This is a genomic window from Amycolatopsis sp. CA-126428 (assembly GCF_002904335.1).
Taxonomy (GTDB): Bacteria; Actinomycetota; Actinomycetes; order Mycobacteriales; family Pseudonocardiaceae; genus Amycolatopsis.
On the sequence record NZ_PPHF01000121.1, the window covers coordinates 1 to 55,321 of the forward strand.

Here is a 55,321-nt window from a genome sequence, read left to right on the forward strand (position 1 = left end):
AGGCCTTCACCTGTCTGCACGACAGGCCGTCACCGGTCACCTCAACTCGGGACAACGTCCCTGAACATCACACCTAGTTCTTCACCAGCGCTTTCAGTCCGGCCAGGAACGCCTCGAGTGCGAACTCGAGGCGTTCCTTCGCTGTCTCCGCGGAGAAGAACTCGCCGACCTGCAGCATGTTGGGGAACGATTCGGCGGGCAGTGACCGCATGTACGCCACCATCTGCTTGCCGCGCTCGCCGGCTTCCGTCTGGTCGATTTCGCCCCAGGTCCAGCCGCTCGCTTCGTAGGCGTACGCCTTCGCGTAGAGGGAAAGGGCGTCGCCCGCGAAGGTCGCCTGCTTGAGCGTCAACCCGCCCGCGCGAAGCAGGGCGAGCATCCCCTCGCCCTGCTTCAGCGAGTTGGGCGTGACCGGCACGGCGATGTCCCACGCGATGCGCGCGATGCCGCGGTGCGCGGCCATCACCCGGATCTGGTCGCGCACGAGGTCCTTGACCTGCTCGTCCCAGCGCGCCGGGTCCGGCTCGGGGACGGCCACGTCGGCCAGCACGGCGTCGAGCATCAGCTCCGCCAGTTCGTCCTTGTTCGAGACGTGCGCGTAGAGCGACGCCGGTCCGGTCTCCAGTTCCTGGGCGATCCGCCGCATGGTGACCGCGTCGAACCCCTCGTCGTCCAGCACGATCAAGGCCGCGCGGACGATCGAGGCCTGGGAGAGGACGGGTTTCGCGGCGCGCCGGCGGGGGGCGCTGCGCCATGGGGGCGGCGGAAGTGTCACCCGAACACTGTACTTGACGCGAACAGCGTTCGAGAGTAGAACGGTGTACGTAAGACGAACGTTGTTCGAAGGGGGATCCGATGACTGCTACCGCTGAGGTTCGTGGGGTGCTGGGCCGGCTCACCGACGCCTGGAACTCGGGAGATGCCGCCGCGTACGGGCGGCTCTTCACCGAAGATGCGGATTACGTGACGTTCTTCGGGGCGAACTTCCCGGGGCGGGAGGCGATCGAGAGTTCGCACCGGGCCTTGTTCGAGGGGCCGTTGCGGGGGTCGAAGCTCACCGGGTCGCTGGGCGAGGCGGCAAAGGTGCGGTTCGTCCGGCCGGACGTCGCCGTGGCCGTCGTCGGCGGTGGGTCGTCGCTGACTGGGGCGGAGGTCGCCGACGAAGGGCGCGAGTCGACCGTTTCCTTCGTAATGGTCCGGGAAGGGGGCGAATGGCTGATCACCGCGTTCCAGAACACGCGGGTTTCGGATCCGCGCGGGTGAAAACGCTTGCGGAGGCGTCCGGGGTGGTCGCGCGGCCGCCGGCGGAGGTGTTCGAACGGCTGCGGCGGAAGCTGGGCGGCGGCCACCCGATGCGGATGGAGGTCGATCGGGAGCGCGGGTTCGTCGCGGTGCAGGGCGGCTGGTGGTACCGCGGCGAGTACCGGGTCACGGCCGATCCGGCCGGGGCGCGCGTCGAGCACCGGGTGGTCAACGCGGCTGCGCGTGGGCGATGGGGTGTGCCGTTGGCGAACCGGTTCTTCGTCGGATTCCGGAAGGAGGTGGCCGTCGGGTTCGGGAGGTTGCTCGCGGAACTGGGTACACCTGAGTAGCCGCGTGCCGATTTTGGCGCGTAGGCTGACTTAGGTAAGCCTTAGCGATGGTTGGAGTGGCCGATGGCTGAAGCACCCCGGCGGTCCGGGCGTCCCGCGGCGCGACTGCGGGTGCTGCGGACCGAGCGGCTGACCCCGCACATGATCCGGATCGTCGCGGGCGGTGAGGGGATCGCGGACTTCACGCCGAACGAGTTCACCGACGCCTACGTGAAGGTGCTGTTCAAGGTGCCCGGCGTCGAGTACCCGGAGCCGTTCGACGTCCAGGAGTGCCGGGCGACCATGCCGCGCGAGCACTGGCCGCGGCAGCGCTCCTACACCGTCCGCGGGTTCGACCCGCAGGCCGGCGAGCTCGTCCTCGACTTCGTCCACCACGGCGACGAGGGCATCGCGGGTCCGTGGGCGGCCTCGGCCCAGCCGGGCGACGAGCTGCTGGTGCTGGGCCCGGGCGGCGCGTACGCGCCCGGCGCCGAGGCGGATTGGCACCTGCTGGCGGGGGACGAAAGCGCGTTGCCGGCCATCGCGGCGTCGCTCGAAGCGTTGCCCGCTGGAGTCCCGGCGCACGCGGTGATCCTCGTCGAGAACGCGGACGAGGAGCAGCCGCTGGTGACGAAGGCGGACGCGCAGATCACCTGGCTGCACCGGGCGTCGGGCGGCGATGTCGCGGCCGCGGTGCGCGAGCTGCCGTGGCGCGAGGGCGTCGTCCAGGCGTTCGTCCACGGCGAGGCGGGGTTCGTGCGCGAGCTGCGGCGGCACCTGCTCGACGAGCGCGGGGTACGGCGCGAACTGCTGTCGATCTCGGGCTACTGGCGCTACGGGAAGAATGACGAGGCGTGGCGCGAGGAGAAGGCGGCCGAGCGGGCGCGGGAGAAGTAACCTCGCCCGCATGGCGGACTTCGAAGTGGACGTCGACCCGGCCGAGGCCGGCTTCGACGCGGCACGGCTTTCCCGGATCGACGCGCATTTCGACCGGTACGTCGAGGATGGCCGGTTGCCGGGCTGGCTCGCGGTGGTGAGCAGGCACGGCCGCATCGTCCACCTGGGCCGCGGCGGGCACCGGGACGTGGAAGCGTCGCTGCCGGTGGAGACGGACACGTTGTGGCGGCTCTTCTCGATGACCAAGCCGGTCACCTCGGTCGCGGCGATGATGCTCGCCGAAGAGGGCTTGCTGGAGCTGGACGACCCGATCTCGCGCTGGTTGCCGGAGTTCGCGTCGCCGCGGGTGTACGTGAAGGGCTCGGCGCTGGCGCCGTCGACCGAGCCCGCCACTTCGCCGATCCGCGTCTGGCACCTGCTGACCCACACGGCGGGCCTGACGTACGGCTTCCACCACGGTCACCCGGTGGACGCGATCTACCGCGCGGCGGGCTTCGAATGGGGCACGCCGCCGGGCCTCGACCTGGCGGCGTGTTCCGCGCAGTGGGCGGCGCTGCCGTTGGTCTTCCAGCCGGGCACGGAGTGGAACTATTCGATCGCGACGGACGTCCTCGGCCGGCTCGTCGAGGTGGTGTCCGGTCTTCCGCTGGACGAGTTCTTCGAGTCGCGGATCTTCGCCCCCCTGGGCATGACGGACACGGGTTTCATGGCCTCGTCCCCATCCCGCTTGGCGGCGATGTACGTGCGCAACCCGGCATCGGGCCGAGCCACCCGCAACGACGCCTTCGGCCGAATGGGCACAACCCGCCCGGACTGCCTCTCAGGCGGCGGCGGCCTGGTCTCCTCGGCGGCGGACTATTGGCGTTTCACGGAGATGCTCCGGCGTGGCGGAGAACGGGACGGCGTCAGGTTGCTCGCCCCGCGAACGGTGTCCTTGATGGCGAGCAACCACTTGCCGGGCCGCGTGGACCTGGAGGAGTTCGGCCGCCCACTGTTCGCGGAGATGCCCTTCGACGGCCACGGTTTCGGCTTGGGCTTCTCGGTACTGCAGGACCCGGTGAAGGCCCGCACGCTGTCGTCGGCAGGAGAGTTCGCCTGGGGCGGCGCCGCTTCGACGGCGTTCTGGGTGGACCCGGACAAGGATTTGACGGTGGGGTTTTACACGCAGCTGCTGCCATCGAGCACCTACCGCTTGCGCCCCCAGCTGCGGCAGCTGGTCTACCAAGCACTGGTGGACTGAACGTCAGCTGATCCGCCTTACCAAGCGGCGGCGGGCTGAGCGGGTGCAGCCGGCTCGGATGTCGCCGCTTGGGCATGCGCGGTGGCGAGGTACCTCGCCACCGTGGTCCTCAAGTGGTCCGCGTGCTGGTAGATGTCCTCGACCGTGGTGATCGGCAGCCGGGTCTCGACCTTGTTCTCGTCGAACACGCCGAGATACTTCTTGGACCGGTTGAACCACAGCCGGGCAATCGGCTTGCGGTTGTTGTCATCCAGGAGAACACCGAAGTAGGTCTGGGTGTCTCGTGCGGCGACCCTTGAGGCATGGACCTCGGCACAGACGATCGCGCGGACGATCCGGTAGCCTTCCAGCTCGTCCTCGGTCGTGACGACCCGCTCGTTCTCCTCGACGGAAGCGGCTTCGGCAACCGGCCCCGGTTCCTGCTGCTCCGGTGGGACGACGCTGCCGCTCGACACGCTCACGTAGGAATCAGGACCGCCGAGCGCGTTCTTCAGACGGTCGTTGACCTGCTCGTTGAGGAATTGACGGGCCGCCTTGGCCACCAGCGGGCCGAACTGGTCACGGACGCGCTGGGTGATCGCACCTTCGTACACCCGCGAGGTCAGGAACTTGACCCATTCGTCCTCGGGTTCCTTGAACTGGGCCGCGAGGATGCGTTTCAGCTGCCCGATGTACTTCAGTTCGCCCGCGGCGCTGATGACCGAGTCGAGATCGAAGGACTCCTTCGTGAGTTTGGCCAGTTCGGGCAGCAGGGTGTCGTCGATGTCGGCGAAGTCCAGCACGAGGAACGGCTTCGCATCCATCCGGTTCGGCGCGTCGAGGTCGGTGTAGAACTCGTACACTTGGCCGTTCGTCAGGACGGCGATCCTGGCGTTCGTCACGGCGAAGTAGCGGAACAGCTGGGAAGCGTGCTCGATGCGAAGCGGATCGTTGATCTTCTTCGCTTCGACAAGAACCTGAACCTGTCCGTTGTGCACGATCGCGTAGTCGATCTTCTCGCCCCGCTTCGTGCCCACGTCCGCGGTGAACTCCGGGATCACCTCGGCCGGGTTGAACACGTCGTAACCGAGGACAGTGCTGATGAACGGCATCACGAAGGCGTTTTTGGTCGCCTCTTCCGTCTCGATGCCCTCCTTGTGCTTGCGGATCTTCAGGGCGAGGGCTTGCGCGCGTTCCGCGATGTCCATTCCGGTGCCGTTCTGTGCGGGAACTGGTCCGGATTCCGAAGTGGTGATTCGTCGTCCGGTCACGATGGTTCGATATCTGGATCGGTGACTCCGTTCCGTCTGTTACTGCCTCGGCCCAGAGAAAATCAGGGATGAATCAACCGTTATCGCAGCCGGGTGGCAAATACTTGACCAAGTCGGCGGGCCTCAGCCGAAAGGACCGCGGTCCGGTGCGCAAACCGTGCCCGGGGCGGGCACCGCGCCCATGCCGAAGTAGCGGTCCAGCGCCGCGTCTATGCAGGCGCTCTTGCCTCGGGAACCGTGGCCGTACGTGTCCAGGCTCAGCAAGCGGGCGTTGCCCAGCAGACGTTCAGTCCGTTGCGCGCCCGCGTATGGCGTCTCCAGGTCGCCCTGGCGGTTGGCCAGGAGGAGGATCGGTGCCGTCGGGTGGTTCCATGGGCCTGCGTAGCGGCCCGTGTCCGTGACGTCCCAAGTCGCGCACGGCAGCGTCTTGTACACGTCGTACGGGCCGAAGCCGCGGCCGATCTGGTCGGCGCGGCGAGCGTAGTTCCACCACACCGCCGGATCGCGTGGGTTCTCCGCGTCCGAACACAGCGTTGCGCCGCCGCCGAGGAGGGAGTCGATGTCCGGTGGTGCGCCCGCCGCGGCCGGTGCGGGGGACGCCGGGTCCGACAGGGCCTGCAGGAACGCGGCCAGCTGGGGCGCGGCCTCGGCATCGGTCAAGTAGTTGTGGATTTGGGCGATCGCGCTCTGGTACGTGACGGTGACCTGCCGCCCGGCCGTGTCGGTCACCGTGATCGGACCCGCCGCCAGGCGGTCCAAGAGAGCGGAGTAGTCGAAGGGACAGCGCGCTGCGCAGGCGTCCAAAAAGGACTGTAGGGCTCGTGGGGCGTCCGAGAAGCCCTGCAGGCGGTAGCTCATCGGGCCGGGGCCGGTCGACCAGCGGGCCGGGTCGTCGACCGCGTCGAGTGCCAAGGACCCCACGCGGCCGGGGAACAGGTTGGCGTAGGTCTCGCCGAGGTACGTGCCGTACGACTTGCCGTAGTACCGCAGCTTCGGCTCGCCGAAGGCCGCGCGCAGGCGGTCGAGGTCGCGGGCGATCGTGCCCGTCGATAGGTGGTTCGCCAGCGGGCCTGCGTTCTGTTCGCAGAGGTCGGTGATCGTGCGGGTGTCCGCGATCTGCTGCTGCTCGGCCGCGCGGGTCAGCGGGAAGGTGCCCAATGCTCGTTGCAGCACCTCGAGCTGCGACGGATCGGTGAAGCAGTGGATCTTCGAGCTCGCGCCGACGCCGCGCGGGTCGAACCCGACGATGTCGTAACGCTCGTGCAGGAACGGTGTCAACGCGGGCGCGAACCGGCCGGACGAACCCGGGCCGCCGGGGTTGTAGAAGATGGTGCCCAGTTTGTGGGCCTGGTCGGTGGCGGGCAGCCGGCCGATGGCGATCGACGCGGAACCGGCGGATGGGTCCTGATAGGACATTGGCACGTCGAGGTGGCCGCATTCGTAGCCGGCCGTGCAGGAGGCTTCCCAAACTGTTCCGGCGGGGCTCGCCACGGCCGTGGGCGCACTCACCGCGACCACACTCGCGGCGGCCCCCAGAGCCAGCGCAGCACGGAGTTTCGGAGAATTCATGGTCCCGATCGTCCCGGCACCGGGACCGGGGGCGCGCTGGTGCGCACCCCCGGAACCGGGGTAGGGCGGGCCCTACGCGGTGAGCTTCGGGATGATCTGCGACCCGTACGCCGCCAGCGTCGCCTCGCGGTCGTCGTGCATCAGGTACAGCGAGAACTGGTCCACGCCCAGCTCGGCCAGCTCCTGCAGCCGCTCGACATGGGCCGACGGCGGCCCCAGCAGGCAGAACCGGTCGACGATCTCGTCCGGGACGAACTCCGTCGACGGGTTGCCCGCCTTGCCGTGGTGGCTGTAGTCGTACCCTTCCCGCTCGCGGATGTAGTCCGTCAGCTCCCGCGGCACCGCCCCCGACGAGCCGTACCGCGCCACCAGGTCCGCGACGTGGTTGCCGACCATCCCGCCGAACCAGCGCAGCTGTTCGCGCTGGTGCGGGAGGTCGTCGCCGACGTACGCCGGGGCCGCGACGCAGATCGTGATGCCGGCCGGGTCCCGCCCGGCCGCCCGGGCCGCGTCGCGGACCGCGCCGATCGTCCAGCGGGCGATCGCCGGGTCCGCACACTGGAGGATGAAGCCGTCGGCGTGCTCGCCGACCGTCTGCAGCGCCTTCGGCCCGTAGCCGGCCATCCACATCTCGAGCTGCCCGTTCGAGATCCACGGGATCTGCACGGTCTTCTCGTTCATGGTCACCGAGCGGCCCTCGGCGAGGTCCTTGACCACGCGCATGCACTCGCGGACGGTGGCCAAGGTGGACGGCGGCTTGCCGACCACCCGGTGGGCGGAGTCGCCGCGGCCGATGCCGCAGACCGTCCGGTTGCCGTACATGTCGTTGAGCGTGGCGAACGTCGACGCCATCACCGACCAGTCCCGCGTGCCCGGGCTGGTCACCATCGGCCCCACGACGAGCGACGACGTCGCCGCCAGGATCGCCGAGTAGATCACGAACGGTTCCTGCCACAGCACGCAGGAGTCGAACGTCCAGCCGTACCGGAACCCGGCGGCTTCGGCGTCCTTCATGAGCCGCACGACGTCCCGCGCGGGCGGGTCGGTCTGCAGCACGATCCCGAAATCCATCGCGGCCTCAGTTCAGGTACTGGTTCAGCGAACGGGACAGGAACTTGCCGTGTGACGTCGAACCCGAGAAACCGGCAGGCGACACGACAACGCGCCCACGCGAAAGCACCGTGTGCACCCGGCCGGTGATCTCGAACCCTTCGTACGCCGAGTAGTCCACGTTCATGTGGTGCGTCTCAGCCGACAGCGTCTGCGTCGCCGTAGGGTCGTAGATCACGATGTCCGCGTCCGAACCCGCCGCGATGACACCCTTGCGCGGGTACAGCCCGAACATCCGCGCCGGGGTGGCCGAGCACGTCTCGACCCACCGCCCCAGCGTCAGCTGACCGGCCACGACACCCTGGTGCAGCAGGTCCATCCGGTGTTCGACGCCCGGCATCCCGTTCGGGATGGCCCGGAAGTCGCCGCGGCCCAGCTCCTTCTGGTCCTTGAAGCAGAACGGGCAGTGGTCGGTGGACACCACGGACAGGTCGTTCGTCCGCAGCCCGCGCCACAAGTCGGCCTGGTGCGACTTCTCCCGCAGCGGCGGCGAAGCCACGTACTTCGCGCCCTCGAAGTCCGGCTTCGCCAAGTCCTCAATGGACAGGTACAGGTACTGCGGGCACGTCTCCGCGAAGACGTTCTGCCCCTCGTTACGCGCTTCCGCGACCGCCGCAAGCGCTTGCGACGCCGACAGGTGCACGATGTAGAGCGGCGAACCGGTCACCTTGGCCAACTGGATCGCTCGTGATGTCGCCTCTCCTTCCAACTCGGGCGGCCGGGTCAGGCCGTGCTGCACGGGATCGATCTTGCCTGCCTCGAAAGCCTGCGCGGCCAGCTGATCGATCGCGATGCCGTTTTCGGCGTGCATCATGATCGTAGCGCCGATTTCGCGCGCTTTCTGCATCGCCAGCAGGATTTCCCCGTCCGTGGAGTAGAACACCCCCGGGTACGCCATGAACATCTTGAAGCTGCCGACCCCGCCGTCGACGCAGGCTTCCATCTCCTTCAGCGACTGGTCGTTGACGTCGGAGACGATCATGTGGAAGCCGTAGTCGATCGCGCAGTTGCCGTCGGCCTTGGCGTGCCACTTGTCCAGTGTGGACAGCAGGGACGTGCCCTTGGCCTGCACGGCGAAGTCGATGATCGTGGTCGTGCCGCCCCACGCCGCGGCCGTGGTGCCGGTGGAGAAGGTGTCGACGGAGTGCGTCCCGCCGAACGGCATCTCCATGTGGGTGTGGGCGTCGATGCCGCCGGGCAGCACGTACTTCCCGGTGGCGTCGATCGTCTCGTCGCCGGTCAGCGTCCCGGGCGCCCCGACGGCGGCGATGGTCTCGCCGTCGACGAGGACGTCCGCCAGGAGCGCGCCGGACGGCGAAACCACCTGACCGCCCTGGATGAGCGTGGTCATCAGGCCTCCGCGAGCGGGCCGTAGGTGTCCGGGCGGCGGTCGCGGTAGAACGCCCACGTGTTCCGGACTTCCTCGAGCAGCGACAGGTCGAGGTCGCGCACCACGACCTCGTCTTCGGTGTCGGACGCGGCTTCGTCGATCAGCTGGCCGCGCGGGTCGACGAAGTACGTCTGGCCGTAGAAGTCGTTGTCGCCCAGCGGTTCCACACCCACCCGGTTGATCGCGCCGACGAAGTACTCGTTCGCCACCGCGGCCGCCGGCTGCTCCAGCTTCCACAGGTACTGCGACAGGCTGCGGCTGGTCGCCGACGGGTTGAACACGATCTTCGCCCCGGCCAGGCCGAGCGCGCGCCAGCCCTCCGGGAAGTGCCGCTCGTAGCAGATGTAGACGCCGATGCGGCCCACGGCCGTGTCGAACACCGGGTAGCCGAGGTTGCCGGGACGGAAGTAGAACTTCTCCCAGAACCCCTTGACCTGCGGGATGTGGTTCTTGCGGTACTTGCCGAGGTAGGTGCCGTCGGCGTCGATCACCGCGGCGGTGTTGTAGTAGACGCCGGGCTGCTCGACCTCGTACATCGGCACGATCAGCACGATCCCGTGCCGCTCGGCCACCTCCTGCATGAGCTGCGTCGTCGGGCCGTCGGGGATGGCCTCGGTGTAGGAGTAGTAGTCCGCGTCCTGCACCTGGCAGAAGTACGGCCCGTAGAACAGTTCCTGGAGGCAGACGACCTGGGCGCCCTGCGAAGCGGCGGTGGCGATGTGGTCGACCGCCGCCTTGATCATGGACTCCTTGTCACCCGTCCACCGCTGCTGGATCAATCCGGCTCGGACGACGCTCACTTGCTTCCTCCTTCTCATGGGTTGACGGCTTCTTTGAAGGCAGGGCGAGGGCGGCGAACACGACGAAGGCGCCGACCAGGCCGATCACCCAGTTGTAGTCGTAAAGCGGCTTGAGGAACGGGATGAGCCCGGCGGCGGGGAAGGGCCCGCCGTAGGCGCCACCGACGGCGAGCAGTGCTCCCACCAGCGTGGCGACCAGCGCGCGCCAGTTCCAGCCCCCGCTGAACCAATACACCCCATCGGGTGTGTAGAGGTCCTTCAGCCGCAGCTTCGTGCGGTTGACGACCCAGTACCCGGCGACGAGCACGCCGGCGACCGCGCCGAGCAGCCCGCCGTAGAAGCCGAGCCAGGCGAAGATGTAGATGTTCGGGTCGGAGTACAGCCGCCACGGCTGGATCAGGACGCCGACGACGCCGGTGATCCCGCCGCCGACCGCGAACGTGATCTTCTTCGGGAACGCGTTCGAGAAGTCGTAGGACGGGCTGACGACGTTGGCCGCGAGGTTCGCCGAGATCGTGGCGAGCACCAGCGCGACCAGCGCGACGACGACCACGGCCGGGCTGGTGAACTTGTCGGCCAGCTTCGCCGGGTCCCAGATGTCCTCGCCGTAGAGCACGTGCCCGCCCGAGGTGGTCAGGATGGCCACGACGGCGATGAACGTCATCGTCGTCGGCAGGCCGAGGATCTGGCCGCGGACCTGCTTGCGCTGGCTGCCGCCGAAGCGGGTGAAGTCCGGCATGTTCAGCGACAGCGTCGACCAGAACGCGATCATCGCCATCAGCGACGGCGCGAACACCTTCCAGAAGTCCGGGCCCCAGCCGAGCTTGCCGCCGTCGGACAGGATCGGGCCGAGCCCGCCCGCCTTGACCAGCACGTACCCGAGCATGATCAGGAACCCGACGGACACCAGCGGCGCCGTCCAGTTCTCGAACCGGCGGACCGCGTCCATGCCGCGCCAGATGATGAGCATCTGGCCGATCCAGAAGACCACGAAGGACAGCCACAGCGTCCAGTGCTGCCCGCCGACGACGGCGGAGTCGCGCCACCACGAGCCGAGCAGGCGGCCCAGGATGACGTAGATGGCCTCGCCGCCGACCCACGTCTGGATGCCGAACCAGCCGCACGCGATGAACGCGCGCAGCAGCGCGGCCAGGTTGGCGCCGCGCAGGCCGTAGAACGCGCGGGCGAACACCGGGAACGGGATGCCGTACTTGGTGCCCGCGTGGCTGTTGAGCAGCATCGGGGCGAGCACGACCAGGTTGCCGATCGTGATCGTGAGCAGCGCCTGCACCCAGTTCATGCCGAGCGCGATGAGCGACGCGGCCAGGGCGTAACTGGGGATGTTGTGGGCCATCCCCATCCAGAGCGCGAAGTAGTTGTAGGTGGTCCAGGTCCGTTTTTCGACCGGGACGGGGGCCAGTTCCTCGTTGAAGAACCGGCTGCCTTCGAGAGACCGGACGTCGGCGGGGTCGAGCTCGACCCGGCCGTCGTCGTGCACGCGCTGGTCTGCGGGTGTCGGCGCCATTGCGGAATCCTGCGCGCCTGGTCATCGCCGTGGCAACGGCAGTCTGTTCACTCTTCGCTGATCAGGAGTGCAGTCTGTCGATTGCGCGGAGGGGAGCGGAGTGCATGAACCGCGTCACACATCCGGCCGTCATCAACCGGAAAAGCGGGTGAAACGTCTCCACAGGATCTTCACACTTCACGCGAACCGTCTCCACCGGAGGTGCTTAGGGTCGTGGTCATGGAACTGGGTGGGCGGCGGGTGCTCGTCGTCGAGGACGACGTCACGATCGCCGCGTCGATCGCGGCCCGGCTGCGGGCCGAAGGGTTCGGGGTGGAGGTCGTCCACGACGGACCGGCCGCCGTCGAGGCGGACACCGCTTCGGAGCCGGACCTCGTGGTGCTCGACGTGATGCTGCCGGGGTTCGACGGCCTGGAGGTGTGCCGCCGGATCCAGGGCCGCCGCCCGGTGCCGGTGCTGATGCTGACCGCGCGGGCCGACGAGACCGACCTGCTGGTCGGGCTCGGGGTCGGCGCCGACGACTACCTCACGAAGCCGTTTTCGATGCGGGTGCTGACCGCGCGGGTGCACGCGCTGCTGCGGCGGGTCGAGCGCTCGGCTTCGGTGGCGGGCACCCGGATCGTGCTCGGCGACCTCGAGATCGACGTCGACCAGCGGCGTGTCGCCCGGGCCGGGGTCGCGGCGCAGCTGACGCCGATCGAGTTCGACCTGCTGGTGCACTTCGCGCGGCGGCCGCGGGTGGTGCAGCCGCGCGAACGGCTGCTGTCGGAGGTGTGGGACTGGGACGTCCACGGCACGTCCGCGGGCACCCGGGCGGTGGACAGCCACATCAAGGCGCTGCGGCGGAAGCTCGGCGCCGACCTGATCCGGACCGTGCACGGCGTCGGCTACGCGCTGGAGGCGGGCTCGTGAACCTCGTGCCGAGACCGCTCGACCGGATCCGGTCGATCAAGCTGAAGCTGGCGATCCTGATGGTCGCCTCCGGTGGGGTGGCGTTCGCGTTCTTCAACTGGCAGATCGGCTGGCTGCCGCCGAAGACGACGATCACCGCGATGGTGCTCGCGCTGGTGTTGTCGCAGGTGCTGGCCCACGGCATGACGCGTCCGCTGCGCGAGATGACGGCGGCCGCGCGGGCGATGGCCAAGGGCGACTACACCCGGCGGATCCGGGCCACCACGCGGGACGAGGTGGGTGAGCTGGCGCAGGCGTTCAACCAGATGGCGGGCGACCTGGGCGACGCGGACCGGCGGCGCCGGGAGCTGATCGCGAACGTGTCCCACGAGCTGCGGACGCCGATCACGGCGTTGAGCGGGGTGCTCGAGAACCTCGTCGACGGCGTCGAGGAGCCCGATCCGGGGACGCTGAAGACGGCGTTGCGGCAGACCGAGCGCCTGGCGACGCTGGTGGACGAGCTGCTGGACCTGTCCCGGCTGGACGCGGGGGCGATCCCGCTGCACAAGACGTCGTTCTCGCTGTGGTCGCTGCTGTCGGAAGTGGTGGGGGAGGCGGCGTTCGCCGGCCGCGGGGTGACGTTCGAGGTGTCGGTGTCCCCGGAGGGCGCGATGGTGACGGCGGACCGCGGCCGGTTGTTCCAGGTGGTGGCCAACCTGCTGGAGAACGCGGCCCGCCACGGCCCGGCGGGTGGCCAGGTCCGGGTGGTCGCCCAGGTGCGGCCGGCCGACGTGCGCATCGACGTGTGCGACGAGGGACCGGGGATCGCGCCGGCGGACCGGGAGCGGGTGTTCGAGCGGTTCACCCGCGGCGAGCGGCCCTCGGGCGGGGGCACCGGGCTGGGGCTGGCGATCGCCCGGTGGGCGGTGGAACTGCACGGGGGAACGATCGGGGTGGTGGATCCGGCGCCGGGGACGGGGAGCCGGATCCGGGTGACGCTGCCGGCTTAGCCCTGCCCGGCGCGGTGCCCGGAGGGGTGCGGACGCCGGTATTCGCAAAAGTGAACGTGGGATCTCGAGGAAGAGGCGAAATGCCCAAGACTCATGTCGGTGGTTCCGGGGTGCCCCGGGGCAAGCGATCGCCGGTCACGCGGGAGACCGGCGAGGCCCGTGGTCCGGAAATGGCGGCCGGGCCGCCCGCGGCCACGGGCGGTGGGGTCGCCGTGGCCGCTCCGCCCGTGCTGATGCGGCCGTTGCCGCCGCCGAAGTCCGCTGTCGTTCCGCTGCCGCCCGCCGTCCTGCCGGCCGCCGGGCTGGCCGGGGTGGCCGGGGCGCTGCTGCTGCCCGTCGACCGGCCCGGGATCGGGTGGCTGCTCTCCGGGCTGGCCGTCGCCGCCGCTGTGGTCGTGGCCGATCGGCGTTCGCGTGCCGGGGCGGAAGGCGCTTTCACCTGGCGTAGCGGCGGGTGGGCCGCGCTCGCGCTCGGGCTGCTCGCCGTGGGGGCCGTGCGGGCGTCGGGGTGGCTGTTCGTCCTCTGCGTCATCGCCGCCGTCGTGGCCGGGTCGCTGGCCGTGGTCGGGGAGCGGACCGCGCACTCCGTGCTCTACGACATGCTCGCCGTCCCGATCGAGGCCTTCCGGGCCATTCCGTGGGTCGGGCGCGGGGCCGGCCGCTTCACCGCCCGCCGTGACGGGGTCGCCCGGCGGATCGCGCTGGCCGTGCTGGCCGCCGCCGGGCTCGTCGGGGTCTTCGTGCCGCTGCTGGCCAGTGCCGATGCCGCCTTCGCCGCCGTCGTCACCGCCATGGTCCCCGATCTCAGCGTCGCGACGCTCGTGCGGTGGTGTTCGGTGTTCGCCGTCGTCGGGCTGGTCGTCGCCGGGGCTTGCTACTTCCTCGCCGCGCCACCGCGCCGCGCCCCGGGCGACCGTCCACACCGGAGCGGATACGGTCTGGAGTGGACGGTCCCGCTGGTCGTCCTCGTCCTGGTGTTCAGCGTCTTCGTCGGGGTTCGGCTGGTCGTGCTCTTCGGCGGCACCGAGTACGTCCTGCGCACCGGCAACCTGACGTCGGCGGAGTACGCCCGCGGCGGCTTCTGGCAGCTGTGCGCCGTCACCGTGCTGACGCTGGCCATCGTCGCCGCGGCGCTGCGGTGGGCGCCGGACTCGACGAAGGCCGACCGGCTCCGCCAGCGCGTCCTGCTCGGCACGCTCAGCGCGCTCACCCTGGTGCTCGTCGGCTCGGCGCTGAGCCGGATGTGGACCTACCAGCAGGCCTACGGCTTCACCGTGCTGCGGCTGCTGGTCGAGGTCTGCGAACTCTGGTTCGGCGCGGTGTTCGTGCTGGTGCTCGTGTCGTTGATCCGGCTGCGCCCGGCATGGCTGCCCCGCGCGGCGATCGGCACGGCCGCGGCGGCACTGCTCGGCCTCGCCCTCCTCGACCCGGAACGCCTCATCGCCGAAGCCAACCTCGACCGCGCGGCCGCCGGCAAGACCCTCGACGACCGCTACCTGGCCCGGTTTTCGGCCGACGTGGTCCCGGTCGTCTCGGACCGCCTGGCGGAACCACTGCGCACGTGCGTGCTGCGGCAGGTCCTGCGCGACGGCACCGACGGAACCTCAGACGGCTGGCCGGCCTGGAACCTCAGCCGCTCGGCGGCCCGGGACGTGAGGTTCGGCCCGGCCACCGCCTGCGGCTGAACCGGACCGGCGGGTAGCGCGTGGTTAGGAGTTACGCGGAAGCCACCGGGCCGTCGTGGGGGCGGCCCGGCGGCTTCCGCGCGCTCAACGAGGCCACCAGGGCTTCCCACGATCGGGTGGTAACGGAGAGTGTGCCGCCCGCGCGGTCTTTCGTGTCGCGGATCTGCGACAGCCCGGCGAGCCGAACTTCGACACAGTTGGTCTCTTCGCCGCTGTGAGACGACTTCCGCCAGCTGGCATCTGACATTTCAGGCCTCCAGTTCCGCGAGCACCCCCTGGATGAGCTGGAGCGATTCGGGTTCGCCGAGCGCCAGGGCGGACAAGTCCTGCATGGCCGCGCGGTAATCGGCCAGGTGGTTCTGATCGTAGACATAGCCGCTGCCGCGATAGTGCTCGAGATGCACGATCGGCGGCAGGTCGTGGAAGTCGAAGATGACGAAAGGCCCGTAGAGGCCGGGGTGGTAGCCGAGGCCGCCCGGAACGATGCGCACCGAAACATTGCGGGCGCGGGCGACGGTGAGCAGGTGGCGGAGCTGTTCGGCCATCACCTCCGCGCCGCCGATGTTCTGGTGCAGCACAGATTCGCTGAGCAGGGCGCGGTATTCCAACGGCGGGTAGCCGGTCAGCACTTCGCGGCGGGTGATCCTGATCATCAGCCGGGTTTCGATCTCCCGCGGGGGCAGCGCCGTGGAGGTGAAGAGCGCCTTGATGTAAGCGGGAGTCTGCAGCAGTCCGGGCATCAGCCCGGTCGCCCATTCCGCCATCGCCGCGGCGGTCTGCTCGTACTCGACAAAGGTCGCCAGCTTCGGAGGCACGTGCTGTTCGAGCCAGTTGGGGTCGTTGGCGTAGCGGGCGAGGTTGAGAAGCCGGGCGCGTTCGGCCGGATCCACCCTGAGGGCGCCGAGGATCGTGCCGAGCTCTTCGAGCTTCGGGATGCGTTTGCCGCTCTCCCAATTTGAAATGTTCTGGGGCGCTACGTCGATCAACCGGCCCAGTTCCCGGACCTTCAGATTCCGCGCCTGCCTGGCTCTCTTCATCCCGAACCCCAGCGCACGGGCCCGGGGAGTGGCGATCGGTGGTGGCATGGGCACAGCCTGCCCGGGAGCAGGCCGTGCCCCATCAGGTGATGCCGTTCAGCTGTCGCGGCGCTGCGTCAGCAGAGTCGAAATCAGAACGCGAAGACGCCGTCCGAGTCGCGGTCGGCCTCGCAGCGGTTCGCGTACGTCGTGTCGAACGACACCGGTTTCCCGCGCCAGGTACCGATCGCCGCGACGTCCACCGGGGCGTAGATCAACGTGCACGCCTGGTGCCGCGCGTTGATCCGCGAGAAATCGCCGCCGGCACCCGAAAGCACCTCGCACGCCTTGTCGCGCTGGGGGTGCGTGCCACCCACCGGGTCGCACGTCAGCACCACCGAGCCGATCCGGCCGGCGGTGTCGTGGGTGGTCAGCTGCAGGGTCGAGGCCGGCGGCTGCGCCGGCGCGAGGCAGCCGAGACTCAGCACACAAGCTGCGAAGGGGAATAGGGCCATATCGGTGTCATCGGCCGTCCGGCGCCGATCACTGTGCTGCACGTCCGGGTGAGTCTTCTTCGCTCGTCCGGGTGAGGTCCGCGGCCAGCAGGGCCACGTAGAGCGACAACATCGACTCCGGGTCCTCCAGCCGCACTCCCAAGACCTGCTCGATCCGGGCGAGCTGCTGGTAGTAGGCCGTCCGGGAGGTGTGGGCCGCCGCGGCCGCCGCCGACTTGTTGCCGCCCTGCTCGCAGTAGTGCCGCAGCGCCTGCACCAGCCGGCTGCCGGTCGCGGCGTCGCGCTGGAGCAACGGCCCGAGTTCCCGGGCCGCGAAGGCCGTCACGCGGTCGTCGCCGGACAGCAGGTGCAGCAGGCCGCGCAGGCGGACGTCCGACAACCGGTGCACCACCCGGTCCGCGCCCGTGCCCAGCGCGGCCGCCGCGACCTGGGCCGCCTCCAGCAACGTCCGGCGGGCTTCGGCGGGGGACGACACCGTCGTGCCGACCGCGAGCACCCCCGGCGCGCTGCCGCGGGCTTCGTGGACGTCGGTGGCGAGCCGGTGCAGCACGGCCTCGGCGTTCGCCTCCGGGGACAGCGCGAGCAGGGCCCGCACGCCGAGGTCGTCCGTCGCCACCAGCGCCGAGACCTTCGCGCGGCGCGCCGCCAGCACCGTCGCCTCGGCCAGCTCGCGCAGCACCGGCGGCGTGGACAGCGCCGGCCGCGCCGTTCCGGCCAGCCGCGGCCGGACGGCCAGCCCGACCAGCTGCCGTCCGGGCAGCGGTACGGCCAGCGCCGAAGCCCGGGCCAGCAGCTCCGCCGTCGGGGCGGGCGAAGCGAGCAGCTCGGCGAGCACCGCGCGGTGGGCCTGGCGTTCGAGACCGTCGGACTCCTTGGCGACCAGGCGGTGCACGGCCAGCGCGGACGCGGCCCGCTCGGCGACCACCCGGTGGCGGTGCGGTGGCTGGTCGGCGCAGACCAGGATCAGCCGTCCCCAGTCGTGCCCGCGCGCGCCGACCACGGTCACCAGCCAGCCCGAACCCGGGTGGTAGCCGGTGCGCTCGCCGACCTGGACCACCCGCGACCGGGCCGGCCAGCCGGTGAGCAGCTCGGCCGGGTCGGTGCCGGCCGCGTCGTAGGCGAGGACCTCGTGGGAGAGCGTCTCCAGCACCACCGGCTGCTCGGTGAGCCGGGCGACCTCGCCCAGGACGACGCCGGGTTCGGCGCCCGCGACCGTCAGCGCGGTGAACGTCTCGTGCACGCGCTCGGCGGCGCGCAGCTCGGCGACCTGGGCGTCGACGATCTGGCCGTTGACCGCCTCGGTGACGCTCACGAACCGCGTCTCCCGGGAGAGCGTCACGAGGGGGAGCCCGTGTTCCTCGGCCGCGCCGACCAGCGCGGCGGGCAGCTTGTCGCTCCAGTGCCGGACCAGCTCGACCACGACGCCGGCCGCGCCGACCCCGGCCAGGTCGGCGACGTACCGGGCGAGGGCCGGGCCGTCGTCGGGCAGGGCGACGCCGGTGGTCAGCACCAGCTCGCCGCCGCGCAGCAGGTGGGCGATGTCGGCGACCTCGGCGACGTGCGCCCAGCGCACCGGCGCGTCCAGCCCGGCGGCGCCGGCGACGACGTGCGGACGGCCCTGGCGCAGCACCGGCAGCGCGAGGACCTCGGCGACGGTCGGGTACATGGCTCCTCGAGTGATCGGCAGGGACAGACTGTACGGCCGCGACGGCGAGTCCGTACACGTTGCCGATGGCCTGGCGTGGCGGTCGCCCGGAGACTCGGGGGGACGTTGCCGGAGTGAAGGAGTGCCTGCCGTGACCGAGCGCATCAGCCACTGGATCGACGGCAAGCCGTTCGGCGGGACCGCCGCGCGGTCCGGCGAGGTCTTCGACCCGGCCACCGGGGAGGTCCGGGCGCACGTCGACTTCGCCGGTGAGGCCGAGGTCGAAGCCGCGGTCGCCGCGGCCAAGGCGGCGCTGCCGGGCTGGCGGGGGACGTCGCTGGCCGGGCGGACGCGGGTGCTGTTCGCCTTCCGCGAGCTGCTGTCCGCGCGCAAGCACGAGCTGGCGAAGATCATCACGAGCGAGCACGGCAAGGTCGAGTCCGACGCGGCCGGCGAGATCGCCCGTGCGATCGAGAACGTCGAGTTCGCCTGCGGTGCCGCCCAGCTGCTCAAGGGCGGGTTCAGCGAGAACGCCTCCACCGGCGTCGACGTCTACTCGATCGCGCAGCCGCTGGGCGTGGTCGGCGTGATCTCGCCGTTCAACTTCCCGGCCATGGTGCCGCTGTGGTTCGTCCCGAACGCGCTGGCCTGCGGGAACACCGTGGTGCTCAAGCCGAGCGAGAAGGACCCGTCGGCGGCGGTGTTCATCGCGGAGCTGTTCGCCGAGGCCGGGCTGCCCGCGGGCGCGCTCAACGTGCTGCACGGCGACAAGGCCGCCGTCGACGGGCTCCTCGAACACGCCGACGTCAAGGCGATCTCGTTCGTCGGGTCGACGCCGATCGCGCGCTACGTCTACGAAACCGGCACCCGGCACGGCAAGCGCGTCCAGGCCCTCGGCGGGGCGAAGAACCACATGGTGGTGCTGCCGGACGCCGACCTCGACCTGGCCGCCGACGCCGCGGTGTCGGCCGGCTTCGGCTCGGCGGGAGAACGGTGCATGGCGGTGTCGGTGGTCGTGGCCGTCGACCCGATCGGCGACGCCCTCGTGGAGAAGATCGCCGAACGGATGGCCCGGCTGCGCGTCGGCGACGGCCGCGACCCGGAGTCGGAGATGGGCCCGCTGGTCACCGCGGCCCACCACGCCCGCGTCGAGTCCTATGTGGACGCCGGGGTGTCGTCGGGGGCGTCGCTGGTGGTGGACGGCCGGGGCATCGAGGTCTCCGAGGGCGGCTTCTGGCTCGGCCCGACGCTGTTCGACCACGTCCGCCCGGAGATGTCGATCTACACCGACGAAATCTTCGGCCCCGTGCTCTCGGTGGCCCGCGCGGCCTCCTACGACGACGCGCTGGCGCTGATCAACGCCAACCCGTACGGCAACGGCACGGCCATCTTCACCGGCGACGGTGCGGCCGCCCGCCGGTTCCAGAACGAGGTCGAGGTGGGCATGGTCGGCGTCAACGTGCCGATCCCGGTGCCGGTCGGCTACTACTCGTTCGGGGGCTGGAAGGACTCGCTGTTCGGCGACAGCCACGCGTACGGGCCCGAAGGGTTCCACTTCTTCACCCGGACGAAGGTCGTGACGTCGCGGTGGCCGGACCGCTCGCACGCCGGGGTCAACCTGGGCTTCCCCCGCAACTCCTGAGCGCGGCTCGTGAGTGGTAAGGCGCGTTCTAACGCGCCTTACCACTCACGACGCGCCGGCGCGGGCGAGCGCCTTCCGGCTCGCCTCGTCCGCGGGCCGGCCGATCATCACCCGCTGATCGGTGTCCTGGAGGGGCAGGAGCACTTCGAAGTCCACCGCGAGGACGCCGGCCGCGGGATGGCGCAGCACCTTGCTCCCGCGGCCGGTGGCCTTGACGTCCCGCTCGGCCCACAGCCGCGCGAACTCCTCGTCCCGGGTGCATTCGGCGATGAGGCCGAGCAACGCCGGATCGTCCGGGTGGGCGGCCCACGCGGCGCGCAGGTGACCGATGCCGTCCCGCACCACGCGCTCGCGGTCGACGTAGGAGTCGCGGATCTCCGGGTGCCGCAGGCACAGCCACATCGCGTTGCGCCGCGACGGCGGCAGGGTGGCGAAATCCAGGAGCAGCCCCGCCATTTCGCCGTTCCAGGCGAGGATGTCGTAGCGGTGGTTCATCAGCATGGCCGGCAGCGGGGACAGGTCGGCGACCAGCCGGGCCAGTGACGGCACCGCGGTGGTCGCGGGCTCGACGGCGTGGTCCGGGCGCTGCCGGGTCAGGTCGAAGAGGTAGGTGCGTTCGGCAGGCGTCAGGCGCAGCGCCCTGGACAGGGCCGCCACCACGTCCGCCGAAGGCCGCAGCCCCCGCCCCTGCTCGAGCCGCACGACGTAGTCGACGCTGACGCCGGCCAGTTCGGCGACCTCTTCGCGGCGCAGACCCGGGGTCCGCCGGGCTTGCCGGCGAGCGGGCAACCCGAGGTCGCCCGGGTCCAGGCGCTCGCGCCGGGTCCGCAGGAACGCGGCGAGCTCGTCGGTCGGGGTGATCATGCCCGGTGCAACCACCGGAGGTAGGACTCGTGTTCCCAGGACGTCCTCTCCCTTACCCCCGGTCCGCGGTGAGCACAGGCTGGTGCCCGACGGATTCCGAGCACAGGAGGACCTGATGTCCCTCACCCTTGACACCTACCGGCTGCTGGGCCGCTCCGGGCTGCGGGTCTCCCCGCTGGCGCTGGGCACGGCGACCTTCGGCACCGAGTGGGGCTGGGGCGCGGAGGAGGACGACGCGCGCAAGCTGTTCGACACCTACGTCGAGCGCGGCGGCAACTTCGTCGACACCGCGCCCACCTACACCGACGGCAGCTCCGAGCGCCTGCTCGGCGAGTTCGCGCGCGACCACCGTGAGAGCCTGGTGCTGGCGACGAAGTACACCACGCTGCGCCGGCCCGGTGACCCGAATTCCGGCGGCCCGCACCGCAAGAGCCTCTTCGCGTCGGTGGAGGCCAGCCTGCGGCAGCTGAACACCGACTACCTCGACCTGCTCTACCTGCACGTCTGGGATTTCACGACGCCGGTGGAGGAGATCCTGCGCGGCCTGGACGACCTGGTCCGCCAGGGCAAGGTCCGGTACGTGGCGATGTCCAACGTCCCGGCGTGGGAGGTCGCGCGCATGCAGGCCATCGCCGACCTGCGCGGCTGGTCGCCGCTGATCGCGCTGCAGGTCGAGTACAACCTCGTCAACCGGGCGGCCGAGCGGGACCTGATCCCGATGGCCCGGGCGATGGGGCTGGGGGTGACGCCGTACTCACCGCTCGCGGGCGGCCTGCTCACCGGCAAGTACCGCCACGCCGACCTGACCGCGACAAGCGGCGAACGCAACCGCAAGAGCTTCAACGCGGGCCTGGGCCTGGTCACCGAACGCAGCCTCGCCGTCGCCGACGTCGTGCAGGAGGTCGCCGCCGAGCTGGGCCGCACCCCCGCCCAGGTCGGGCTGGCGTGGCCCCTGCAGAACCCGGGCGTGACGGCACCGGTCATCGGCGCCCGCACCCTCGCGCAGCTGGAAGACAACCTGGGTGCCTTGGAGGTCGCCTTCACCGCTTCGCACCTGGCTCGCCTCCAGGAGGTCTCCGCGATCGAACTCGGCTACCCGCACGACGTGCTCGCCAGTGACCACCTCCGCAGGGCGACCCGCGGGGACCTGGTGATCGAAGCTCGCCGCTGAAGACCTAGGCGGGCAGGACGTTGACCAGCCGCTTGCTCCGGGGTGCGACGAGCACGGTGTTGGTCCGGCCGGGCTGGATCCGCTCGCGGAGCTTCCGCTCCAGCGGGTAGGTCCGGCCGCCGGCGCGGAGGCTGAACGACTCGAGGCTCTTGAACCCCTCCGGGCTGCGGTGCAGGCCGATCGGGTACTCGTCGGTGAGGCGGGCGGTGTCGAAGTCGTGCGTCCAGCCCGTCACGGCGACCAGCCGGCCGCCGAAGGCGTCGGCGAGCCGGCGCCAGCAGACGAACGCGAACCAGCCGGTGATCGCCAGGAGCGGGACGGCGGCCACGGCAGCGCCCGCGACCGCGACGCCCACCGTGGCCACGAGACCGGCGATCGCGAGGACCGCCGCCACCCAGAAGTTCAGGTCGAGCAGCGCGCCGCGCTGCGCGGGGTGGAGCCGGCCGTTGCGGTTGGCCAGCTCCACCTCGGGCCGGTCGTTCACTCGCCCTCGCCTTCGGGGTGTTCCTTCTCGTAGGCCTCCTGGGCCTCGTGGTAGCGGTCGTACTGCTCGTTCTCCTGGCGGTGGCCTTCGGTCGCCACGCCGACGGTGTCGGCGGTGTTCCAGTGCACCTTTTCGTTCGGGTCGAGGACCTTGTGCTGGTTCAGCACGCTGCGGCCCTCCTCGGAGTACTGGCCCGGACCTTCCAGCTTCTCGCGGCCCGGGACGTGCTCCTTGGCGGCGTCGCTCCAGCCCTTCGCCGTCTCCTCGGCCGACTTCGCCTCCCGGCCCGCCTGCTTGAGCTCGGTGGCCTTCCGCTCGATGCCCGCCGCCGTCTCGACGCTCTTGTCCACGATCCGGTCGGCCGCCTTGCCCGCCTTCTTCAGCGCGTTCGCCGCCCCTTCGAGGGCCGCCTTGGACTTGCCCGCGCCCTTCGCCAGGCCCTCCAGCTTCTCGACGATCTTCGCGATGCGCGTGCTGATCTTCTCCGCGAGCACGCCGCCCTCGATCACCGTGTCCGCGATGAACGCCGCGATCGTGCCGCCGAAGGTGCACCACGACGCCGCCAGCGCGGCCAGCGCCTTCACGATCAGCTCGCCCACGAACGACGAGATCAGGTCGCGGATCAGCCCGCGCTCGGTGCCGACCAGCGCCGCGCCGACGTTCATCGCCGTCGACGCGCCTTCGGCGTGGGACGCGGCGCCGCGCAGGACGCCGACGTAGCTTTCGGCCGTCCGCTGGTACGCCTCCGCGGACCCGCAGTCGCTGAACGACTGCTGGACCTGCTTCGCCTTCTGTTCGTAGCTCTCGGCCGTCTCGGTGAGCTGCTTCGCGATGTTCGTCCAGGTCACGGCCTTGGCGGTGATCGCTTCGGGCTTGCCGGCGAGCTTGTCGAGGCCGTCCTTGAGGAAGCTGATGTGCTCGATCAGCCAGCCGACCCCCGCACTCGCCAGGGTCCCGAGCGGGTCCATCGCCGCGCCGAGCAGGTCGAGGGCGTCGGTGCCGACGTCCATGGCGAGGTTGCCCCAGTCGCCGTTGCGGGCGTCGGTCAGCGTAGAGGCGGCGTCGCTGAAGATGCCCGCGCCACCGGTCTGCGCGTTGACGTTGTCGAGTTCGCCCTTCGAGCCGTCGCCCATGCCGCTCCAGAAGCCGCCGGCCGGCTCGGCCGTCGCGACCAGCGGGTTTTCCTGCGTCTCGGTCATGCCGGCAGCTCCTTGCCGATGCCTTCGATCAGGCTCTTCGTCTTCTGCTCGTGCTCGCGGAACGCCGTGTGCGCGGTCTTCACCCGGTCGGCGACTTCGTGGCCGGCCTCGACCGCCGCGGCGAGGAAGCCGTCGGCCGTGGTCAGCCACGCCTGGATGGGGAGCGCGAAGACCTGGCCGACCAGCCCGAACGCGTCGAAGTCGAGGGCCTGTGCGGTGCCGGCGGCGTCGAGCGCCTGCTGGACCTTGGCGGCGATCTCGCGGATGTCGTCCTCGTGGCCGCCGAGGACGTCGAAGTCGACCCGCATCGCCATCAGAGCCCCCGGCGCAGGATCGGGCTGCCGAAGTCGTCGTCGGACGGCGGTTTCCGGCGCGGTTCTCCGGTGCGTTCTTCGGGGACTTCGGGTGCCGGAATCTGTTCCTTGAGGAATTCCATCGCCTCGCTGCGCTCGCCGATCACCGGCGCCATGATGCCGGTCAGCTGCTGCGCCGCGTCGAGCTGGGCCCGGCGCGCCGCGGCCAGGACCGTCTGGGCCAGCCGGGTCCGCGGCAGCTCGTCCGCGCGCGGGCCGAAGCTGAGTTCCTGCAGCGCACCGGCGGTGTTGACGGTGACCGTGACGGCTCCGTCGGCGCTCGTGGCGGTCGCCGAGACACGCTGCAACCGCTCCTTCGCCTCGGCCGCGCGCCGGGCGATTTCGGGCATTCCGGCCGAAGCCGGGTCAAAATTGTTCACGGCGACCTCGTCAGTCGGGGAAGGGTGCGTGGCTCAGAGGGAGCAAACCGGTTTTCGGTTCCCCGTTCAAGCGGGAAACCCATTTCCAGAACAATTCATGGGCGGCGGTTTGCGTGCTCTTTACCCGGCGCGGGCGGGCGCGTTGAGCGCGACCGGCTCAGGCTTCCGTAAACTCGGGTCGAGCAGCGAGCGAGGTAGGTGAGGAACCGGTGGCCAACGCGGATGAGCGCCGCTTCGACGTGCTGCGCGCGATCGTGGCCGACTACGTGTCCAACCAGGAACCGGTCGGGTCCAAGGCGATCGTCGAGCGGCACAACCTGGGTGTGTCGAGCGCCACGGTGCGCAACGACATGGCGACGCTCGAAGAAGAGGGGTACATCACGCAGCCGCACACCAGTGCCGGCCGCGTCCCGACCGACAAGGGCTACCGCCTCTTCGTCGACCGGCTCTCGGAGATCAAGCCGCTCTCCACCGCCGAACGCAAGGCCATCACCACGTTCCTCGACAGCGGCACCGACCTCGACGACGTCCTCAAGCGCTCGGTCCGGCTGCTCGCGCAGCTGACCCGGCAGGTCGCCGTCGTCCAGTACCCGATGCTGACCAACGCCAAGGTGCGCCACCTCGAAGTGGTGCCGCTCACCCCGGCGCGGCTGATGCTGGTGCTGATCGCCGACAACGGGCGCGTGGACCAGCGCACGGTCGACCTCGGTGACGTCATCACCGAAGAAGACGTCGCCCGGCTCCGCAGCGTGCTCAACACGGCCATGGCCGGACGGCGGCTCAACGAAGCCGCGGCGCGCGTCGCCGAGCTGCCCGACAAGTCGCCCGGCGAACTGCGGGACACGCTCATCCGCGTCACCACGGTCCTGGTCGAGTCACTGGCCGAACACCCCGAAGAACGCCTGGTGCTCGGCGGTACCGCGAACCTCACGCGCAACGTCGCCGACTTCCCGGGTTCGCTGCGCCAGGTGCTCGAAGCACTCGAAGAACAGGTCGTCGTGCTCAAGCTCCTGGCCGCCGCGCGCAACCCCGGTGCGATCACGGTGCGCATCGGTGAGGAAAATGAAGACGAGCAGATGCGCAGCACCTCGGTCGTCTCGATCGGCTACGGCCGCGACGACGTGGTGCTCGGCGGCATGGGGGTGGTCGGCCCGACCCGGATGGACTACCCCGGCACGATCGCCGCGGTGCGGGCGGTCGCCAACTACGTGGGGCAGATCCTGGCCGGCCGCTGAGCCGGGCAGAGCAGAAGGAGAAGCAGAGACGGTGGCGAGGGACTACTACGGCATCCTCGGGGTGGCCAAGAACGCGAGCGATCAGGACATCAAGCGCGCGTACCGGAAGCTGGCCCGGGAGCTGCACCCCGACGTCAACCCGTCGGAAGACGCGCAGCACAAGTTCGGCGAGGTCACGACGGCCTACGAGGTGCTGTCCGATCCGCAGAAGCGCAAGATCGTCGACCTCGGCGGCGACCCGATGGACGGCGGCGCGCGCGGCGGCGGTGGCGGCGACCCGTTCGCCGGCTTCGGCGGCCTCGGCGACATCATGGACGCCTTCTTCGGCGCGGCCGGCGGGGGCGGGGGGCGCGGGCGTGGCCCGCGCAGCCGCGTCCAGCCCGGCTCCGACGCGCTGATCCGGCTCGGCCTCTCCCTCGAGGAGTGCGCCACCGGGGTCGACAAGGAGATCGCCGTCGACACGGCGATCGTCTGCGACCTCTGCCGCGGCGCGGGCACCAGCGAGGGCACCTCGGTCAAGACCTGCGACACCTGCGGCGGCGCCGGCGAGGTCCAGTCCGTCCAGCGGTCGTTCCTCGGCCAGGTCGTCACGGCCCGCCCGTGCCCGGTCTGCCGCGGCTTCGGCGAGGTCATCCCGGACCCCTGCCGCCAGTGCGGCGGCGACGGCCGCATCCGCGCCCGCCGCAACGTCACCGCGAAGATCCCGCCGGGCGTCGGCGACGGCATGCGCATCCGGCTCTCCGGCCAGGGCGAGGTCGGCCCCGGCGGCGGCCCGGCCGGCGACCTGTACGTCGAGATCGACGAGACCCCGCACGAGGTCTTCGTCCGGCAGGGCCACGACCTGCACTGCAACTTCCGCATCCCGATGACCACGGCCGCGCTCGGCGCCACGGTGCCGATCTCGACCCTCGTGGACGGCGACTACGAACTCGACGTCGAGCCGGGCACCCAGCCCAACGCCGAGCTCGTCCTGACCGGCAAGGGCATGCCGCGGCTGCGGTCCTCCGGCCGCGTCGACGGCCGCGGCGACCTGCACGTCCACATCGACGTCGTGGTCCCGACCAAGCTCGACGAAGCCCAGCGCGAACTCCTCGTCGAGCTGGCCCAGCAGCGCGGCGAAGAGGTCCCGACCCTGGCGTCCAACGGCACCAAGCACGGCGGGCTGTTCTCCAAGCTCCGCGCCAAGAACCACCGCTGACCGTGCCCGACACCACCCTGCCGGTCTTCCTCGCCGCGTCGGTGCCGGCTTCCGGCCGCGCGGTCCTCGACGGCGAGGAAGCCCGGCACGCGGCCACCGTCCGCCGCCTGCGCGCGGGGGAGCGGCTGGTCCTGTCCGACGGCGCCGGGGCGATGGCCCGGTGCGTCGTCGAAGGCGTCCAGGCCGGGCGCGAACCGCTGCTGACGCTGGCGGTCGAGGAACACTGGACCGAGCCGCCACCCGCCCTGCGCGTGCTGGTCGCGCAGGCACTCGCCAAAGGTGACCGCGGCGAACTCGCCGTCGAACTCGCCACCGAGGCCGGAGCCGACGCGATCGTCCCCTGGCGGGCGGCCCGGAGCGTCGCGAAGTGGGAGGACGGCGGCCGCGGCGAGAAGGCCCTCGCGCGGTGGCGTGCCACCGCTCGCGCGGCCGCGAAGCAGGCCCGGCGAGCCCACGTGCCGGAAGTCACCGAGCCGGTGACCACGGGCGAGCTGGCCGAGCTGGTGGCGACGATGTCGCTGGCCATCGTGCTGGAATCCGACGTCCCCGAGCGGCTCACCGACCTGCCGCTGCCCGACACCGGCGACGTGCTGCTCGTCGTGGGGCCGGAGGGCGGGGTCACCGACGAGGAGCTCACCGCCTTGCGCGACGCCGGCGCCCGGGCGGTGCGGCTGGGCATGACGGTCCTCCGGACGTCCACGGCCGCCGCAGTCGCCCTCGGGGCACTCGGCGCGCTCACCACCCGTTGGCAGTAGTTCACGGCGAAAAGGGCATATTTTTGCGCCCAGTTATGGCGCGATCACGCTCCGACCCGTTACTCTCGTCTATTAACGCGCCACGCAAAGTTCAGGTGCGCCACTGGGAAGACACAGACTCCGCCGGGCACCTCCCCCCTCGGTCCGGCGGCCGCCGCGGTCGCGGTGAGGCGACCCCCAGGCTTCACCGCCACCGCGGCATCTCTCTGCTCGCTTCGCTCGCTGTCGAGCCGCGGTTTTGGTTTCGTGTGTTTTTCTGGGGGTCGAACCCCCAGACCCCCAGCCGGGGCTTCGCCCCGGACCCCCGCGGGTTTCGCTTCGGGAGCCTTGTTGACAGCGTGTTGCCGGCTCGGCGGCCTTCGGCCTTCTCGCTGGTGTGGGGCCCGCCGGGAGTGTGGTGTGGCTGTGGGTGGGTTTGGTGGTGGGTAGGGTGCTCTTATGAGCGGTAGTGATGCTGAGACTCTGTTTGAGCGGATCATCGGTGGGGAGATCCCGGCCGATGTCGTCTATCAAGATGAGACCACCTTTGCCTTCCGGGATGTCCGGCCGCAGGCTCGGGTGCACGTGCTCGTTGTGCCCCGGAAGCGGTACCGGAATGTCGCGGAGCTCGCCGCTTCGGATCCGCGGCTGCTGGCCGATGTGGTCGCGGCTGCTCGGAAGGTTGCCGAACTCGAGGGGATCGTCGAGAGCGGGTATCGGGTTGTCTTCAACACGGATGGGGATGCCGGGCAGACCGTCTTCCACGTGCACGCCCACGTTCTGGGCGGGGAGCCGCTCGGGCTGTTCGGGGCTCCGGACGAGGACTAGGGAAACCGGCCTGCGTCTTGTCGGTGGGTGCCAGTAGCATCGGTGGGGTCCGTAGTCCCTCACCGAGAAAGCAGGCCTGAGGCCACGTGGCCGGAACCGTACCGGGTGGAGCCGCCCGACCCGACGTCCCCGGGGACGTCGCCAAGACCGAGGATGCCGCCGCCCAGGCGGCTCAGTCCCGGTTCCCCATCCCCGACGCTGCCGCTCTCAGCCTGCTCGGCTCCCGCGACGAGAACCTGCGCGTCGCCGAGGAGCTCCTTGCCGCTGACGTGCACGTACGCGGCAACGAGGTCACCCTGACCGGAAACCCCGCCGACGTCGCGTTCGCCGAACGCGTCTTCGCCGAGCTCGTGCAGCTCGCCACCGGCGGCCAGCAGGTCGGGCCCGACACCGTCCGGCGCACCATCGGCATGCTTTCCACCGGAGACGCCTCGCCGGCCGAGGTCCTCAGCCTCAACATCGTCTCGCGCCGGGGCAAGACCATCCGGCCCAAGACGCTCAACCAGAAGCGGTACGTCGACGCCATCGACAAGCACACCGTCGTCTTCGGCATCGGCCCCGCCGGCACCGGCAAGACCTACCTCGCCATGGCGAAGGCCGTCCAGGCCCTCCAGGCCAAGCAGGTCACCCGCATCGTGCTGACCCGCCCGGCCGTCGAAGCCGGCGAGCGCCTCGGCTACCTGCCCGGCACCCTGAACGAGAAGATCGACCCCTACCTGCGGCCCCTCTACGACGCGCTGCACGACATGGTCGAACCTGAGTCGATCCCGCGGCTCATGCAGGCCGGCACCATCGAGATCGCGCCGCTCGCCTACATGCGCGGCCGGACGCTGAACGACGCCTTCATCATCCTCGACGAGGCCCAGAACACCACGCCCGAGCAGATGAAGATGTTCCTCACCCGGCTCGGCTTCGGGTCCAAGATCGTCGTCACCGGCGACATCACCCAGGTCGACCTGCCCAGCGGGCAGCGCAGCGGCCTGCGCGTCGTGCGCGACATCCTCACCGGCGTCGAGGACCTCCACTTCGCCGAGCTCACCAGCCAGGACGTCGTCCGGCACCGGCTCGTCGCGAGCATCGTCGACGCCTACGAGAAGTGGCAGGCCGTGCAGGACGCGCAGCAGAACGACGGCTGGAAGGGCAACCGGCGTTGAGCATCGAGATCGCCAACGAGTCCGGCGTCGACGTCGACGAGACGTCCATCGTCTCCGCCGCCCGCTACGCCCTCGACAAGATGGAGGTCAGCCCGCTCGCCGAGCTGTCCATCCTCCTCGTCACCCTCGAAGTCATGGAAGACCTGCACGAACGCTGGATGGACCTCCCGGGCCCCACCGACGTCATGGCCTTCCCGATGGACGAGCTCGACTCCTCCCGCCGCCCGGACGCGCCCGACGCGTCACCGGCGCTGCTCGGGGACATCGTGCTCTGCCCGGCGTTCGCCAAGGACCAGGCCAAGACCGCGGGCCACGCCCTGATCGACGAGCTGCACCTGCTCACCGTGCACGGCGTGCTCCACCTCCTCGGCTACGACCACGCCGAACCCGCCGAGGAACGCGAGATGTTCGCCCTCCAGAAGCGCATCCTCGGCGAATACCAGGACGCCGTCGCCGCGCTCGAGAAGCGGGACGCCCAACGCAACACCGACGACCGTGTCCTCGGCATCGCCGGGCTCGACGCCCCCGCGCCGGCCGCCGCCGCCGAACCACCCGCCGGGGAAACGCCCTAGGCGCCAGCCATGGAACAGCTCTTCTTCGCGATCGCGCTCGTGCTCCTGGCGGGCGTGTTCGCGGCGGCGGACGCCGCGATCAGCACCGTGTCGCAAGCCCGGGCCGACGGCCTCGCCCGGCTCGGGCTGCCCGGCGCCCGCCACCTCGCCGCCGTCGTCGCCGAACGCCGCCGGCACATCAACCTGCTGCTCCTGCTCCGCCTCGGCTGCGAACTCACCGCGACCGTCCTCGTCACCGTGTTCGTCGGCACCCGCCTGGCGCCGCTCGGTCTCGCCGTGCTGGTCACCGCCGTCGTCATGGTCGTGGTCAGCTACGTCCTCATCGGCGTCGGCCCCCGCACCCTCGGCCGGCAGCACCCCTACCGCATCGGCCGCTACGTCGCCGGGCCCGTCCGCGTCCTCGGCTCCGTCCTCGGCCCGCTGTCCCGGCTGCTCATCCTCATCGGTAACGCCATCACCCCCGGCCAAGGCTTCCGCGAAGGCCCGTTCACCTCCGAGGTCGAGCTGCGCGAGCTCGTCGACCTCGCCCAGGAACGCGGCGTCGTCGAGGATTCCGAACGCGAGATGATCCACTCGGTGTTCGAGCTCGGGGACACCGTGGCCCGCGAGGTCATGGTGCCGCGCACCGAGATCGTCTGGATCGAGCGCACCAAGACCGTCCGCCAGGCACTGGCGCTGGCCCTGCGCACCGGGTTCACCCGGCTGCCGGTGATCGACGAGTCCGTCGACGACATCGTCGGCGTCGTCAACATCAAGGACCTGATGACCGGCTACCTCGACCCCGACGGGCCGAGCACGGTCGTCGAGTCCGTGATGAACCCCGCGTCCTTCGTCCCCGACTCGAAGCGGCTCGACGAGCTGCTCAAGGAAATGCAGCGCTCGCACAACCACATGGCGATCGCCGTCGACGAATACGGCGGCACGGCGGGCCTGCTCACCATCGAGGACGTCCTCGAAGAGATCGTCGGCGAGATCACCGACGAATCCGACGCCGACGAACGCCCCGAGGTCGAGGAGCTCGACGGCGGCGCCGTCCGCGTCTCGTCCCGGATGGGCATCGACGACCTGGGTGAACTGTTCGGCATCGACCTCGAAGACCACGACGTGGAGACCGTGGGCGGGCTGCTCGCGGAACGACTGGGTAGGGTCCCGCTACCGGGGGCCGAAGCCGAGGTCGCCGGCCTTCGGCTGTTCGCCGAAGGGGGCAAGGACCGGCGCGGCCGCATGCGGATCACCTCCGTCGTCGTCCACCCGGCCGACGCCGAGGCGATGACGGACCCCGTCGACCGGACGCGCCGCCGCACGCGCCTGCCCCACCCCGACGAACGCGACAGGAGCGTCGAACATGCCTGACCTCGAGGCGGAGGACCAGAAGCTGGTCGTCCTCGCCCGGTCCTCGCGCGCCCGCATCCAGGCCCCCGAAGGCGCCGCGGTCCGCGACACCGACGGCCGCACCTACGCGGCGGGCACGGTCGACCAGCCGTCGTTCAAGCTCACCGCGCTGCAGGCCGCGGTCGCCGCGGCGCTGTCCAGCGGCGCCGAAGGCATCGAAGCCGCCGCCGTCGTCAGCGAAGAGGGCCTGCTCAAGGGCGCGTCCGTGCACGCCGTGCGCGACATCGCGAAGTACGCGCCGATCATCCTCGCCGCCCCCGACGGCACGGTGCTCGAGGTGCGCGAGCGATGACCGAGCACCGTTCCGGCTTCGCCTGCTTCGTCGGCCGGCCCAACGCCGGCAAGTCGACGCTGACCAACGCCCTCGTCGGCACCAAGGTCGCGATCACCTCCAGCAAGCCGCAGACCACCCGGCACGCGATCCGCGGGATCGTCCACCGCGAGGACGCCCAGCTCGTCCTCATCGACACGCCCGGCCTGCACCGCCCGCGCACCCTGCTCGGCGAGCGGCTCAACGACATCGTGCACACGACGTGGTCCGAAGTGGACGTCGTCGGCTTCTGCGTGCCGGCGAACGAGAAGATCGGGCCCGGCGACAAGTTCATCGCCGCCGAGCTGCAGAAGATCGCCAAGCGAACTCCGGTGCTCGGCATCGTCACCAAGACCGACCTCGTCCAGCCCCAGCAGGTCGCCGAGCAACTGCTCGCGCTGCAGGAGGTGATGGACTTCGCCGAGCTGATCCCGGTGTCCGCAGTGGACGGGTTCCAGGTGGGCGCGCTCGCGGACCTGCTCGTCGGCAAGCTGCCCGAAGGGCCGCAGCTCTACCCCGGCGGCGAGCTCACCGACGAACCCGAGCAGACCCTGGTCGCCGAGCTGATCCGCGAGGCGGCGCTGGAAGGCGTCCGCGACGAGCTGCCGCACTCGATCGCCGTCACCGTCGAGGAGATGCTGCCCCGCGAAGGCCGCGACGACCTCATCGACGTGCACGCGTTCCTGTTCGTGGAACGGCCCAGCCAGAAGGGGATCATCCTGGGGCACAAGGGCGAACGGCTGCGCGAGGTCGGTGCCGCCGCCCGCAAGAACATCGAGGCGCTGCTCGGCTCGAAGGTCTACCTCGACCTGCACATCAAGGTGGCCAAGGAGTGGCAGCGCGACCCCCGTCAGTTACGCCGGCTCGGCTTCTGACGGGTTCCCCGGCCCGGCCGGAGAGCGGCCGCCGAATTCCTGGTCTCGATTCGGTCGCGGCGGGACGAAACGCGGAGCGCGCGATGATCTCGCCCCCTACAGTCGCGGCTTCGACCACACCGCGGCCGATCGGGGCGGCGGCGGATCCGGTGGTCGTGTCTGGAGCACGACGAAGGGGAACGACCGACCATGAGCGACAGCCAGGGCATGCCCAACTACCCCGGCGACCAGCCGAACCAGCCCGGCGGCCAGCCGAACTACCCCGGTGGGCAGCCGGGCGGCTACCAGCCGGGGCCGCCCCCGAGCAACAACCTCGTGTGGGCGATCCTGACCACGATCCTGTGCTGCCTCCCGTTCGGCATCGTGTCGATCGTGCAGGCCGCGAAGGTGAACAGCCTGTGGGCGCAGGGCCAGACCGCCGCCGCGCAAGAGGCCGCCAACGCCGCCAAGAAGTGGGCGATCATCGCCGCGGTCGTCGGGGTCGTCGTCAACGTGCTGTGGATCATCCTGCTGATGGCGGGTGCGTTCACGTTCGGCACGAGCACGCCGTCATACTGACGTAGGCGAGCAGCAGGAGGATTCCGGTGACCGACCAGTACCCGCCGCCGTACCCGCCCCCGGGTGGGCCGGGCTACGGCTACGGCTACCCGCCGCCGAACTACGGGCCACCGCCGGACAACAACATGGTGTGGGCGATCCTGAGCACCGTGCTGTGCTGCCTTCCGCTGGGCGTGGTCGCGATCGTGAAGTCCAGCCAGGTGCAGTCGCTCTGGTTCCAGGGCTTCCACGCCGAGGCGCAGAAGGCCGCGAACGACGCCCGCAAGTGGGCGATGTGGTCGGCCATCTCGATCGGGATCCTCCTGCTGCTCTACGTGCTCTTCTTCGTCGTGCTGGCGGGGATCGGCGTCTTCTCGACGGGCTGGCGGCCATGACCACGACGACCGTCTACACGGGATACCCCGCGCGTGGCGCCCAGGCCAAGCTGCGCGCCCTCGGTGCGCCGATGGCCGTCGTCGCGGGGCTCGGCGTGTGCTGCGCGGCCGTCTGGATCGGCGACCCGACCACGCCCGGCGGCTTCCTGCCCCTCTGCCCGACCAAGGCGCTGCTGGGCATCGACTGCCCGGGCTGCGGCGGCATGCGGATGGCCTACAGCCTGATGCACGGCAACATCCCCGCGGCCTTGCACTACAACGCCGTGTCGCTCGTCGTCGTGCTGCTGCTGGTGTGGAGCACCGTCGCGTGGACGCTCGGGCGCCTGCGCGGCCGCGCGATGAACAGCTGGCTCCACTGGCGGGGGACGCCGCTGGTGTTTTCGATCGTGTTCGTCGTCTGGTTCGTCATTCGCAACCTCCCGTTCGCCCCGTTCACGGGCCTGCGCGTCTGATTTCGGCGGCCGGGAACCGGGCCGCCGCGGACCGCGTCGGAGCGGCATGGGATTCACCCGGACAGCTGAAGCCTGCGCGGCGCGGCCGAACGCCAACCGAGTACGCTCCCGCGGACCGCGCCGTACATCCGCGATGGTTCCGCACGGGGCGTGCGGCGGAGTGACCAGCGAGGGGAAATCCCAATGACCGATCCCTACGGGCAGCCGTCCTTCGGGCAGCAGCCCGGTGGCCAGCAGCCGTTCGGCCAGCCGCAGCCGGGGCAGCCGCCGTACGGGCAGCCCACGCCCTACGGGCAGCAGGCGCCGTTCGGCCAGCCCGCCCCCTTCGGCCAGCAGGGCAATCCCTTCGGACCGCCGCGGAACTACGCGAGCTGGGGGCAGCGCGCCCTCGGCTGGGTCATCGACTTCAGCCCGATCTTCGTGATCTACATCATCGGCGGCCTGTTCTCGGCGATCGTCGGCGAGGCCGGGCCGATCCTGGTCATCGGCGGCCTCGGCTGGTTCGCCTGGATCGGCTGGTCCATCTACAACCGGTGGATCCAGCAGGGCAACACCGGGCAGTCGCTCGGCAAGCGGGTCGCGAAGATCAAGCTCGTCCGCGAGGACACCGGGCAGCCGATCGGCCCCGGGATGGCGTTCCTGCGCGATCTCGCCCACTTCGTCGACAGCGTCGTCTGCTACGTCGGCTGGCTGTGGCCGCTGTGGGACGACAAGAGCCAGACCCTCTCCGACAAGATCCTCGGCACCGTCGTGATCAACGCCGACGACGCGGCCGCGCCGTTCGCCCAGCAGAACGCGCAGCAGAGCGCGCAGGGGTTCGCCGGCGGCTTCCCGCCGCCGGGGCAGCAGCCCGGTCAGCCCGGCCAGCCCGGTCAGTTCGGCCAGCCGCAGTCCGGGGGCTTCCCGCAGCAGCCGTCGTCGGGTGGCTTCCCGCAGCAGCCGCAGTCCGGTGGGTTCGGCCAGCCGCAGCCGGGCGGGTTCGGCCAGCCGCCGTCCTCCGGTGGGTTCGCGCAGCCCCCGCAGCCGGGCGGCTTCGGGCAGCAGCCGGGGCAGCAGCCCCTCGCCCCGCCGCCGGGTGGCGGCGCCTTCGACGAGCAGGCGGAGCGCACGCAGATGCTGCGCCCGGGCACCGGCGGGAGCGCGTTCGACGAGCAGGCCGAGCGCACCCAGATGCTGCGCCCGGACGCCCCGGGCGAGCCCGAGGCGACCCAGAAGTTCCAGCCGGGCCAGTTCGGCCAGCCGCCGAACGAGCAGCGCTGACCGGCTCCTTCCGCACCACCGCCGGAGTCGCCCGGCGGGAGTTCACGAATAGTTGGGGTACAACGTCATGACCAATCCCTACGGCCAGCAGCAGCCCTACGGTCAGCAGCCGCAGCAGCCGGGTTACGGCCCGCCGTCCGGCGGCGTGCCCGCGCCGTACGGCCAGCCGGCGCCGTATGGCCAGCCCGCGCCGTACGGACAGCCCGCGCCGTACGGTCAGCCGCCCACCGGCGGCTTCGGCGCGCCCGGTTACGGGGCCCCCGGCTACGGCATGCCTGGTGGTGGCGACATCAACCAGATCAAGGACTACAAGGGCTGGGCGATCGCCTCGCTCTTCCTCGGTGGCCTCATCCTGGGCATCTTCGCCATCATGAAGTCCAACGAGGTCGGCACGTACAAGATGCAGGGCAACTACATGATGGCGGAGCAGGCGTCGCGGACGACCAAGACGCTGTGCCTGGTCTCCTCGATCCTGGGCGGCCTCGGCTGCGTCCTGTTCCTGTTCGCGTTCCTGGTCCCGCTGATCGCGTACGGCGTCTCCTGACACCGGCCGCTTCCGCGGGGCGCGCCACCCCGGCATCGCCCGAGAGTGGGACGATGTCGGGGTGGTGAACCTGTACCGCGACACCGGGGTGGTGTTGCGCACGCACAAGCTGGGTGAGGCCGACCGGATCGTCACCCTGCTGACCCGGCGGCACGGCAAGGTCCGCGCCGTGGCGAAGGGCGTGCGCCGCACCTCGTCGCGCTTCGGGGCCCGGCTGGAGCCGTTCGGCCACGTCGACGTGCAGTTCTACACCGGGCGCACGCTCGACGTCATCACCCAGGTCGAGACCGTCGACGCCTTCCAGGTGCCGCTGGTCGCCGACTACCAGAGCTACACCGCGGCCAGCGCGATCGCCGAAACCGCGGACCGGCTCTCGGCCGAAGAGGGCGAGCCGGTGCTCAAGCTGTACCTCCTCGTCGTCGGCGCGCTGCGGGCGCTGGCCGACGGGACGCGTGACTCCTCCCTGGTGCTCGACGCGTTCTTCCTCCGCGCGATGTCCTACGCCGGCTGGGCGCCCGCGCTCACCGAATGCGCCCGCTGCGGCCTGCCCGGCCCGCACAAGGCGTTCAGCGTCGCCGCGGGTGGCTCGATGTGCCAGGACTGCCGGATCGCCGGCTGCGTGCACCCCGCCCCCGAGGTCCTGGCCCTGCTCACCGCCCTGCTGCACGGCGAATGGCCGCTGGCCGAGGCGACCCTGCCCGGCACCCGCCGCGACGCCAGCGGGCTGGTCGCGGCGCACCTGCAGTGGCACCTGGAGCGGCAGCTGCGGTCGTTGCCCCTGGTCGAGCGACGCGCGCGGGAAACCACGGTGACACCCGGAGCTTTGTTGCCCCGAGCGGGGGGCTCCGCCACCCCCGGCAGACAGGTGGTGCCCGGGCAGTAGTGTCGGGCCTGATCGGTTCACCCATCCAGGGAGGCTCGCAGTGCTGCGCAGGGGACGCGAGAACAAGGCGTCGCGATTCGAGCTGCGGGCCCCGGATCCGCACCCGTCGGGCGCGAAACCGCCGGAGATCCCGCGGGAACTGGTGCCGAAGCACGTCGCGCTCGTCATGGACGGCAACGGCCGCTGGGCCAACCAGCGCGGCCTGCCGCGGATCGAGGGCCACAAGCGCGGCGAAGCGGTGATGATCGACGTCGCCGCCGGGGCCGTCGAAATCGGCGTCAAGTGGCTCTCGGTGTACGCGTTCTCGACCGAGAACTGGAAGCGCAGCCCCGAAGAGGTGCGGTTCCTGATGGGCTTCAACCGCGACACCATCCGCCGCCAGGTCGACTACCTCGGGTCGATCGGCGTGCGCATCCGGTGGGCGGGGCGGCGGCCGAAGCTGTGGGCGTCGGTCATCAAGGAGCTGCAGGCGGCCGAAGAGAAGACCAAGCACAACACGGCGCTGAACATGACCATGTGCGTCAACTACGGCGGCCGTGCCGAGCTGGGTGACGCCATGCAGCGGATCGCGCAGGACGTCGCCGCCGGGAAGCTCAATCCCGACAAGGTCAACGAGAAGACCATCGGGAAGTACCTGTACCAGCCGGACATGCCGGACGTGGACCTGTTCCTGCGGCCTTCGGGCGAGCAGCGGACGTCGAACTTCCTGCTGTGGCAGTCGGCCTACGCCGAAATGGTCTACCAGGACACGCTGTTCCCGGACTTCGACCGGACCCACCTGTGGCGGGCCTGCCTGGAATTCGCGAAGCGGGATCGCCGCTTCGGCGGCGCCGTCGACCAGGCGGCTTCTTCGTGAGCGCCACCGAAGCGGTGGAAACCGCGGAGCTGCTGACGCGGGCGCGGGAGGCTCTGGAGCGCTACCTCGAGGTCCACGTCGACGACGACGGCGCGCTGACGTTCTCCCACGGCGGCGTCCCGTGCGTGATCCAGGCGACCCGGCTCGGCGAGGGCCTCACGGTGCTCACCCTGACCTGCGTGGTCGGCTGGGACCTGGCCGACGCGCCGGACCTGTCGATCGCCGTCGCCGAGCGGGCCGGGCAGGGGCTGTTCGGGACGCTCGGGATCGGGCATTCGGACAACGGGGTCGACGTGACGCTGCGGTACGCGTTCCCGGCCGCCGGGCTGGACGCGCCGGCGCTCGGGACGTTGCTGATGCTGGTCGTGTCGACGGCTTCGCAGCTGCGGACCGATTTGCCCGGAATCGTGCCCGGCGACTGACCCGTCCGGGGTGGACTTCCGCCGCGAACGGAGGATCTGGTACCGAAACGGACCGTGATCCTCCGTTCGCGGACCGTGCGGTTCCCGTCGTGCCGGCCGGTACTGGCATCATCGCCTTCGTGAACATCGTTTCCGACACCGAGGCCGAGCCCGGCCGGCGCACGCGCCGGTTCCGGATCAGCTCGGTCGAAGTGCTGTGCGCGATCCTGCTGATCGCGATCCTCGGCCAGGGCTGGCTGCAGGACCTGTTCGACGTGCCCGCGCTGCGGACCGGCTCGACCGTGTTCGTCGCCGTCTGCGTGCAGGCGCTGCCGTTCCTCGTGCTGGGCGTGCTGATCAGCGGGGCCATCGCCGCGTTCGTGCCCGCGCGCGTGCTGGAGAAGGTGCTGCCGCGGCGGGCCGGGGCGGCCGTCGGCGTCGCCGGGCTGGCCGGGGTCGCGCTGCCGGGGTGTGAATGCGCTTCGGTGCCGGTGGCGCGGCGGCTGATGGGGCAGGGCGTGGCGCCGGCCGCGGCGCTGACGTTCCTGCTCGCCGCGCCCGCGGTGAACCCGGTGGTGCTGGTGGCGACCGCGGTCGCGTTCCCCGGCAAGCCGGAGATGGTGCTGGCGCGGTTCGCCGGCTCGCTCGCCACGGCGATGGTGATGGGCTGGCTGTGGGCCCGCTGGGGCAAGCTCGAGTGGATCGCGTCGCGCGCGCTCCGGCGGCTCCCGGAGGTGGCGGGCGGTCAGCGGTGGCGGGTGTTCGCCGAGACCGCGCGGACGGACTTGGTGGAGGCGGGCGGTTTCCTGGTGCTGGGGGCGTTGATCTCGTCGGCGTTGAACGTGTTGGTGCCGGCGAAGTGGTTCGGCGTGCTGGGTGACCAGCTCGTGCTGGGCGTCGTGGTGATGGCGGTGCTGGCGGTGGTGCTGGCGCTGTGCAGCGAGGCGGACGCGTTCGTCGCGGCGTCGCTGACGGCGTTGCCGCTGTTGCCGAAGCTGGTGTTCCTGGTCGTCGGCCCGGCGATCGACGTCAAGCTGTTCGCGTTGCAGGCGGGCACGTTCGGCCGGTCGTTCGCGGTGCGGTTCGCGCCGGTGACGTTCGTGGTGGCGGTGGCCTGCGCGCTCGGGGCCGGCTTCCTGGTGGGGGTCGCGTGAAACGGGAAACCCAGAACATCCTGCTGATCCTGCTCGGCGGGGCGCTGGTCAAGATCGCGGTCAACGGCGACTACCTGCGGTACGTGAAGCCGGCGCAGCAGCCGTGGATCATCGCGGGCGGCGCGGTGATGGTGCTGCTGGGCGCGGTCGCGATCGTGCGCGACCTGGTGGCGTCGCGGCGAGTCGTTCCGGACGAACACGCCGAGCACGACGGCCACGCCCACTCGGCGCGCCCGGCGTGGCTGCTCTTGGTGCCGGTGCTGGCGGTGTTCCTGGTCGCGCCACCGGCACTGGGGGCGGACTCGGTGATCCGCACGGAGGCCCGTGTCCCGGCGAGCGCGGCGGTGGCCGACGCGGCCGCGTTCCCGCCGTTGCCGGCGGGGAACGTGGTGCCGTTGACGGTGAACGAGTTCGTCAGCCGCGCGGGCTGGGATTCGGCGGGCACGCTGACCGGCCGGACGGTTTCCCTGACGGGATTCGTGGTCCACACCGACGGCAGCACGCTGCTGGCCCGCTTGGTGATCAGCTGCTGCGCGGCGGACGCGTTCCCGGTGACGGTCCGCCTCCGCGGCGGCGCGGCGGACCACCTGGCCAGCGACGCCTGGATCCAGGTGACCGGCGAGGTGGTCCCGGGCACGGCAACGAAGGACAACAGCTACACCCCGGACTTCACCCCCACCTCCACAACCCCGGTCCCCACCCCCAAAGACCCCTACGAATACTGACTTCCGTACCCAGACGGTCGGCTTGCGTACCCAGGCGGTCGGCTTGCGTACCTGCAGGGTCGGTTCGCGTACCCAGGCGGTCGGATCACCCGGGCCGGCGCCGGAGGCCGAACCGACCGTCCAGGTACGCAAGCCGACCGTCCAGGTACGCAAGCCGACCGTCCAGGTACGCGGGCCGACCGTTCAGGTACGCGGGCCGACCGGCTGGGTGCGTGTGTCGACTGGTGCGGTACGGCGCGGGTAGCGTTGGTGTGGTGAGGGTTGTCGGGGTGGGCTGCCTTTTTGTGCTCTGTGCGGCGGTGGTGGTCGCGTGCGCGCCGGGGGACACGGAAACCGATCGGGTCGCCAAGCAGGTGGCCACGGAGATCGACTCGCCACCGCAGACTTCGGCCGCCGCGTATGCGCGGAAGGCGCTCGAAACCGATCTCGGCCGTTCGCCGGACTTCGCGGTGGTCGAAATGCGTGACACGCCTTCGGACGACCCGAAGGCGACGACAGCGCACCTCGTCTTCCGGGTGCACCACGAGGGTTCCCAGGACGGATGGTCCACCCAGAAGCCGGTGACGGCCTGCTACGACGTCGGCTTCAACTTTCGCGGCTGGGTGAGCGGGCCGAGCCGGCGGGACTGCCCGGCGGGCGCGACACCGGTGAACCCGCCGCCGATCCCGCGCTGGGAGGTGCCGGAAGGCTTCGACCCGGCGCTGCAGACCGTGCTCACCGGGCTTCCCGCGTCCGTGACCGAGAACGACGTGCTTGCCGCGTTGGCCCGCTCGATGCCGGCGCCGCGGCCGTTCAACCCCGACACGCAGACCGCGGACCGGGCGCCGCTGCAGGACGTTGCCCTGCGGGGTGCCGACGTCGGTGTCGCCTACCGGGCGGGCGATCGGTCGACCGGCGGGATCGACTGCCTGCTGGGCTCACGGGTGAACGGCACCACGCTGGTGTGGCGTCCCTCGTGGGCCCAGGTCCAGCCCGGCGAACTCACCTGCACGGGAGAGACCGCGCTGGACCGGCAGGGGACCACCCCGCCGCACTAGTGCTCGGCGCAGGTGCCGGTGATCTCGACCGTGTGGGAGATCTCCGAAAAGCCGTGCTCGGCTGCGATCTTCTCCGCCCAGCGCTCCACCGCGGGTCCTTCGACCTCCACCGTCCGGCCGCAGAGGCGGCACACCAGGTGATGGTGGTGGTGCGCCGAACACCGCCGGTAGATCGCCTCGCCCGAATCGGTGCGGAGCACGTCGATCTCGCCCGCCTCCGACAGGGACTGCAGCGTGCGGTACACCGTCGTCAGGCCGATTCCGTCGCCGCGCTTGCGCAGCTCGTCGTGGAGTTCCTGGGCCGAACGGAAGTCGTCGATCGTGCTCAGCAGCTCGACGACCGCGGACCGCTGCCGGGTGGATCGGCGCCCGGGGACCGGGGCCTGGCTGCGTTGTGCGGCCGGCTCAGCGGCGGGGTTCATCACTTTCCTTCCTGCACGTGGGCGACGGCGTCGACCACGATGTGCGCCAGGTGGTCGTCGGCGAGCCGGTAGACGACCTCGCGGCCGCGGCGCTCGCCCTGGACCACCCCGGCCGTCTTCAGCACCCGCAGGTGCTGGCTGATCAGCGGCTGGGCGACGTCGAGGGCGTCCACCAGCTCGTGCACGCACCGGTCGGCCGCCCGCAGCTGGAGCACGATCGCGATCCGGACCGGTGCCGCCAGCGCGCGCAGCAGGTCGCCCGCGTCGGTCAGCACCGACTGCGCGGGGTGGGCGGGCGCGGCCGGAGACGCTTCAGCCGCCGGGCTGCAGTCCGCGAGCCCCGGCTGGGCGCCACTCCCGGTCACGGTCGCCATTCCCGCCTCCACGCTGCTCGTCCGCCGCCTGCGACCATGAATTCCGTAGTCATTGCCGATAACGGTGCGGCCCATCCTAGTGTTCCCCCGTCCGGGACCCCCTCTCGACGCCGAGCTGCGGGGTACGGCCGGTCGTATTAACCCATTCGGGTGAGTTCGTGGGATATTGGCCCTGCGGCTTCGCATGTCGTGGCCGACGGTGCAAGGTTGTCGCGGAGCGTTTTGCCGTTTTCCGGACGACGGCGAGCCGCCCGAGCAGAGCAGTGGGGAGACATGACGCGTTTCGTGACAAAGGCAGCCGCGGTGGCGGCCGCGGTGTTCCCGCTGGTCGGCGTGGGGGTCGCGGGGGCGCAGACCCAGGCCGTCGACGAGAAGACCGGCCCGGTCTCGTTCGCGAACATCGCCTCGGTGCGGATCGGCGACGAAGGCCAGCGCGGCGGCGCCCTGATCACCGAAACGCAACGATCCCCGCTGCTGCCCGGCCAGTCGAAGCTCGGCGCGGACCGCGTCTCGGTGCCGAAGGACGACGGCGAGCGCGCGACCTTCGGCGGGCACTACCAGATCGACCTCGGCCGCTACAGCGCGTCACAGAACCCGTACCCGCCGGGGATCGCGAGCCGGGACCACAACGTCTTCGCCGCGTTGCTGGCCACGACCGTACCCACCGCGGCCGCGGAGACGAACTACGCGCTGCGGGACAACTGGCAGGGCAGCTCCGAACCGGCCGCCAACACCGTGCTCGTGCTGGAAGGCGCCAAGACGGCGGTGGACTGCACCGGCCCGGCGAAGCTCTCCGCGACCTCGTCGGTCGCCCGGCTGTGGGTGCGCCAGGCCGGCGGCGCGCTCGGCATCGTGCCGGTGCCCGGCGGCGACGCCGGTCTGCAGCTGAAGAACCTGCGGCTCGGCCCGCCCGGCGACATCACCAACGCCGACCGCGCGACCACGGTCTCCGACCTCAAGCTGACCCGCGTCGCCGCGTTCGACCAGCTGATCCGCCAGGACGGCTGGCGCGGGGGCGATCACACCGCCGTCGCCGGCTGGCGGGTCGAGATCACCACCCACGTCAAGGACGCGCAGGGTGCCGCGCTGCAGGACGTGCGGACCAGCATCGTCCTCGGCGGGGTCAGCTGCTCGGTGCCGAACGGGTTCGTCGCGAAGGCCGCGGCCCCCGCGGGCGGCCCGACCGCCACGCAGGCCGCCGTGCCGACCCAGGTCCCGGCCGGGTACCTGGGCGCGGCCGCGCCGGCCACCGACGACGACGGCTCCCGCGTGCCGTTCGGCATCGGCCTGCTCTTCGGCGGCGTCTTCTTCGCCGCGGTCGCCCTGCTGCTGGGCCGGCGGCGCAAGACCGGGTCGGACTAAGTGCTGCGCACCGCGCTGGCCGCCGTCTCGGCCGCGCTGGCCGTGGCCGCCTTCGCGGCCGGGATCGTCGTCCTGACCTGGCTGCCGCCGGCGGTCGCGCCGTCCGCGGCGGCACCCCCGCCCGGCACGCTGCCGGGCGAGAACGCGGCCCCGGCCGTGCTCCCGGCGGACAGCGAGTCCGTGGCGCAGCAGCGGCCGGGCACGGTCCGGCTGCCCGGCGGCGCCACCGCCCGCCTGGTCCGCACCGAACTCACCGGCACCGGCGTGCTGCCGATCCCGCGCGGCCTCGGCGACGCCGCCTGGTGGGGCGCCAAGCTCGGCGCGGCCCGGGGCGCGGCCCTGCTGTCCGGGCACGTGAACTGGGAGGGCCGGCGCGGGCCGTTCGACGAGCTGTGGCGCATGCGGGCCGGCGACGAGGTCAGCGTGGTCGACGCGCGCGGCGGCCGGTGGGTCTACCGCGTCCACGACGTCGTCACGCTGCCGAAGGAGACGCTGCCGGCCCAGGCCGAGCGGTGGTTCGGGCAGGACGGGCCGCACCGGCTGGTGCTGGTGACCTGCGGCGGCGACTACGTCGGCGGCACCGAGGGCTACGACGAGAACCGCCTGGTCACGGCCGAGCTGGTGACGCGCCCCACCGGTTGATCGAGTTCGCTGCAACCTCCCGCCCCCTTCGCGGCATGCCTGTCCGTGCACTGGCCACGACAGCGAAGGAGCACACCCCATGCAGGAGCGGAACCCGGCGGAGCCGAAGAAGGGCTCCGGCCGCTGGTGGATCGTCGGCGGCGCCGGGGCGTTCGTGGTCGCGGCGCTCGTCGCGACCTTGCTCGTGTTCACCGGGAAGGATGAACCCGCCGTCGCGAACGGCGCCGGTGGGCCGGTCCCGGCCGTGAACCAGCCGGCCTCGCCGGACTCCCGGCCGGACACCGGCAAGGCGCCGGCCCAGCTCTCCCTGCCCGGCGGCGGCACCGCGAAGCTGATCCAGGAGGACCTCGATGCCGCCGGCGCACTGAAGATCCCGGAGGGGCTCGACGAGGCCGCCTGGTGGGGCGCGCAGCTGGGCGCCGACCACGGCGTCGCGCTGCTGTCCGGGCACGTGAACTGGAAGGGCAGGAAGGGCCCGTTCAACGAGCTCTGGCAGGTCAAGCAGGGGCAGGACGTCAAGCTGACCGACGCCGCGGGCGGCGCGTGGGTCTACCGGATCGAGGCCACCGAGACCGTGCACAAGACGGACCTCGCCGGCCGGTCGGAGCAGCTGTTCGACCCCGACGGGCCGCACAAGCTGCTGCTCGTCACCTGTGGCGGCGAGTACGTCGGCGGCAGCGAGGGCTACGAGGACAACCGCGTCGTGACGGCGTCGCTGGTGACGCGGCCGTAGGCTCACCTGCGCGTAAAGGAGCGGGCCCCGGCGGATACCCTTGACGTTCTAGTCCGATGAACCGTCCCCGCAAGCTTTTCGGAGCGTGGAGTGCCCACGAACACCATTGAGAAGATCATCAGCCTGTGCAAGCGCCGTGGTTTCGTCTTCGCCAGCGGAGAGATCTACGGCGGCACCCGCTCTGCGTGGGACTACGGGCCGCTCGGGGTCGAGCTCAAGGACAACATCAAGCGCCAGTGGTGGAAGACCGTCGTCCAGGGCCGCGACGACGTCGTCGGCCTCGACTCGTCGGTGATCCTGCCGCGTGAGGTCTGGGTCGCGTCGGGGCACGTCAACGTGTTCACCGACCCGCTGATCGAGTGCCTTTCGTGCCACAAGCGGTTCCGCGCCGACCAGCTCGCCGAGGAGTTCGCGGCGCGCACCGGCAAGGAGACCAGCGAGGACGACCTGTCCGAGGTGCCGTGCCCGAACTGCGGCACGCGCGGCAAGTACACCCCGCCGCGGGACTTCAACATGATGCTGAAGACCTACCTCGGCCCGGTGGAGTCCGAAGAGGGCCTGCACTACCTCCGCCCGGAGACCGCGCAGGGCATCTTCGTGAACTTCTCCAACGTCCAGACGACGTCGCGGAAGAAGCCGCCGTTCGGCATCGGCCAGATCGGCAAGTCCTTCCGCAACGAGATCACGCCGGGCAACTTCATCTTCCGGACGCGTGAGTTCGAGCAGATGGAGATGGAGTTCTTCGTCGAGCCGGGCGAGGACGAGACCTGGCACCAGTACTGGATCGACCAGCGCACCGAGTGGTACAAGGACCTCGGCATCAAGGCCGAGAACCTGCGCCACTTCGAGCACCCGAAGGAAAAGCTCTCGCACTACGCGAAGCGCACGGTCGACATCGAGTACCGGTTCGCGTTCAACGCGGGCCAGGAGTGGGGCGAGCTCGAGGGCATCGCGAACCGCACCGACTTCGACCTGACGACGCACTCGAACCACTCGGGCCAGGACCTGTCGTTCTTCGACCAGGCCTCGGGCCAGCGGTACCGGCCGTTCGTCATCGAGCCGGCGGCGGGTGTCGGCCGCTCGATGATGGCGTTCCTGGTGGACTCCTACGTCGAGGAAGAGGTGCCGAACGCCAAGGGCGGCACCGACACCCGCGTGGTGCTGAAGCTCGACCCGCGGCTTTCGCCGTTCAAGGTCGCGGTGCTGCCGCTGTCGCGCAACGCCGACCTGACCCCGAAGGCCAAGGAAGTCGCGGCGACCCTGCGCAAGCACTGGAACGTCGACTTCGACGACGCCCAGGCGATCGGCCGCCGCTACCGCCGCCAGGACGAGATCGGCACGCCGTACTGCGTCACGGTGGACTTCGACTCGCTCGAGGACCAGGCCGTGACCGTGCGCGAGCGCGACTCGATGTCGCAGGAGCGGATCGCGATCGACAAGCTGGAGTCCTACCTGGCGGGCCGCCTCGTCGGCTGCTGATCCACCGGAAGCCCGGGTACCCCTGACACTTGTCACGACGAGGTCGTGACGCACGGTCTGGGGACCCGGGCCTTCCGGGCGGCAGCCTGGGGGCATGCGAGAAACAGACATCCAGGCGGTGGCGGCGGGGGCCGCGATCCACCTCACCGGCCTGCGGAAGCACTACGGCGAAGTCCACGCGGTCGACGGCGTCGACCTGACGATCGCCCCGGGCGAGGTGGTCGCCCTGCTCGGCCCCAACGGCGCGGGCAAGTCCACCACCGTCGACATGATCCTCGGCCTGACCAGCCCCGGCGACGGCGAAGTGCGCGTGTTCGGGCGCAAGCCGATCGACGCCGTCCGCGCCGGCCTGATCGGCGCGATGCTGCAGGGCGGCGCCCTGATGGACGACCTGACCGTCGGCGAGACCGTCGGCATGGTCGCGGCCCTGCACCGCGAGCCGATGCCGGTCGCCGAAGCCCTGCGCGCCGCCGGCGTCGAGGAGCTGGCCGGCCGCCGCGCCAACAAGCTCTCCGGCGGGCAGAAGCAGCGGGTGCGCTTCGCCGTCGCCCTGGTCAGCAACCCGGACCTGCTCATCCTCGACGAGCCGACCGCGGCGATGGACGTCGGCACCCGGCGCGAGTTCTGGCAGTCGATGTACTCCTTCACCGAGTCCGGGCGCACGGTTCTGTTCGCCACGCACTACCTCGAAGAGGCCGAGGAGTTCGCCGACCGGGTGGTGCTGATGCGCCGCGGCCGGATCGTCGCCGACGGCAGCGTCGCCGAGGTCCGCGCGCTGGCCGGCGGCCGCACCCTCCGCGCGGCCGTCCCGGGCGCCACCGAAGCGGTCATCGCCGCGCTGCCCGGCGTCAAGGAGTTCGAGCTGCGCGGCGACCGCGTCGCCATCTCCAGCGCCGACTCCGACGCCACCCTGTGGGCGCTCAAGGCCGCGGTCCCGGCCGTGCACGACGTCGAAATCAGCGCCGTCGGCCTCGAAGGCGCCTTCCTGTCCCTGACCGCCGACGAGACCGCGGAGCCCGTGCGATGAACGCCACCTACCTGCTCACCGAGATCCGCCGGAACTTCCGGGCGCCGCGCTTCCTGATCTTCGTGGTCGCGTTCCCGGTGCTGATGTTCCTGTTGCAGGCCAACGTCTTCACGAAGGCGAGCGACCCCGACCACTCGCAGACCGCGGCCGTGCTCATGGTCAACATGATGACGTTCGGCGTCTTCGCCGCGGCGACGAACAGCGGCGCCCGGCTCGCCCTCGAACGCGCCGTCGGCTGGCAGCGGCAGCTGCGCCTGACCCCGCTGACCGGCACCGGCTACCTGGCGGGCAAGGGGATCTCCGGGATGCTCGTGGGACTGCCCGCGCTGATCCTCGTGCCGCTGCTCGGCGTGCTGGCCGAGGGCGTGCACGTCGACGCGAGCGGCTGGGTGCGGATCTTCGCCGGCATCTGGCTCGGCACGATCCCGCTGGTGCTGCTGGGCCTGCTGCTCGGCCAGTTCGGCACGCCGGACTCGATGCAGCCGATCAACATGCTCGTCACGCTCGGCATGGGGTTCCTCGGCGGGCTGTGGATCCCGATCGAGACGATGCCGGGCTGGATGCACGACGTCGCCCAGATCATGCCGACGTACTGGGTGCTTCAGGTGGCGCGGCCCGCGGTGACCAGCGACATGGTGGTCTCGCTGCCGACGGCCGCGGGCGTGCTCGGCGCGTGGACGGTCGTGCTCGGGGCGCTGGTGATCAGGCGTTACCGTAAGGACAGTGCCCGCGTCTGAGGGCCGGAGGGGAACGGCGATGGCGGAGTCCGGGAAACGCAGGTTCGGGCTGGACCGGAAGGAATCGTGGTGGGAAGACCCGCTGCCCGACGCCCACAACCGCGGCGGCCCCGGCGGCCCGCGCTGGCCGATCATGTCGGTGGTCTTCCTGCTGCCGTTCCTCCTCCCGGTCACGCGCTCGTTGCTGGCCGAGCCCGCGATCACCCCCGGGCTCGTGCTCATGGCCGTCGTCGTCTACGCCTACGGCGCGTGTTACGCGGTGTTCCCCTACTTCTTCCGCCGGGAACTCCGCGTGAAGCTGGCGTTCGGGATCGTGATGAACCTCCTGGGGCTCGCCTCGCTCACGCTGGCCACCGGCAGCGCGTTCGTCCTGCTCTACGGCACGGCCGTGCTGGTGTTCCTGGTCCCGGCGGCCTGGTCGGTGATGATCGACCTGGCCACGCTGGCCGCCGGCGCGGCGATCCTGCTGGCGAAAGGCCAGTTCCTGGACGGCTACGGCGACTTGATCACGGTCTTCTCGATCACGCTGGCGATGTTCTTCATGGGCAACCTCGTCCGCGCGATCCGGCGGCTGGAACGCGCCAACGAAGAGATCGCCACGCTCGCCGTGGCGAACGAGCGGGAGCGGCTGGCCCGCGACCTGCACGACCTGCTCGGGCACAGCCTCACCACGATCACCGTCAAGGCGGGGCTGGCCCGGCGGGTGCTGGAAAGCGCCGGCGACATCCCGCGGGCGGTGGAGGAGATCCGCGAGGTCGAAAACCTCACCCGCAGTGCCCTCTCCGACGTCCGCGCGACCGTGTCGGCGAACCGCGAGGTGTCGCTGTCCGCGGAGCTCGTCGGCGCTCGCGCGGCGCTGCGGGCCGCGGAGATCGACGCCGACCTGCCGCACGCCGTCGACAACGTCCGGCCGGAGTTCCAGCCCACCTTCGGCTACGTCCTGCGCGAAGCCGTGACGAACGTGCTGCGGCACTCCGGGGCCAAGCGGGTGCGCGTGCGGCTGGGTGACAGCTGGCTGGAGATCGAGGACGACGGCACCGCCACCGGCGTCGTCGCGGGCAACGGCCTGCGCGGGCTCTCCGAGCGGCTGGCCGCCGTCGGGGGCACGCTGCGGACGTCGGTCCGGGCCGGGGGAGGATTGCTCGTGCGGGCGGAGATCCCGGAGACCCCACCGTCCGAACCGAGCCCGGCCACCCCGGCCGTGCGCGCCGAACCCGCGGGAGGACTCGCTTGATCCGGGTACTGCTGGCCGACGACCAGGCCATGGTCCGCGGGGCGCTGGCCACCGTGCTGGGCCTCGAGAACGACATCGAAGTGGTCGGGCAGGTCGGCTCCGGTGACGAGGTGGTGGCCGCCGCGCGCGAGGCCAAGCCGGACGTCGCCCTGCTGGACGTCCAGATGCCGGGCAAGGACGGCCTGGAGGCCGCGGCCGAGCTGCGGGCCGCGCTGCCGTCGTGCCGGGTGATCATCTGCACGACGTTCGGCCGGCCCGGCTACCTCGCCCGCGCGATGGCGGCGGGCGCGGCCGGGTTCGTCGTCAAGGACGCTCCGCCGGAGCAGCTCGTCGAAGCCGTCCGGCGAGTCCACAGTGGACTGCGCGTGGTGGACCCGGCGCTGGCCGCGGAATCCCTCGCCACCGGGGCCAGCCCGCTCACCGGGCGGGAGCGGGACGTCCTGCGGGAGGCCAAGGACGGCAGCACGGTGGCCGACGTGGCCCGCGCCCTGCACCTTTCCGAAGGCACCGTCCGTAACCACCTGTCCGCGGCGATCGGCAAGACCGGCGCCCGGACGCGGGCCGAAGCCGTGCGCGTCTCCGAGGAGCGTGGCTGGCTCTGAGCCGCTTCTGAAAGAATGACCCGGATGGGTATCGCTGAACGCACCAAACCGTCGCTCGCGAGCTGGGCGCGCCGGATCGCCTTCGGCACGGTCCTGCTGCTGCTGGCGCTCGTCGGCGGCACGGCGTTCCGGGTCTGGCAGGTGGCCCGCGAGAACGACCGGACCCCCGCCGACGTCATCGTGGTGCTGGGCGCGGCCCAGTACAACGGCAAGCCGTCGGACATCTACGCGGCCCGGCTGGCGAAGGCCAAGCAGCTCTACGACGCCGGCGTCGCGAAGACGATCGTCACCGCGGGCGGCAAGAAGGCCGAGGACAACTTCACCGAGGCCCGGGCCGGCCAGCTCTGGCTGACCCGGCGCGGGGTGCCGGCGTCGGCGACGCTCGCGGTCGGCGAAGGCAGCGACACGCTGCGCAGCCTGCGCGCGGTCTCCCAGCAGGTCGAGGCCCGCGGCTGGCGCTCGGCGGTGCTGGTCAGCGACCCGTGGCACTCCTTCCGCGCCCGGACCATGGCCGGCGACCTGGGCCTGGACGCGTGGACCGCGCCGACGCACAGCGGGCCGATCGTCCAGGAGCGCGTCACCCAGGTGCGGTACATCGTGCGGGAGACCGGCGCGCTGCTGTACTACCGGCTGACCAAGACTCCGGCCGACGACCTGTTCGCCACGTTCCTCAGCTGAGATTTTGTCGGGGGCCCGTTTAGGCTGGCCGGGTGGACTACACCGAGCACGACACCGCCCGCCTGCTGCCGGAGCCGGCGAAGGGTGCGGCGCTGCCCGGCGCCCGGGCGGACGGGCGCAGCGCGTTCTCGCGCGACCGCGCCCGGGTGCTGCACTCCGCCGCGCTGCGGCGGCTGGCCGGCAAGACCCAGGTGGTCGGGCCGGGGGAGGGCGCCGAGATCACCGGCGTCCCGCGCACCCGGCTGACGCACTCGCTGGAGGTCGCCCAGATCGGCCGGGGCATCGCCGACGAGCTGGGCGCCGACCCGGACCTGGTGGACACCGCCGGGCTGGCGCACGACATCGGCCACCCGCCGTTCGGGCACAACGGCGAGCGCGCGCTCGACGAGGTGGCCGGCGTGTGCGGCGGGTTCGAGGGCAACGCGCAGACGTTGCGCATCCTCACCCGGCTGGAGCCGAAGCTGCTGTCCGACGAGGGTGACCCGGTGGGGCTCAACCTGACGCGCGCGTGCCTGGACGCGGCCACGAAGTACCCGTGGCCGCGCCGGCCGGGGCAGGGGAAGTACGGCGTGTACGGCGACGACGCCGGAGTGTTCGAGTGGTTCCGCGCGGGGGCGCCGGCGGAGCAGCGGTGCCTGGAGGCCCAGATCATGGACTGGGCGGACGACGTCGCGTACTCGGTGCACGACGTCGAGGACGGGGTGCTGGCCGGCCGGATCAAGCTGGGCGTGCTCGCCCACCCGGACGAGCGGGCGGCCGTCGCCGAGGCCGCCGCCAAGCACTTCTCCGCGCAGTCGGTGTCCACTTTGGAGGGTGCGGCGGCGGAACTGCTGGCGCTGCCGGTGGTGGCGGCGCTGGCGTCGGCCGAGCCGGACGGCTCGCCGGGCGCCCAGGTCGCGCTCAAACGGCTGACGAGCGAGCTGGTCGGCCGCTTCACGACGGCGGCGGTCACCGGCACGCGCGAGAAGTTCGGCGAGGGGCCGCTGGGGCGCTACCGGGCGAACCTGTGCGTCCCGGAGCAGGTGGCGGCGGAGGTGGCGCTGCTGAAGGCGCTGGCCCTGCGGTACGTGATGAGCGACCGCCGCCGGCTGGCCGTGCAGGACGGCCAGCGCGAGCTGCTGGCCGAGCTGGTCGACGCCCTCGCGCGCCGGGCCCCGGAAGCCCTCGACCCGCTGTTCGTCCCGGCCTGGAACGCGGCCCCCGACGACGCCGCCCTGCTCCGGGTGGTGGTCGACCAGGTCGCCTCCCTCACCGACGCCCAAGCCCACGTCTGGTACTCCTGGCACGTGACCCGCCGCCACCGCTGACGGCTTCGAAAGTTTCACGGAGGATTTGTCATCCTCGGGCGGACTTGCGCGCGGGCGGCCGGTCGGGGGTGGCGTTCCGGTACTCTCGCCCGCATGGCCACGGACAGCCACCTCCGGTTCGCCCTCGCCGTCCACTCGGCCCTCGGTGCCGGGGGCGGGAACACCTGCTTTTCGCCGTATTCGGTGGCCAGTGCGCTGACTCTCGCCGCCCTCGCCGCCCGGGGGCGGACCCGGGACGAGCTGGTCGCGCTGCTCGGTGACCCGGGTGAGCAGACCGTCCTGCTGCGGGAGGCCGCCCGGCTCGTCGAAGAGGCGCACAGCAAGGAGCAGCCCGAGCTGGCCCTCGCGAACACGCTGTGGGCGGACGACCGCCTTCCGCTCGAGGACTCCTTCAAGGCCGAACTCGCCGAGTGGCCCGGGGCGGCCGTCGCCAGCGCGCCGTTCGAAAAAGACCCCGAGGCCGCTCGTGCGCTGATCAACGACGACGTCGAGCGCACCACCCGCGGACTGATCCCGCAGCTGCTGCCGCCCGGTTCGATCGACTCCGACGTCGCGGCCGTGCTGGTCAACGCGCTGTACCTGAAAGCCGCCTGGAGGCTGCCGTTCCGCGAGGCGAACACCTCCGACGTGCCGTTCCACGCCCCCTCCGGCACCCGGGACGTGCCGACCATGTGGCTCAGCGAAAGCCTCGGTTACGCGCACACCGGCGGCTGGCAGGTGGTGCAGCTCGTCGCGGCCGGTGGCCTGCAGGCCGTCGTGCTGCTGCCCGACGGCGACCTCGCCGAGGCGGAGCCCCGGCTCGACGCCGCCACCCTGAGCGGCCTGCTCGGCAAGGTCCGCGCCAAGAAGGTCGAACTCTCGCTCCCCAAGGTCTCGCTCGACGCGACCAGCAAGCTCGCCGGCGTGCTTCGCGGCCTCGGCGTGCAGACGATCTTCACCGACCGCGCCGACCTGACCGGGCTCTCGCCGGATCCGCGGCTGACCGTGTCCGAGGTGCTGCACCAGGCCGTGCTGCGCGTCGACGAAGAGGGCTTCGAGGGGGCCGCGGCCACCGCGCTGGTCATGCGCCTCACCTCGATGATGATCGACGACCCGGTCGCCGTCACGGTGGACCGGCCGTTCCTGCTGCTGGTCCGGCACGCCGCGACCGGGGCGCTCTACTTCGTCGCCAGGGTGGTCGAACCGTGAGCTTGAAGTCCGAAGCCGTCCCCGACCTGGTGCCACCCGCTCCCGAACCCCCCGAAGGCCCGAAGCGCTGGGCGTGGCAGGACTCCGCGATCGCCGGCGGGTTCCTGCTGTTCACGATCCTGCTCTACAACGGGCTGTGGTTCGACCTCAAGCGCGGCTACCTCTGGAACGGCGGAGCCGACCAGAGCCAGTGGGAGTGGTACTCGACGGTCGTCGCGAAGGCCGTCCTCCACTTCCAGAACCCGTTCACCACGGACCTGCAGAACTACCCGCAGGGCGTCAACATGGCGGCGAACGCGGCGATGTTCGGCCTGAACGTCCCGCTGGCGCCCTTGACGCTCACCTTCGGCGCGACGCTGACCTGGGCGATCGTGCTCACCGCCGGCCTCGCCGGCACCGCGACCGGCTGGTACTGGGTGATCTCCCGGCACCTGGTCCCGAACCGGACGGCGGCCGCGATCGGCGGCGCGTTCTGCGGCTTCGCGCCGCCGATGATCTCGCACGGCAACGCGCACCCGAACTTCATCGTGCTGTTCGTGCTGCCGTTCATCGCGCTCAAGACCATCCAGATCGCGCACAACGAGCGCCCGGTGCGCAACGGCATCGTGCTCGGGCTGCTCGTCGCGTGGCAGATCCTGCTGGGTGAAGAGCCCCTGGCGATCTTCGCGCTCACCTTCCTCGTCTTCGCGGTCGCGTACTTGATCCCGCACCGCGCGGAAATCCGCGGCATGCTGGCACCACTGGGCAAGGGCATCGGGGTCGGCGCGGTCGTCGCCCTGCTGGTCGCCGGATTCCCGCTGTACTGGCAGTTCTTCGGCCCGCAGAGCTTCCACTCCCTGCTGCACGGTTCGGCGGGCAACGACACCGCGGCGTTCACCCGCTTCGCGACGCAGTCGGTCGCGGGGGCGCCCGAGGCGGCCGCGGACGTCTCGATGAACCGCACCGAGGAGAACGCCTTCTTCGGCTGGCCGCTGATCGTGCTCATGGTGATGCTGACGATCTGGCTGTGGCGTGACGTCGTTTCGCGGGCGCTCGCGATCACGATGTACGTGATGGCGGTGCTGTCGCTGGGCGTCGAGATCACGGTGGCGCACGAGGACACCGGCTTCGCCGGCCCGTGGAAGTGGCTGGGCCGGCTGCCGTTGCTCGACTCCGTGCTCGAGTCCCGGCTCGCGATGGGCTGCATCCCGGTGGTGGGCGCGCTGCTGGCGATCGCGACGCACCGCGTCTGGACGGCGGCGGCCCAGCAGCCGGCGCCGCTCGACGGAACGCCCGCGTTCCCGCTGCGGATGGTCTGGATCGGCGCGGTGGTGGCGGTGCTGCTGCCGATCGCGCCGACGGAGCTGGTGACGCACCAGCGTCCCCTCTCGCCGCCGTTCTTCGCCGACGGCATCTGGCGCCAGTACGTCGCCCCGGGCGGTTCGCTGGTGCCGGTGCCGCTGCCGAGCACCGGGGAGGCCGAGCCGCTGCACTGGCAGGTCGACGCGGGCCTCGGCTACCCGATGCCGGAGGGCTACTTCGTCGGCCCCACGTCCCCGACCGACCGCCGCGGCCGCTACGGTGCCGTCCCGCTGCCGACGTCGGACCTGTTCGCGCAGGTCGAGCGCACCGGTCAGGCCGCCGAGGTCACCGAGGCCGACCGCACGCAGGCGCTCGCGGACCTGCGGGCCTGGAACGCGGACGTGCTCGTGGTCGGGCCGCGGCAGAACCAGGAAGCGCTGAAGTCCACTGTGGAGCTGTTGCTGCGCAAGCCCGCGGAGTTCGTCGGCGGGGTGTGGATCTGGGACGTCCGCCCGCTCACGGCGTGAGTAAGGTCGGCAGCTGTGACCATTGTGGATGAACAAGGACGGCCCGAGCCGCCCGTCGACGCCGACGAAGCCGCAACGCTGCTCGGTTTCCTCGACTACCATCGCGCGACCCTCGCTTGGAAGTGTGCGGGTCTGGACGTGGCCGGTCTGCGGACGACCGTCGCGTCGTCCAAGATGACGCTCGGCGGGCTCCTCAAGCACCTGGCCTACGTCGAGGACCACTGGTTCTCGCGCGTGTTATTCGACCGCCCGCGGGCGGCGCCGTTCGACGCGGTCGACTGGACGGCCACGCCCGACTGGGACTGGGATTCCGCCGCGGACGACACCCCGGAGCAGCTCTTCGGCCTGTGGGAGGACGCGGTCGCCCGCTCGCGGGAGTCGGTGGCGAAGGTCCTGGAGAACGGCCTTTCACAGCCGGCCCGGCGCCCGTGGCCGGACGGCCTGACGCCGAGCCTGCGCTGGATCCTGGTCCACATGGTCGAGGAGTACTCCCGGCACAACGGCCACGCCGACCTCATCCGCGAGTCCATCGACGGCCGCACCGGGGAGTAGCCGGGCGGTCAGAGCCGCAGGCCCACCAGCTTGGCCAGGAACCGGTCCAGCTGCTCGACCGCCGGCGGCCACGGCAGGTCGGGCTCGTTGATCCGCTGCGCCAGCATGCCGTTCACGGCGGTCCGCAGGTCGATGGCGACGGTCGCGGCGTCGTCGGCCGGCGCCAGGCCCGCCTCCATGCACCGCCGGACCGCCTCGGTCGTGCGGGCGACCATCACTTCCTTGAACGGCATTCCGTGCCGCCGGTGGACCTTGCTCTCGTGCAGCACCTTGTAGAGCCCGGAGTGCTCCTGCGCCCACGCCGCCTGGGCCAGGATCCGGGCGCGCAGCGCGGCCGCCGGGTCCGCGGCGGCGTCGGCCGCTTCGTCGCCGGTGCGGACGAGCTCCTCGTGGCAGCGCTGCATGGCCGCCAGCACGAGGGCGTCGC

Annotated in this window: 61 protein-coding genes (1 of these 61 cut by a window edge); 42 read left to right on the plus strand and 19 right to left on the minus strand. The window is 71.1% G+C overall.

Annotation, left to right across the window (positions count from 1 at the left end; all coding sequences use genetic code 11):
* Positions 1-73: 73 nt before the first annotated feature.
* Positions 74-775 (minus strand): TetR/AcrR family transcriptional regulator, encoded by a 702-nt coding sequence (locus C2L58_RS28835; protein WP_255410583.1) that lies wholly within the window; start codon positions 773-775, stop codon positions 74-76.
* An 80-nt stretch (positions 776-855) separates the two neighbouring features.
* Here C2L58_RS28835 and C2L58_RS28840 point away from each other — a divergent pair, with 80 nt between their 5' ends.
* The 4 genes from C2L58_RS28840 to C2L58_RS28855 all read left to right on the plus strand — a co-directional run bounded on the left by C2L58_RS28840 (position 856) and on the right by C2L58_RS28855 (position 3,708).
* Complete coding sequence (locus C2L58_RS28840) at positions 856-1,263, plus strand: SgcJ/EcaC family oxidoreductase (protein WP_103340821.1); 408 nt, start codon at positions 856-858, stop codon at positions 1,261-1,263.
* A complete protein-coding gene (locus C2L58_RS28845) occupies positions 1,260-1,592 on the plus strand; it encodes a hypothetical protein (protein WP_233226000.1) in 333 nt (110 codons plus the stop codon). The genes C2L58_RS28840 and C2L58_RS28845 overlap by 4 nt, the downstream gene beginning before the upstream one ends.
* A 63-nt stretch (positions 1,593-1,655) precedes the next feature.
* On the plus strand, positions 1,656-2,468 hold the full coding sequence (locus C2L58_RS28850; RefSeq protein WP_199191485.1) for a siderophore-interacting protein: 813 nt from the start codon (positions 1,656-1,658) through the stop codon (positions 2,466-2,468).
* Positions 2,469-2,478: 10 nt separating this feature from the next.
* Complete coding sequence (locus C2L58_RS28855) at positions 2,479-3,708, plus strand: serine hydrolase domain-containing protein (protein WP_103340824.1); 1,230 nt, start codon at positions 2,479-2,481, stop codon at positions 3,706-3,708.
* 17 nt (positions 3,709-3,725) lie between these two features.
* Here C2L58_RS28855 and C2L58_RS28860 read toward each other — a convergent pair whose 3' ends face one another.
* From C2L58_RS28860 to C2L58_RS28885, 6 genes are all read right to left on the minus strand, one after another.
* Positions 3,726-4,895 carry a type I restriction endonuclease gene (locus tag C2L58_RS28860; RefSeq protein WP_103340825.1) on the minus strand — a complete coding sequence of 390 codons (1,170 nt, stop codon included), beginning with the start codon at positions 4,893-4,895 and terminating at the stop codon, positions 3,726-3,728.
* Between the two features lie 186 nt (positions 4,896-5,081).
* Entirely contained in the window at positions 5,082-6,527 is a 1,446-nt protein-coding gene (locus tag C2L58_RS28865) for an alpha/beta hydrolase (RefSeq protein ID WP_103340826.1), read from the minus strand.
* Between the two features lie 72 nt (positions 6,528-6,599).
* Positions 6,600-7,598 (minus strand): TIGR03842 family LLM class F420-dependent oxidoreductase, encoded by a 999-nt coding sequence (locus C2L58_RS28870; RefSeq protein ID WP_103340827.1) that lies wholly within the window; start codon positions 7,596-7,598, stop codon positions 6,600-6,602.
* Positions 7,599-7,605: 7 nt separating this feature from the next.
* Positions 7,606-8,988 carry a dihydropyrimidinase gene (gene hydA / locus C2L58_RS28875; RefSeq protein WP_103340828.1) on the minus strand — a complete coding sequence of 461 codons (1,383 nt, stop codon included), beginning with the start codon at positions 8,986-8,988 and terminating at the stop codon, positions 7,606-7,608.
* Positions 8,988-9,770, minus strand: coding sequence for a nitrilase-related carbon-nitrogen hydrolase (locus C2L58_RS28880; RefSeq protein ID WP_233226006.1), 783 nt, complete (start codon positions 9,768-9,770; stop codon positions 8,988-8,990). Before C2L58_RS28880 ends, hydA begins: the two co-directional genes overlap by 1 nt.
* Positions 9,771-9,780: 10 nt before the next feature.
* Positions 9,781-11,352 carry an NCS1 family nucleobase:cation symporter-1 gene (locus C2L58_RS28885; RefSeq protein ID WP_103340830.1) on the minus strand — a complete coding sequence of 524 codons (1,572 nt, stop codon included), beginning with the start codon at positions 11,350-11,352 and terminating at the stop codon, positions 9,781-9,783.
* A 240-nt stretch (positions 11,353-11,592) separates the two neighbouring features.
* Here C2L58_RS28885 and C2L58_RS28890 point away from each other — a divergent pair, with 240 nt between their 5' ends.
* From C2L58_RS28890 to C2L58_RS28900, 3 genes are all read left to right on the plus strand, one after another.
* Positions 11,593-12,264 (plus strand): response regulator transcription factor, encoded by a 672-nt coding sequence (locus C2L58_RS28890; RefSeq protein ID WP_199191495.1) that lies wholly within the window; start codon positions 11,593-11,595, stop codon positions 12,262-12,264.
* A complete protein-coding gene (locus C2L58_RS28895) occupies positions 12,261-13,253 on the plus strand; it encodes a HAMP domain-containing sensor histidine kinase (RefSeq protein WP_103340832.1) in 993 nt (330 codons plus the stop codon). Before C2L58_RS28890 ends, C2L58_RS28895 begins: the two co-directional genes overlap by 4 nt.
* 170 nt (positions 13,254-13,423) lie before the next feature.
* Entirely contained in the window at positions 13,424-14,938 is a 1,515-nt protein-coding gene (locus tag C2L58_RS28900) for a DUF4153 domain-containing protein (protein WP_103340833.1), read from the plus strand.
* Between the two features lie 31 nt (positions 14,939-14,969).
* Here the strand turns inward: C2L58_RS28900 and C2L58_RS28905 are convergent, their stop codons facing one another.
* From C2L58_RS28905 to C2L58_RS28920, 4 genes are all read right to left on the minus strand, one after another.
* Positions 14,970-15,185, minus strand: coding sequence for a DUF397 domain-containing protein (locus tag C2L58_RS28905; protein ID WP_103340834.1), 216 nt, complete (start codon positions 15,183-15,185; stop codon positions 14,970-14,972).
* A gap of 1 nt (position 15,186) precedes the next feature.
* Entirely contained in the window at positions 15,187-16,023 is an 837-nt protein-coding gene (locus C2L58_RS28910; RefSeq protein ID WP_233226003.1) for a helix-turn-helix domain-containing protein, read from the minus strand.
* 83 nt (positions 16,024-16,106) lie between these two features.
* Positions 16,107-16,469, minus strand: coding sequence for an SSI family serine proteinase inhibitor (locus C2L58_RS28915; protein ID WP_199191487.1), 363 nt, complete (start codon positions 16,467-16,469; stop codon positions 16,107-16,109).
* 28 nt (positions 16,470-16,497) lie between these two features.
* The gene (locus C2L58_RS28920; protein WP_103340837.1) at positions 16,498-18,135 is read right to left on the minus strand and encodes a PucR family transcriptional regulator; all 1,638 of its coding nucleotides are present in this window, start codon (positions 18,133-18,135) and stop codon (positions 16,498-16,500) included.
* 130 nt (positions 18,136-18,265) lie between these two features.
* On the opposite strand from C2L58_RS28920, the gene C2L58_RS28925 reads away from it, so the two are divergent.
* Positions 18,266-19,756, plus strand: coding sequence for a CoA-acylating methylmalonate-semialdehyde dehydrogenase (locus C2L58_RS28925; RefSeq protein WP_199191488.1), 1,491 nt, complete (start codon positions 18,266-18,268; stop codon positions 19,754-19,756).
* Positions 19,757-19,801: 45 nt separating this feature from the next.
* On the opposite strand, the gene C2L58_RS28930 is transcribed toward C2L58_RS28925, so the two are convergent.
* Complete coding sequence (locus C2L58_RS28930; protein ID WP_103340839.1) at positions 19,802-20,620, minus strand: helix-turn-helix domain-containing protein; 819 nt, start codon at positions 20,618-20,620, stop codon at positions 19,802-19,804.
* A 115-nt stretch (positions 20,621-20,735) separates the two neighbouring features.
* Between C2L58_RS28930 and C2L58_RS28935 the strand changes: the two genes are divergently transcribed.
* Complete coding sequence (locus C2L58_RS28935; RefSeq protein ID WP_103340840.1) at positions 20,736-21,791, plus strand: aldo/keto reductase; 1,056 nt, start codon at positions 20,736-20,738, stop codon at positions 21,789-21,791.
* 4 nt (positions 21,792-21,795) lie between these two features.
* Here the strand turns inward: C2L58_RS28935 and C2L58_RS28940 are convergent, their stop codons facing one another.
* Genes C2L58_RS28940 through C2L58_RS28955 form a run of 4 tightly spaced genes read right to left on the minus strand, consistent with a single transcriptional unit; the run spans position 21,796 to position 24,207 of the window.
* Positions 21,796-22,275 carry a hypothetical protein gene (locus tag C2L58_RS28940; RefSeq protein ID WP_103340841.1) on the minus strand — a complete coding sequence of 160 codons (480 nt, stop codon included), beginning with the start codon at positions 22,273-22,275 and terminating at the stop codon, positions 21,796-21,798.
* Complete coding sequence (locus C2L58_RS28945; RefSeq protein ID WP_103340842.1) at positions 22,272-23,474, minus strand: PPE domain-containing protein; 1,203 nt, start codon at positions 23,472-23,474, stop codon at positions 22,272-22,274. The genes C2L58_RS28940 and C2L58_RS28945 overlap by 4 nt, the downstream gene beginning before the upstream one ends.
* Positions 23,471-23,788 (minus strand): type VII secretion target, encoded by a 318-nt coding sequence (locus tag C2L58_RS28950; protein WP_103340843.1) that lies wholly within the window; start codon positions 23,786-23,788, stop codon positions 23,471-23,473. The genes C2L58_RS28945 and C2L58_RS28950 overlap by 4 nt, the downstream gene beginning before the upstream one ends.
* Positions 23,788-24,207 (minus strand): YbaB/EbfC family nucleoid-associated protein, encoded by a 420-nt coding sequence (locus C2L58_RS28955; protein WP_103340844.1) that lies wholly within the window; start codon positions 24,205-24,207, stop codon positions 23,788-23,790. Before C2L58_RS28955 ends, C2L58_RS28950 begins: the two co-directional genes overlap by 1 nt.
* A gap of 209 nt (positions 24,208-24,416) precedes the next feature.
* On the opposite strand from C2L58_RS28955, the gene hrcA reads away from it, so the two are divergent.
* The 20 genes from hrcA to C2L58_RS29055 all read left to right on the plus strand — a co-directional run bounded on the left by hrcA (position 24,417) and on the right by C2L58_RS29055 (position 40,749).
* Entirely contained in the window at positions 24,417-25,442 is a 1,026-nt protein-coding gene (hrcA, locus tag C2L58_RS28960) for a heat-inducible transcriptional repressor HrcA (protein WP_103340845.1), read from the plus strand.
* 31 nt (positions 25,443-25,473) lie between these two features.
* A complete protein-coding gene (dnaJ, locus tag C2L58_RS28965) occupies positions 25,474-26,640 on the plus strand; it encodes a molecular chaperone DnaJ (RefSeq protein ID WP_103340846.1) in 1,167 nt (388 codons plus the stop codon).
* A 2-nt stretch (positions 26,641-26,642) separates the two neighbouring features.
* Positions 26,643-27,395: a 16S rRNA (uracil(1498)-N(3))-methyltransferase gene (locus tag C2L58_RS28970; RefSeq protein ID WP_103340847.1), complete on the plus strand. Its 753-nt coding sequence runs from the start codon at positions 26,643-26,645 to the stop codon at positions 27,393-27,395.
* Between the two features lie 438 nt (positions 27,396-27,833).
* Complete coding sequence (locus tag C2L58_RS28975; protein WP_103340848.1) at positions 27,834-28,202, plus strand: histidine triad nucleotide-binding protein; 369 nt, start codon at positions 27,834-27,836, stop codon at positions 28,200-28,202.
* Between the two features lie 86 nt (positions 28,203-28,288).
* The gene (locus C2L58_RS28980) at positions 28,289-29,356 is read left to right on the plus strand and encodes a PhoH family protein (RefSeq protein WP_103340849.1); all 1,068 of its coding nucleotides are present in this window, start codon (positions 28,289-28,291) and stop codon (positions 29,354-29,356) included.
* Positions 29,353-29,928, plus strand: a complete 576-nt coding sequence (gene ybeY, locus C2L58_RS28985) for an rRNA maturation RNase YbeY (protein ID WP_103340850.1) — start codon at positions 29,353-29,355, stop codon at positions 29,926-29,928. Before C2L58_RS28980 ends, ybeY begins: the two co-directional genes overlap by 4 nt.
* Positions 29,929-29,937: 9 nt before the next feature.
* Complete coding sequence (locus C2L58_RS28990; protein ID WP_103340851.1) at positions 29,938-31,281, plus strand: hemolysin family protein; 1,344 nt, start codon at positions 29,938-29,940, stop codon at positions 31,279-31,281.
* Positions 31,274-31,612, plus strand: a complete 339-nt coding sequence (locus tag C2L58_RS28995) for a hypothetical protein (protein WP_013228397.1) — start codon at positions 31,274-31,276, stop codon at positions 31,610-31,612. The genes C2L58_RS28990 and C2L58_RS28995 overlap by 8 nt, the downstream gene beginning before the upstream one ends.
* The gene (gene era, locus C2L58_RS29000) at positions 31,609-32,505 is read left to right on the plus strand and encodes a GTPase Era (RefSeq protein ID WP_103340852.1); all 897 of its coding nucleotides are present in this window, start codon (positions 31,609-31,611) and stop codon (positions 32,503-32,505) included. Before C2L58_RS28995 ends, era begins: the two co-directional genes overlap by 4 nt.
* A gap of 189 nt (positions 32,506-32,694) precedes the next feature.
* Positions 32,695-33,063: a CD225/dispanin family protein gene (locus C2L58_RS29005; RefSeq protein WP_103340853.1), complete on the plus strand. Its 369-nt coding sequence runs from the start codon at positions 32,695-32,697 to the stop codon at positions 33,061-33,063.
* A 26-nt stretch (positions 33,064-33,089) separates the two neighbouring features.
* Positions 33,090-33,437, plus strand: a complete 348-nt coding sequence (locus tag C2L58_RS29010) for a CD225/dispanin family protein (protein WP_103340854.1) — start codon at positions 33,090-33,092, stop codon at positions 33,435-33,437.
* On the plus strand, positions 33,434-33,889 hold the full coding sequence (locus tag C2L58_RS29015; protein WP_103340855.1) for a DUF2752 domain-containing protein: 456 nt from the start codon (positions 33,434-33,436) through the stop codon (positions 33,887-33,889). Before C2L58_RS29010 ends, C2L58_RS29015 begins: the two co-directional genes overlap by 4 nt.
* Positions 33,890-34,072: 183 nt before the next feature.
* Positions 34,073-35,149 (plus strand): RDD family protein, encoded by a 1,077-nt coding sequence (locus C2L58_RS29020; protein ID WP_103340856.1) that lies wholly within the window; start codon positions 34,073-34,075, stop codon positions 35,147-35,149.
* 67 nt (positions 35,150-35,216) lie between these two features.
* The gene (locus C2L58_RS29025) at positions 35,217-35,693 is read left to right on the plus strand and encodes a CD225/dispanin family protein (protein WP_199191489.1); all 477 of its coding nucleotides are present in this window, start codon (positions 35,217-35,219) and stop codon (positions 35,691-35,693) included.
* Between the two features lie 61 nt (positions 35,694-35,754).
* Positions 35,755-36,576, plus strand: a complete 822-nt coding sequence (gene recO, locus C2L58_RS29030) for a DNA repair protein RecO (RefSeq protein ID WP_103340858.1) — start codon at positions 35,755-35,757, stop codon at positions 36,574-36,576.
* Between the two features lie 40 nt (positions 36,577-36,616).
* Positions 36,617-37,432 carry an isoprenyl transferase gene (locus tag C2L58_RS29035; RefSeq protein ID WP_103340859.1) on the plus strand — a complete coding sequence of 272 codons (816 nt, stop codon included), beginning with the start codon at positions 36,617-36,619 and terminating at the stop codon, positions 37,430-37,432.
* Positions 37,429-37,854 (plus strand): hypothetical protein, encoded by a 426-nt coding sequence (locus C2L58_RS29040; protein ID WP_103340860.1) that lies wholly within the window; start codon positions 37,429-37,431, stop codon positions 37,852-37,854. Before C2L58_RS29035 ends, C2L58_RS29040 begins: the two co-directional genes overlap by 4 nt.
* 125 nt (positions 37,855-37,979) lie before the next feature.
* Positions 37,980-38,987: a permease gene (locus C2L58_RS29045; RefSeq protein ID WP_369904249.1), complete on the plus strand. Its 1,008-nt coding sequence runs from the start codon at positions 37,980-37,982 to the stop codon at positions 38,985-38,987.
* The gene (locus C2L58_RS29050; protein WP_103340862.1) at positions 38,984-39,712 is read left to right on the plus strand and encodes a TIGR03943 family putative permease subunit; all 729 of its coding nucleotides are present in this window, start codon (positions 38,984-38,986) and stop codon (positions 39,710-39,712) included. The genes C2L58_RS29045 and C2L58_RS29050 overlap by 4 nt, the downstream gene beginning before the upstream one ends.
* Before the next feature lie 254 nt (positions 39,713-39,966).
* On the plus strand, positions 39,967-40,749 hold the full coding sequence (locus tag C2L58_RS29055; protein WP_233226004.1) for a hypothetical protein: 783 nt from the start codon (positions 39,967-39,969) through the stop codon (positions 40,747-40,749).
* On the opposite strand, the gene C2L58_RS29060 is transcribed toward C2L58_RS29055, so the two are convergent.
* Together C2L58_RS29060 and C2L58_RS29065 are read right to left on the minus strand one after the other, a co-directional pair.
* Positions 40,746-41,171 carry a Fur family transcriptional regulator gene (locus C2L58_RS29060; protein WP_103340864.1) on the minus strand — a complete coding sequence of 142 codons (426 nt, stop codon included), beginning with the start codon at positions 41,169-41,171 and terminating at the stop codon, positions 40,746-40,748. The genes C2L58_RS29055 and C2L58_RS29060 overlap by 4 nt on opposite strands.
* Positions 41,171-41,545 (minus strand): ArsR/SmtB family transcription factor, encoded by a 375-nt coding sequence (locus C2L58_RS29065; RefSeq protein WP_103340865.1) that lies wholly within the window; start codon positions 41,543-41,545, stop codon positions 41,171-41,173. Before C2L58_RS29065 ends, C2L58_RS29060 begins: the two co-directional genes overlap by 1 nt.
* Positions 41,546-41,818: 273 nt before the next feature.
* On the opposite strand from C2L58_RS29065, the gene C2L58_RS29070 reads away from it, so the two are divergent.
* The 13 genes from C2L58_RS29070 (at position 41,819) to C2L58_RS29130 (ending at position 54,894) form a co-directional block, all read left to right on the plus strand.
* On the plus strand, positions 41,819-42,907 hold the full coding sequence (locus tag C2L58_RS29070) for a hypothetical protein (protein WP_103340866.1): 1,089 nt from the start codon (positions 41,819-41,821) through the stop codon (positions 42,905-42,907).
* Complete coding sequence (locus C2L58_RS29075; RefSeq protein WP_103340867.1) at positions 42,908-43,549, plus strand: class F sortase; 642 nt, start codon at positions 42,908-42,910, stop codon at positions 43,547-43,549.
* 79 nt (positions 43,550-43,628) lie between these two features.
* Positions 43,629-44,282 (plus strand): class F sortase, encoded by a 654-nt coding sequence (locus C2L58_RS29080; protein ID WP_103340868.1) that lies wholly within the window; start codon positions 43,629-43,631, stop codon positions 44,280-44,282.
* 90 nt (positions 44,283-44,372) lie between these two features.
* The gene (locus C2L58_RS29085) at positions 44,373-45,761 is read left to right on the plus strand and encodes a glycine--tRNA ligase (protein WP_103340869.1); all 1,389 of its coding nucleotides are present in this window, start codon (positions 44,373-44,375) and stop codon (positions 45,759-45,761) included.
* A gap of 94 nt (positions 45,762-45,855) precedes the next feature.
* A complete protein-coding gene (locus C2L58_RS29090) occupies positions 45,856-46,788 on the plus strand; it encodes an ABC transporter ATP-binding protein (protein ID WP_199191491.1) in 933 nt (310 codons plus the stop codon).
* Positions 46,785-47,525, plus strand: coding sequence for an ABC transporter permease (locus C2L58_RS29095; protein WP_103340871.1), 741 nt, complete (start codon positions 46,785-46,787; stop codon positions 47,523-47,525). Before C2L58_RS29090 ends, C2L58_RS29095 begins: the two co-directional genes overlap by 4 nt.
* A gap of 19 nt (positions 47,526-47,544) precedes the next feature.
* On the plus strand, positions 47,545-48,759 hold the full coding sequence (locus C2L58_RS29100; protein ID WP_103340872.1) for a sensor histidine kinase: 1,215 nt from the start codon (positions 47,545-47,547) through the stop codon (positions 48,757-48,759).
* Positions 48,756-49,361 carry a response regulator transcription factor gene (locus C2L58_RS29105; protein ID WP_103340873.1) on the plus strand — a complete coding sequence of 202 codons (606 nt, stop codon included), beginning with the start codon at positions 48,756-48,758 and terminating at the stop codon, positions 49,359-49,361. The genes C2L58_RS29100 and C2L58_RS29105 overlap by 4 nt, the downstream gene beginning before the upstream one ends.
* Positions 49,362-49,385: 24 nt before the next feature.
* Positions 49,386-50,039 carry a YdcF family protein gene (locus C2L58_RS29110; RefSeq protein ID WP_103340887.1) on the plus strand — a complete coding sequence of 218 codons (654 nt, stop codon included), beginning with the start codon at positions 49,386-49,388 and terminating at the stop codon, positions 50,037-50,039.
* Positions 50,040-50,071: 32 nt separating this feature from the next.
* Entirely contained in the window at positions 50,072-51,346 is a 1,275-nt protein-coding gene (locus C2L58_RS29115; protein WP_103340874.1) for a deoxyguanosinetriphosphate triphosphohydrolase, read from the plus strand.
* A 93-nt stretch (positions 51,347-51,439) separates the two neighbouring features.
* Complete coding sequence (locus C2L58_RS29120; RefSeq protein WP_103340875.1) at positions 51,440-52,534, plus strand: serpin family protein; 1,095 nt, start codon at positions 51,440-51,442, stop codon at positions 52,532-52,534.
* Positions 52,531-54,342, plus strand: coding sequence for a glycosyl transferase (locus tag C2L58_RS29125; RefSeq protein ID WP_233226005.1), 1,812 nt, complete (start codon positions 52,531-52,533; stop codon positions 54,340-54,342). The genes C2L58_RS29120 and C2L58_RS29125 overlap by 4 nt, the downstream gene beginning before the upstream one ends.
* Positions 54,343-54,357: 15 nt before the next feature.
* A complete protein-coding gene (locus C2L58_RS29130) occupies positions 54,358-54,894 on the plus strand; it encodes a DinB family protein (RefSeq protein ID WP_103340876.1) in 537 nt (178 codons plus the stop codon).
* Between the two features lie 8 nt (positions 54,895-54,902).
* Here C2L58_RS29130 and C2L58_RS29135 read toward each other — a convergent pair whose 3' ends face one another.
* A protein-coding gene (locus tag C2L58_RS29135; RefSeq protein ID WP_199191492.1) for a TetR/AcrR family transcriptional regulator crosses the window boundary here: on the minus strand, positions 54,903-55,321 show its 3' portion. Its footprint extends 181 nt past the window's final position; only the last 419 of its 600 coding nucleotides appear in the window; the start codon falls outside the window, past its right edge; its stop codon occupies positions 54,903-54,905.

Coding starts and splice junctions, on each gene's coding strand:
- C2L58_RS28930 (WP_103340839.1), bottom strand. CDS start 20,620: ATGATCACCCCGACCGACGAGCTCGCCGCGTTCCTGCGGACCCGGCGC.
- C2L58_RS29015 (WP_103340855.1), top strand. CDS start 33,434: ATGACCACGACGACCGTCTACACGGGATACCCCGCGCGTGGCGCCCAG.
- C2L58_RS29095 (WP_103340871.1), top strand. CDS start 46,785: ATGAACGCCACCTACCTGCTCACCGAGATCCGCCGGAACTTCCGGGCG.
- era (WP_103340852.1), top strand. CDS start 31,609: ATGACCGAGCACCGTTCCGGCTTCGCCTGCTTCGTCGGCCGGCCCAAC.
- C2L58_RS28860 (WP_103340825.1), bottom strand. CDS start 4,895: ATGGACATCGCGGAACGCGCGCAAGCCCTCGCCCTGAAGATCCGCAAG.
- C2L58_RS28880 (WP_233226006.1), bottom strand. CDS start 9,770: ATGATCAAGGCGGCGGTCGACCACATCGCCACCGCCGCTTCGCAGGGC.
- C2L58_RS28850 (WP_199191485.1), top strand. CDS start 1,656: ATGGCTGAAGCACCCCGGCGGTCCGGGCGTCCCGCGGCGCGACTGCGG.
- C2L58_RS28995 (WP_013228397.1), top strand. CDS start 31,274: ATGCCTGACCTCGAGGCGGAGGACCAGAAGCTGGTCGTCCTCGCCCGG.
- C2L58_RS29120 (WP_103340875.1), top strand. CDS start 51,440: ATGGCCACGGACAGCCACCTCCGGTTCGCCCTCGCCGTCCACTCGGCC.
- C2L58_RS29110 (WP_103340887.1), top strand. CDS start 49,386: ATGGGTATCGCTGAACGCACCAAACCGTCGCTCGCGAGCTGGGCGCGC.
- C2L58_RS28945 (WP_103340842.1), bottom strand. CDS start 23,474: ATGACCGAGACGCAGGAAAACCCGCTGGTCGCGACGGCCGAGCCGGCC.
- C2L58_RS29080 (WP_103340868.1), top strand. CDS start 43,629: ATGCAGGAGCGGAACCCGGCGGAGCCGAAGAAGGGCTCCGGCCGCTGG.
- C2L58_RS29025 (WP_199191489.1), top strand. CDS start 35,217: ATGACCAATCCCTACGGCCAGCAGCAGCCCTACGGTCAGCAGCCGCAG.
- C2L58_RS28975 (WP_103340848.1), top strand. CDS start 27,834: ATGAGCGGTAGTGATGCTGAGACTCTGTTTGAGCGGATCATCGGTGGG.
- C2L58_RS28950 (WP_103340843.1), bottom strand. CDS start 23,788: ATGGCGATGCGGGTCGACTTCGACGTCCTCGGCGGCCACGAGGACGAC.
- C2L58_RS28920 (WP_103340837.1), bottom strand. CDS start 18,135: ATGTACCCGACCGTCGCCGAGGTCCTCGCGCTGCCGGTGCTGCGCCAG.
- hydA (WP_103340828.1), bottom strand. CDS start 8,988: ATGACCACGCTCATCCAGGGCGGTCAGGTGGTTTCGCCGTCCGGCGCG.
- C2L58_RS29020 (WP_103340856.1), top strand. CDS start 34,073: ATGACCGATCCCTACGGGCAGCCGTCCTTCGGGCAGCAGCCCGGTGGC.
- C2L58_RS28900 (WP_103340833.1), top strand. CDS start 13,424: ATGGCGGCCGGGCCGCCCGCGGCCACGGGCGGTGGGGTCGCCGTGGCC.
- C2L58_RS29090 (WP_199191491.1), top strand. CDS start 45,856: ATGCGAGAAACAGACATCCAGGCGGTGGCGGCGGGGGCCGCGATCCAC.
- C2L58_RS29060 (WP_103340864.1), bottom strand. CDS start 41,171: ATGAACCCCGCCGCTGAGCCGGCCGCACAACGCAGCCAGGCCCCGGTC.
- C2L58_RS28990 (WP_103340851.1), top strand. CDS start 29,938: ATGGAACAGCTCTTCTTCGCGATCGCGCTCGTGCTCCTGGCGGGCGTG.
- C2L58_RS29065 (WP_103340865.1), bottom strand. CDS start 41,545: ATGGCGACCGTGACCGGGAGTGGCGCCCAGCCGGGGCTCGCGGACTGC.
- C2L58_RS28855 (WP_103340824.1), top strand. CDS start 2,479: ATGGCGGACTTCGAAGTGGACGTCGACCCGGCCGAGGCCGGCTTCGAC.
- C2L58_RS28840 (WP_103340821.1), top strand. CDS start 856: ATGACTGCTACCGCTGAGGTTCGTGGGGTGCTGGGCCGGCTCACCGAC.
- C2L58_RS29070 (WP_103340866.1), top strand. CDS start 41,819: ATGACGCGTTTCGTGACAAAGGCAGCCGCGGTGGCGGCCGCGGTGTTC.
- C2L58_RS28905 (WP_103340834.1), bottom strand. CDS start 15,185: ATGTCAGATGCCAGCTGGCGGAAGTCGTCTCACAGCGGCGAAGAGACC.
- C2L58_RS28885 (WP_103340830.1), bottom strand. CDS start 11,352: ATGGCGCCGACACCCGCAGACCAGCGCGTGCACGACGACGGCCGGGTC.
- C2L58_RS28865 (WP_103340826.1), bottom strand. CDS start 6,527: ATGAATTCTCCGAAACTCCGTGCTGCGCTGGCTCTGGGGGCCGCCGCG.
- C2L58_RS28915 (WP_199191487.1), bottom strand. CDS start 16,469: ATGGCCCTATTCCCCTTCGCAGCTTGTGTGCTGAGTCTCGGCTGCCTC.
- C2L58_RS28870 (WP_103340827.1), bottom strand. CDS start 7,598: ATGGATTTCGGGATCGTGCTGCAGACCGACCCGCCCGCGCGGGACGTC.
- C2L58_RS29100 (WP_103340872.1), top strand. CDS start 47,545: ATGGCGGAGTCCGGGAAACGCAGGTTCGGGCTGGACCGGAAGGAATCG.
- C2L58_RS29005 (WP_103340853.1), top strand. CDS start 32,695: ATGAGCGACAGCCAGGGCATGCCCAACTACCCCGGCGACCAGCCGAAC.
- C2L58_RS28910 (WP_233226003.1), bottom strand. CDS start 16,023: ATGCCACCACCGATCGCCACTCCCCGGGCCCGTGCGCTGGGGTTCGGG.
- C2L58_RS28935 (WP_103340840.1), top strand. CDS start 20,736: ATGTCCCTCACCCTTGACACCTACCGGCTGCTGGGCCGCTCCGGGCTG.